Below are 57671 nucleotides of genomic sequence, written 5' to 3' on the forward strand. Positions count from 1 at the left end.
GGTCCCGGTCTACGTACCCGAGGCACCGGTCTGCGCCACCCGAGCGGATGGGTCGACCCCTCGAGAAGCGAAAAAGTGTCACCCGAGGTCCCGGTCTGAAGTGTCACCCAAGATTCCGGTTGCACAGGGTACTTACCCCACCACCCGACCGCACGCCCCAGAGACACGTCCCCGTCCCTCCAAGGCACGGCCTCGTACCTCCGGAGGCTCGACGGCACGCCCCAGAGACACGTCCCCGTTCCTCCCAGGCACGGCCTCGTACCTCCGGAGGGTCGACCGCACGCCCCAGAGACACGTCCCCGTCCCTCCAAGGCACGGCCTCGTACCTCCGGAGGGTCGACGTCGTCTCTTCGGACACATGCCCCCGTCTCTCGCACCCACGTCCCCGTCGCCTTTGGGCTCGGCCTCGAAGCTTGAAGACACGGCCTCCTCGATGAACTGCGTATCGCGCAGTTCATCGAACCGACGCCAGCGAACCCCCCCATGGTCTTGCCACCGGCCCGCGCGCCTGCCTCGGTTGGCAACGTCGCTGCCCGTCTTGACCGGGCCTGTTCGATGAACTGCGCATCGCGCAGTTCATCGACCTCGGGTCCAGCCCCTGGCTGGTCCGGGTGCAGGGGCGGATAGCCCCTGCTGGGGCCTGGGGCAAAGCCCCAGCGAAGCATGCGCGCGCGACGGAGCGATAGGAAGAATTCCCGGTCGCCTGGGAGAAATTCCCTGCCAGGGCGTGGGCCCAGCGCGTGATGGGGGCCTCGTCTCGGGGTGGCACGCGTCCTGCTGTGTTTCTCGTCGCGGTCGCGCTTCCTTCGGCCTTCGGCATTGCCGCTGCATGCCCCGCTCGAAGGACGTTTGGACGGACCCCACTTCGGAGTTGAACCAGCCTGATGAAATCGTTTGTGACCCAATTGATTTCGGGCACATCGGCCCTTCCACGCGCGCGGCGGCGCACGCCCGTGCTGGCCGCGTTGCTGGCCATCATGCTCGCGGCCGGCGCGGCTGGCGCGGACGAGCGCCGCAGGATCGCGGGCGCCATCGGCGGCGCGGCGTCGTCCCCGGATGCCGCCGCGTTGCCCGCATTGGAAGCCTTTCCTTCCCTCGGGCGCGCCATGGCGCTCGCGCGTGAACGTGGCCCCGACGTCGTGCGTGCACGGGGAAGCGTGGGCGTCGCGCAGGCCTCGTATGCAGGCGCGCGGCTCTCGGCGCTCGACAACCCGTACCTGGAGGTCTTCGTGGACCGTGGCCTCCAGGGGGTGACGAAGGACGCGGCCGTGCAGGCGAACCTCTGGCTCCCGCTCGAAGTGTCCGGGCAGCGGGCCCGGAGGATCGACGAGGCGGATGCGCTCGTCGCCTGGCAAAAGACCCTGTTCGAGGTGACGCGGTTCTCCGCCGAGGGCGACGCTGTGCGGGCTTATGGGGCCGCGCTCGTGGCGGGGGCGCGGGTCCGCACGCTCGAAGGGATCGTGCGCGACGCCGGCGCGGAGGCGGAGGTGTATCGGCAGCGGCGCGAAGCCGGCGACGCGACGCTGCAGGAGGAGAAGCTCGCGAGCATGGAGCACGCGCGGTACCTGGTGATGTTGCAGGAGAGCCGCGCCGATCTCACGCGCGCGCTCGTCGACCTCGCGCGCGCCACGGGGCGCATGTTCGAGCCGCCCGACAGCACGTCCGCCATGCCCCCCGTCCCGGGCGAGATGTACGGAGAAGCCGGCGCCGCGCGGCTCGCGGACACGTCGCCCCACGTCGCCGCCTCGACGCGCGAGGCGAGCTTTTACGCGCGGGCGGGGCAGCGCGCCGCGATCGAGGCCCACCCGCCTGTGAACCTGATCGTGACTGCGGGCCGCGGAGACCTGGGCGAGCCGCGCTTCGGTGGTGGCCTCTCGTGGACCTTCCCGGTCGCGCGGCGCAAGCAAGCCGAGGTGGCCCGCGCGGACGCCGAGCGGGCGCGCGCGCTCGCCGAGGCCGAGGTGAAGCGACGCCTCGTCGTGCAGGGCCTCTCGGGCCTCGAGCTCGAGCGCGCCGAGGTGCGCCGCGCCCGTGAGGTGATCGACACCGCCGCCCTGCCCGCGGCGCAAGCCTCCGCCGACGCGGCGATCGCCACGAAGGCCGCCGGCAAGGGGGAAATGCTCCTCGTGCTCACCACGCGCCGTGACCTCGAGCTTTTGCGATTGCGACGCCTGGAGCTCATCGCGCGTGAATGGTCGATCCTCGGCGACATCGTCGCGTGGACGGGAGAATTGCCGTGACGAACGAGACGAACCCGATCGACGAGGCCTCGGAGATCCCGCTCCCCGCGGACGAGGGCCTCCCGGAGCGCGACACGCAATCCCCCCGAGCGTCCACGGAGCCGCCGAGGCCACGATGGGCGCGCTGGGGCATCGCCGCGGGCCTGTCCGCGCTTGCAATCGCCGGCATGCTCGTGTGGCTGCGCGGAGGCGACGGTGAGGCCGATGTGCCCGTGACGAAGGCCGATGTCCCGCACGTCGAGGGCAAGGCCATCGTGTTCTCGAAGGCCTTTGGCGAACGCGCGGGCATCGAGACCGAGCCCGTGCGCCTCTCGCCGCTCGTGCCGCGGATCAAGGTCGTCGGCACCGTCGATTTCGACCCGGCGCACGTGGCCGCGGTGGGGACGCGGATCCCCGGGCTCGTCCGCTCGCTCGCGAAGGTCGAGGGCGAGCGCGTCAAGAAGGGGGACGTGCTCGCCGACATCGAGAGCGCGGAGCTCGGCACGGCGCAGGCCAGCGTGGCCGTCGCCCATGCGCATCGCAAGGCCGCCTCGATCAACGAGAAACGCGAGCGTGAGCTCGCCGAGCGTGGTCTGTCGACGGCGCGCGAGCACGAGGTCGCGACCGCGACGCACGAGGAGCAACGTGCCGTCCTCGAAGCCGCGCGACAACGCGTGCACGCCATGAGCGGCTCCCCCGGCAGCCCGTTCGGCGTGTACATGCTGCGCGCGCCGCTCGAAGGGACCGTGGTCGAGCGGCACATCTTCGCGGGCCAATCCGTCGACGCCCACCTCGTCGCGTTCCGCGTCGCCAACCTCGACCATCTCTGGGTGGATCTCTCGGTGTTCGAGAGCAACGTCGACGCGATCCACAAGGACGATCCGGTGGAGATCACGCGTGTGGGAGGCGAGCCGATCCCCGGCCGTGTCGCCCACGTCGGCGACGTCGTGGATCCCGTGACGCGCACGGCGGAGGTGCGGGTCGCGGTCTCGAACCAAGAACGAAAGCTCCGGCCGGGGCAATCCGTGACCGCGATCATCCAGGCCACCGGCCCTTCGCGCACGATGCTCACCGTGCCCATCACGGCCGTCACGTACATCGACGGGCGGCCGACGGTGTTCCTCGCCGAGAGTCCCGATCGTGTCGTGCCGACGACGATCGAGCTCGGCCCGAACGACGGCACGCACCAGGGCGTCACCGCGGGCCTCTCCGAGGGGCAGCTCGTGGTGAGCCGCGGCGTGTTTGCCCTGAAGAGCGAGCTTTACCGGTAAAACCATGCTGTCACGTATCGTCCTTGCCTCGATTCGCCTGCGGGCATTGATGCTCGTCCTCTTCGCGTTGCTCCTCGGCGCGGGCGCCGTGGCCGTGCGCGCGCTCCCCATCGACGCGATGCCGGACGTCTCGACGATCCAGGTCTCGGTGCTCACGAGCGCGTCGGGCCTCTCCGCCGTCGAGGTGGAGCGGACCGTGACCATTCCGGTCGAGAATGCGCTCAACGGTGTCCCCGGCGGCACCGAGCTGCGGAGCGTCTCGCGCGGCGGCCTTTCTGCCGTGACGGTGGTCTTCGCCGACGGCACGGACGTGTGGTTCGCGCGCCAGCTCGTCCTGGAGCGCCTGCGCACCGTGGAGCGCGAGCTGCCGGCCTCGGCGGGCACGCCCGAGCTCGCCCCCGTCTCCTCGGGGCTCGGCGAGATCTTCCAGTTCGTCGTGCGCAGCTCGCAGCACTCGCCGATGCAGCTCCGGACGCTGCTCGACTGGGAGATCGTGCCCAAGCTCCGCGGCGTGCCCGGCGTGATCGAGGTCAACACGATGGGCGGGGAGCTCAAGCAGTTCCAGGTCGTCGTGGATCGGGCGCGCCTCAATGCCCAATCGATGAGCGTGCAGGATGTGATCGAGGCCCTCCGCACCGCCAATGTCAACGTGGGCGGGGGTTATGTCGAGCGGCGCGAGGAGTCGTTCACCGTGCGCGGGCAGGGCATGCTGCGCGACGAGCAAGACATCGCCAACGTGGTGCTGCGCGCGGACAGAGGCGGCGCGCCCGTGCTCGTCAAGCACGTCGCGGATGTGCAGATCGGCGCGGCGCTGCGTCATGGGGTCATCACCCACGGAGGCGAACGCGAGGCGGTGACGGGCATCGTGATGATGCTCCTCGGCGGCAACAGCCGCGAAGTGGTCGCCGCCGTCGGGGAGCGGGTGAAGGAAATCGAGGCGGAGCTACCGCCCGGCGCGTCGATCGAGGTCGTCTACGATCGCGCCGATTTCGTCGGCCGGACCATCAGCACCGTGCTGAAGAACCTGGCCGAGGGGGTGATCGTCGTGACGATCGTGCTCGCGCTTTTCCTCGGCACGTTGCGCGGCGCGCTCGCGGTCGTCCTCGGGATCCCCGCGGCCATGACGGTGGCGGTGCTCGGAATGCACGCTTTCGGCGTGACGGGTGATCTGATGTCCCTCGGCGCCATTGATTTCGGCTTCCTCGTGGATGGGCCGATCGTGATGCTCGAAGCGGTCATCGCGGCCGTGGCGGGCCAAAAGCTCGCGGGGGACGCGCGGGCGCGGGCGTATGCCGAAGCCGCGCAGGGGGTGGCGCGACCGGTCGCCTTCGCCGTGGCCATCATCATGCTCGTTTACGTGCCGCTGCTTTTCCTCGAAGGCATCGAGGGGAAGATGTTCCGGCCGATGGCCCTGACCATGGCGTGCGCCCTCTTCGGCGCCCTCGTCTATTCGGTCCTCTTTTTCCCCGCGCTCCTCGTCACGCTGGTGCCGCCGGCCGAGGGCCATGGGCCGCGGTGGATGGAGTGGATCACGGCGCGGTACGAGCGGATCGTCGGACATGCCGTCGCGCTCCGATGGCCGCTGCTCGGCGCGTCGGCGGTGGCGTTCGTCGTGACGACCTTCTGGTTCGCCCGGGCCGGCGCGGAGTTCGTCCCCCGGATCTTCGAGGGCGATGCGGTGGTGACCATCCGTCGCGCGCCGAGCATCTCGCTCGACGAGGCGCGGCGGCTCGACCTCGTGACCGAGAAGGTGCTGCACGGCTTCCCCGAGGTCGTGAGCACGCTCGGCATGACCGGGCGCGCCGAGGTCGCCACCGATCCGGTGGGCAACGACAACACCGACATCCTCGTGCGGCTCCGCCCGACCGAGGAATGGAAGACGGCCCGCGATTTCGACGAGCTCTCCGAGGTCTTCAAGGAGGCAGTCGAGGCCCACGTGCCGGGGACGTTCGTCTCCGTCTCGCAGCCCATCGAGGACCGCACGAACGAGCTCATCAGCGGCTCGCGCGCGGACATCTCGATCAAGGTGGTCGGGAGCGACATCGAGGAGCTCGCCGCGCTCGGCGACCGGATCGGCGCGCGGGTGAAGGCGATCCAGGGCGCCGGCGACGTGCGCGTCGAGCGCCTCCTCGGCCAGCCCGTGATCAGCGCTGTCGCGGATCGGGCGAGGATGGCGCGGTACGGCGTGCGGGTCGAGGACGCATTCACCGTGATCGCCGCGGCGCGCGAGGGCGTGCGCGTCGGCGACATCTACGAGGATCAGCGCAAGTTCGACCTGCGCGTGCTGAATCCTCCGTCCGAGCCTTCGGCGGCGGCGCTCGGCGAGCTGTTCGTCGAGACCTCGCGCGGTCTCCGCGTCCCGCTGCGGGAGGTGGTCACGCTCGCCGAGGGGGACGGACCAAGCTCGATCCGAAGGCAGGATCGCGAACGGACGGTGCGCGTCGACGTGAACCTGCGGGGACGCGACCTGGTCTCCTGGGTCGACGAAGCCAAGGTGGCTGTCGCGCGCGACGTGCCGCTCCCGACGGGCTATCGCATTGCGTGGGGCGGGCAATTCGAGAATTTCGAGCGGGCGCAGAAGCGGCTCGCGCTGCTGGTGCCGGCCGTGGTGGTGCTCATCTTCGGCATGCTGCTCTGGATGTTCCAGAACGCGCGCCTCGCCCTGGCCGTCTTCATGATGGTGCCGCTCTCGCTCGTGGGCGGCATGCTGGGCCTGCTCGCGCGGGGTTTGCCCTTCAGCCTGTCCGCGGCGGTCGGGTTCATCGCGCTCGGCGGCGTGGCGGTGCTGAATGGGGTGGTGATCACCAGCGAGGTGCGCAGGCGTCTGTCTGCAGGCGAGGCGCTCGACGTGGCGGTCACGCGCGGCGCGACGGCGGTCGTGCGCGCGGTGCTCACGACGGCCGCGGTCGCGGCGCTCGGCTTCATGCCGATGGCGGTCGCAGAGAGCGCGGGCGCCGAGGTGCAGCGCCCGCTCGCCACGGTGGTGATTTTCGGGATGTTCTTCGGGACGATCACGACGCTCGCCGTGCTCCCCGGCGTCCTCCGCGCCGCGCTCGCGGGCCAGCGCCTCGCCGCGCGCGCAGCGGAAGAGGGACAGGGCCGCGCGTATCCTCAAGAGGCCCTGGGATCGTGAGGAACGAGAGGGGCCTCAAAGGGGCGTGCAGCGGTCGTTCGCGCAGGCGTACCCGTCGAGGCAATCACGCCCGTCCTTGCAAGAGCGCTTGCAGAGGCCAGCGACGCACGTATTGCCCATCCCGCAGCTCGCATCGCTCACGCATTCGACACAGCGCCGTTCGAGGCAGTACTGGAACGCCACGTTTTTGCCCTCGCAGTCGCCCTGGTTCGAGCACGGCACCGATTTCGGCTCGGGCACACAGGCGGCCCCTGCGACGATGATTCCAACGGAAACAATGAACCAGCGTGTGAAGGAAGGTTTCACGTAGAGCACCTCCAACCGCTCGTTCGAAAAAGCAGAGAGCATGCCACGGAGGGAGCGTGGGGATCCCGCACGCGCGTGGGTGCCGCGGTGGGAATGTTTCCCGGCCAGACCGGAATGGCTCCGGCCCTGGACGCCTTACGCCCCCGCGTCGTCCGCGCTTCGATCCCGCAGCCGATACCCGACGCCCGGCTCCGTCACGAGCCATTTCGGCCGCGCCGGATTCGCCTCGATCTTCTTTCGCAGCTCGGCCATGTGCACGCGGACGTAATGCGGCTGGTTCGCATACGCCGGGCCCCAGACCTCTTTCAGGATGTGCTGGTGGGTCAGCACCTTCCCTGCGTTCTGCGCGAGCAGCACGAGGAGCTTGTATTCGATGGGCGTGAGGTGCACGTCCTGGCCGCCTTTTCGTACCTCCCGCCGCACGAGATCGATGCGCAGCTCGCCGATCTCGATCGTCTGCACCCCGCTCGACGTCACGCCCGCGGCCGCGTGCCGGAGCGCGACCCGCATCCGCGCGAGCAGCTCGTTCACGCCGAAGGGTTTGGTCAGGTAATCGTCCGCCCCCGCGTCGAGTGCGGCCACTTTGTCGTCCTCGCGCCCCCGCGCCGAGATGACGATCACGGGCATCCGTCCCCATTCGCGGATCCGGCGCGTCAGATCGATTCCGTCGCCGTCCGGTAGACCGAGATCGAGGAGCAAAAGCTCCGGATTGTGCGTGCTCGCGAGCATGAGCGCCTCCGCGGAGGTGCCCGCTTCGAGCAGGCGATAGCCGTGCGACGTGAGCGTCGCGCGCATGAACCGGCGCATTTGAGGTTCGTCCTCGACGAGGAGGACGAGCGGGCGAAAGTCCGTCATGGGCGCGCCTCCTCGACGTGTGCAGCGACCTGCGGGGCGCCGCTGGGGATCGGCACGCGGATGCGAAAGTTCGCGCCGCCGGAGGCGCGATTCTCGGCCGCGATCGTGCCGCCGTGCGCCTCGACAATCGCCTTGCAGATCGCGAGCCCGAGCCCCGCGCCGACCGCGGTCGTATGCCCTCCGCGGTAAAACTTCTCGAAGATGCGCGACTCGCTCCCCGCGGCGAGCCCGGGGCCCGCGTCGGCCACCTCGACGACGACCCCGCCGGGCTCGCCGCGGGCGACGACCTCGATCGGCGACCCGGGCGGCGTGTAACGCGCTGCATTCTCGAAGAGGTTGATGAACACCTGCTCGAAGAGTACGGGATCCACGGACAGGAGCGCTAACGCTTCCGGGAACGTGACGTTCACGGGCCGGTCCCCGAGCTTGCGTTCGAGCCGCGTCAGCGCGGAGCCGACGAGCTCTTCGAGTGGCACCCACGCGCGCTTCAGCGCGACCGGGCCGGCTTCGAGGCGCGTCATGTCGAGCAGGTTCGCGACCAGCCGTTCGAGCCGCTCGGCCTCCTCGCAGATCGAGTCGAGCAGCTCGGCGCGGGTGGTCTCGCCGAGGCCCCCGTCGTCGCGCAGCGCCGTGGCCGAGCCTGTGATCGCCGAGAGCGGCGTGCGAAGGTCGTGCGAGACCGCCGAGAGCAACGAGCTGCGCATCTCTTCCGTTTTCGCGCGCAGGGCCGCGCTGTTCGCCTCGCTCGTGAGCCGCACGCGCTCGAACGCGAACGCCGCCTGCCGGCAGAAAGCATCGAGGAACGCGCGTTGCTCGGCCCCGAGCGGTGTCGCGCTCTTCGGCGCGAGCACGAGCACGCCGAGCGGCGCGCCTCGCACGGAGAGCGGCGCGCATACGACCTTCGATCCCGGGAGCGTGTCCGTGCCCAAGCCCGAAGGACGCGCGTGCTCGAAAGCCCAGCGGGCGACCGCGAGATCGGCCGTATCGAGGGACGCCGCGGCCGGGGCGACGGCGACCGCCTGAAGCGCGCCGTCGGCCCTGGATTGCAGCACGTGCGCCGCTGCTTCGAAGACCTGCTCGGCGTGGCCCGCGACGGCCGAGGCGACGGCCCCGGTATCGTCCGCCGCCGCGAGATCCCGGCTGAGATCGTAAAGCGCGGCGGTCTGCGCCTCGCGATGCCGCGCGTCTTGCTCCTGCCGCCGGATGCGGGCCGTCAGCGCGCTGAGGAGCAGGCCGACGCCGAGCATCATGGCGAACGTCAGCAGGTACTTCGCGTCGGCCACGTCGAACGTGTGGAAGGGCGGGACGAAGAAGAAATCGTAACAAGCCACCGCCAGGATCGACGCGAGGATCGAGGGGCCTCGCCCGAAGCGCACGGCCGCGAGCATGACGCAGAGCACGTAAAGCACTTCGAGATCGGGGACGGGGTAGATCGCGCGCACGGCCGCCGCGAGCACGGTGGTGGCCGCGACGAGCAGCACGGCCGACCCATACATCACGGGCCGCGCCGACTCCTTCGGCAGCTCCGGCGGCGCCGGCGCCGTCTCGGCGCTCTCGCTGCCGCTGATGACGAGCACGTCCACGTCCCCGCTGCCACGCACGACCTCGTCGAGAAGCGAGCCACGGAGCCGGTCGCGGAGGCGAGAATGGGTCGGCTTGCCGATGATGATCCGCGTGACGTTGTGCTTGCGCGCGTAGCGCAGGAGCGCCTCGGAGATGCTCGCGCCCGAGAGCCGCGTCACGGCGCCGCCGAGCGTCTCTGCGAGGCGCAAATGGGCTTCGAGCCGCGCCCGATCGGCCTCGCTCGGCGCCTTCGCCGCGGGCGACGCGACGTACGCGGCGACCCACGGCGCGCGCAGGCCCGCGGCCATCCGCGCCGCCGCGCGCAGGAGCCGGCCCGAGCTCGGCGCAGGGCTGATGCACACGAGGATCCGCTCGCCGGCCGGCCAGGGCGTGATCACCCCGTGCTGCTCGCGATACTCGCGCATGTCCACGTCGACGCGCTCCGCCGTCCGCCGCAGCGCGAGCTCGCGCAGCGCGAGCAGGTTGCCGCGCTGGAAGAAATGCGCGGCCGCGCGTTTCGCCTGCTCCGGCAGATAGACCTTTCCTTCGCGCAGGCGCGCGAGCAGCTCCTCGGGCGCGATGTCGACGAGCTCGATCTCGTCGGCGCGATCGAGGATCGAATCGGGGATCGTCTCGCGCACCTGGATGCCCGTGATCTGCGCGACCACGTCGTTCAGGCTCTCGACGTGCTGCACGTTGACGGTCGTGAAGACGTCGATGCCCGCGTCGAGCAGCTCGAGCGCGTCTTGCCAGCGCTTCGCATGCCGGGATCCGTGGACGTTCGTGTGGGCGAGCTCGTCGAGCAGCAGCAGCCCGGGCCTCCGCGCGAGCGCGGCGTCGAGGTCGAGCTCGTCGAGGGCGCGCCCGCGATACTCCACCTTGCGCCGCGGCAGCACGTCGAGCCCTTCGAGCAGGGCTTCCGTCTCCGCGCGCCCGTGTGTCTCCACGATCCCGGCGACGACGTCGACCTTCTGTTCGATCGCCCGTTCGCGCGCGACCTGGAGCATGCGGTACGTCTTTCCGACGCCGGGGGCGAACCCGAAGAACACGCGGAGCCGCGCGCGGTGTTCGCGTCCCTCTTCGGCGTGCGCCCTCCGTACGAGCGCGTCGGGATCGGGTCGGCTGTCGGGATCGGTCATGGATGGGCTTTCGCCTGATCGAGCGCGAGGTTCAGGCGTAACACGTTCACGCGTGGTTCGCCGAGGACGCCGAGGACACGGCCCTCCACGTGCGCGTCGACGAGGCCGCGGACGCGGGCCGGATCGAGCGCGCGGGCCCGCGCGACGCGGGCGACCTGGAAATGAGCGGCCGCCGGAGAAATGTGCGGGTCGAGGCCACTGCCCGAGGCCGTGACGAGGTCGACCGGAAGGGGCGCGGCATGGCCCGGGTCTGCCTCGCGAAGCGCTGTGATGCGCGCCGCGACGGCGTCTCGGAGCGCTGGGTTCGTCGGCCCGAGGTTCGAGCCGCTCGACGCCGCCGCATTGTAGGGATGGCTCGGCGTCGCGGAAGGGCGACCCCAGAAGTACCGCGGATCCTCGAACGGCTGCCCGATCAGCTCGGAGCCGACGATTCTTCCCCCCTCATGGATCAGGCTGCCATTCGCGCGCGCCGGAAAGGCCGCTTGCGCGACGGCGGTGACGAGCAGCGGATACACGACGCCCGTCAGGAGCGTGAATGCGGCGAGGAGCGTGATCGCGGGACGGAGGAGCGATTTCATCGTCGATTCCTTTCAGCCAACGCCGAGGCCCGCGAGCACGAGGTCGATGAGCTTGATGCACGGGAACGGCAGCACCACGCCGCCGAGGCCATACACGAGCAAGTTCCGCCGGAGCAGCGCGGGCGCGGGCGCCGGGCGGTACCGGATGCCGCGGAGCGCGATGGGGACGAGCGCGATGATGACGAGCGCATTGAAGATCACGGCCGACAGGATGGCCGTGGCCGGCGAATGCAGCCGCATCACGTTCAGCGCGCCGAGCGCGGGGTAGGTCGCGGCGAACGCGGCCGGGATGATGGCGAAGTATTTGGACACGTCGTTCGCGATGCTGAACGTCGTCAGCGCGCCGCGCGTCATGAGCATCTGCTTTCCGATCTCCACGATGGCGAGCAGCTTCGTCGGGTTGGAGTCGAGATCCACCATGTTCCCCGCCTCCTTCGCGGCCTGCGTGCCCGTGTTCATCGCCACGGCCACGTCGGCCTGCGCGAGCGCGGGCGCATCGTTCGTCCCGTCGCCCGTCATCGCGACGAGGTGCCCTTCCTGCTGATACGAGCGAATCATCGCGAGCTTTTGCTCGGGCGTCGCCTCGGCGAGGAAATCGTCGACGCCGGCCTCGGCCGCGATCGCCGCGGCGGTGAGCGGGTTGTCGCCCGTGATCATCACCGTGCGAATGCCGATGTGGCGTAGCTCCGCGAATCGCTCCTGGATCCCGCCCTTCACGATGTCCTTGAGCTCGACCACGCCGAGCACCCGCGCGCCGTCCGCGACGACGAGCGGCGTGGATCCCTGCTTCGCGACCTCGTCCACGAGCGCCTTCACCTCGGCCGGGACGCTTCCGCCCTGCGCCTCGACGAACTTCGTCACGGCGTCGGTCGCGCCCTTCCGGATGAGGCGCCCGTCGAGATCGACCCCGCTCATCCGCGTCTGCGCCGTGAATGGCACGAACGTCGCGCCGAGCGCGTGCACGTCCCGCGCCCGCAATGCAAAACGCTCCTTCGCCAGCACCACGATGCTGCGGCCCTCCGGCGTCTCGTCGGCGAGGGACGAGAGCTGCGCCGCGTCCGCGAGCTCGCCCTCCTTGATCCCAGGCGCGGGCAAGAAGGCTGTCGCTTGCCGATTGCCGAGCGTGATCGTGCCCGTCTTGTCGAGCAAGAGCACGGTCACGTCCCCGGCCGCCTCGACGGCGCGCCCCGAGGTCGCAATCACGTTCGCCTGGACCATTCGATCCATCCCCGCGATGCCGATCGCGGAGAGCAGCCCGCCGATCGTCGTGGGAATGAGACATACGAGCAAGGCGCAGAGCACGGTGAGGCTCACGGGCGCGCCTTGCCCGGAGCTCGCGACGGCATATTTCGAGAAGGGCAAGAGCGTCACGGTCGCGAGCAAAAACACGATCGTGAGCGCCGCGAGCAGGATGTCGAGCGCGATCTCGTTCGGCGTCTTTTTCCGTTTGGCGCCCTCGACCATCGCGATCATGCGGTCGAGGAAGGTCTCGCCCGCGTTCTCCGTGATGCGCACGAGCAGCCAATCCGAGAGCACGCGTGTCCCGCCCGTGACGGCGCTGCGGTCCCCGCCGCTCTCGCGAATGACGGGGGCGCTCTCGCCCGTGATGGCGCTCTCGTCGACCGAGGCGACCCCTTCGATCACCTCCCCATCGCTGGGCAGGGTATCTCCGGCTTCAACCAGCACGACGTCGCCGCGGCGGAGCGTCGAGGAATCGACCTCCTCGCGCCGCGCGTCGAGCCGCGGCGCGTCCAGGCGCTTCGCGTTCACGTTTTTCCGGGTCTTCCGGAGCGCGTCCGCTTGCGCCTTGCCACGCCCTTCGGCCATCGCTTCCGCGAAATTGGCGAAAAGGACGGTGAACCAGAGCCAGAGCGAAACGGCGAGGATGAAACCGGCGGGGGCCTCGCCGCGACCGGTGATCGCCGCGTGCAGGAAGAGCACCGTCGTGAAGGCGCTGCCGACCTCCACCACGAACATGACCGGGTTTTTGAGCATCCGCCGCGGATCGAGCTTGCGGAATGCGTCGACGGCCGCGCGGCCGACGATGGCGCGCTCGAAGAGCGGACGAGCCTGGGTTCGGGTCGTCATGAGGGGGCTCCATTCACCTTGCAAACAGGGAGAGATGCTCGACCACCGGGCCGAGCGCGAGCGCCGGGACGAACGTGAGCGCACCGACGAGCAGAATCGTCCCGACGAGCAAGAGCACGAAGAGCGGCGTGTGTGTCGGCAACGTCCCCGCGCTCGGGGGGATCGATTTCTTCCGCGCGAGGGACGCGGCCATTGCCAGGACGGGGACGAGGACCCAATAACGGCCGATCAGCATGCAGAGGCCGATGGCCGTCGTGTAAAACATCCCGCTCACGGTGAGCCCGCCGAAGGCCGAGCCGTTGTTGTTCGCGCCGGACGAGAAGGCATACAGGATCTCGCTGAAGCCGTGGGCGCCGGGGTTGCCGAGGGGCGCCGTGCCCGCGGACGTCGCGCTCGCGAGGGCTGTGCCGACGAGCACCGCCGCGGCCGGGAGCAGGATGACGAGCGAGGCCATTTTCATCTCGAAGGCCTCGATCTTCTTGCCGAGGTACTCCGGCGTGCGCCCGACCATCAGGCCGGCGATGAACACGGCGATGACCGCATACATCAGCATCCCGTAGAGCCCCGAGCCCACGCCGCCGAACACGATCTCGCCGAGCTGCATGAGCCACATCGGCACGAGCCCGCCGAGCGGCGTGAAGCTGTCGTGCATCGCATTCACGGAGCCATTCGAGGCTGCCGTCGTCGCCGTCGCCCAGAGCGCGCTGTCGACGACGCCGAAGCGCGCCTCCTTGCCCTCCATGTTCCCGCCGGGCTGGAGCGCGCTCGCGCCCTGATCGACGCCGAGGCTCGAAAGGATGGGATTTCCGTGCTGCTCGGCCGCCACCGCGACGCAGAGCAGGGGCACGAAGATCACGAGCATCGCCGCGAAGACGGCAACGCCCTGTCGTTTGTCCTTCACCATTGCGCCGAACGTGAAGCAGAGCGCCGCGGGGACGAGCACGATCGAGATCACCTCCAGCAGGTTCGTGAGGGCGTTCGGGTTCTCGAACGGGTGCGCCGCGTTCACGTTGAAAAAGCCGCCGCCGTTCGTCCCGAGCTGCTTGATGGCGATCTGCGAGGCCGCGGGCCCGAGCGCGAGGATCTGCCGGGCGACGCCGGTCCCGTCGCCGGAGGTCGTCGGGTCGAGCAGATCCGCGACGTGATGCGCGGCGAACGTCTGCACGACGCCCTGCGAAACGAGCAAAAGGGCGAGGACGAACGAGAGCGGCACGAGCACGTAGAGCGTGCTCCGTGTCAGGTCGACCCAGAAGTTGCCGATGCCCTCCGCCGTGCGCCGCGTGAACCCTCGTATCAATGCGACGAGGACGGCCATGCCCGTGCCCGCGGAGACGAAGTTCTGCACGGTGAGCCCGAGCATTTGCGTGAGGTGCGAGAGCGTCGTCTCGCCCGCATACGCTTGCCAGTTCGTATTGCTCGCGAAGCTCACCGCCGTGTTCCACGCGACCTCCGGCGCGACCGCGCCGAGCCCGGCCGGATTCACGGGCAGGAGGGCCTGGAATCGCTCGAGCCCGTACACCACGAGCAGGCCGAACAGGTTGAACAGGAGGACAGCCGCGGCATACCGAGGAAAGGACATGTCCTCGTCGACACGAATCCCTGCGGCGCGATAGAAGAGGCGCTCGACCGGCCCGAACACGCGCGCGGCGAGCTTCGTGTTCCCCTCGTACACGCGGGCCATGTACGATCCGAGCGGAACGGCGAGCGCGACGAGCACGAGCAGGAAAAGCCCGCACCGGAAGACGGCATTCTCGATCACGACAACTTCTCCGGATAGAGGAGCGCGAAGAGGAGGTAGCCGAAGAGAAGGGCGGCGAGCACGCCGCCGAGGCTCGTCAGGGTCGCCATGGCATCAGACTTTCTCGCAGAGCCGCACGAGGCCCCACGACACGAGGAAAAACGCTGCGGTGATGGCCAGAAACACGGCGTCCATGGTTCAGCTCCTCCCGCGCCGTCCGCGGCTGCGGAGCCGCGTGATGCAGGGGCCGAACAGGCCCTTCAGCGCGAAGAACGACATCAACATGCCGACCGAGCCCACGGCGCCCCAGGGCCCCGGCCGGCCGGCGTCGTACACCACGAGCAAGAGCCCGATCCCGAGCCAGACCCAGAGCAGGCTCCTCTGCTCGGCGCGCCCGTCGGCATCCGGATCGATTCCGGTCGTTTCATTTCGTCGGTAGGGGTTCATGGTCAAAACCACGTCGTCGCGCCGAGCGTGACGGTGTCCTCCGCAGGGCGGTTCGGCACGAACGGCGTATCCACGCCATTCCCTTCAACGTCGCCGCCGAAATACATGTCCCCCGCCGCGTGATCGTGGCGGTATTCGAGCCGGAAGGAGGCTCGTTCGTGCGGGCGGAAGTCCGCCGTCGCCGTGCCGGACGCGACCCAGGAGACCGGCCAGAAGAGGGGCGCGGCCGTGCCCTCGGGGCTCTCCGGCACCCGCTCGTGGAACGCGTCCCCGCGCGCCGCGAGGAAGAGCTTGTCCGAGACGCGGAAACGCGCATAAAGCGCGCCCGCGATCCAGGCGCTCGTGCCAAAACGGTTGGGCTCCGTCCCGCCATTGACGTGGGCGATGAACGAGAGCCGGTTCGTCGGGTGGAGCGTGGCGTGCACGTCCACGAGGTGCCGCCACGCGCGGCCCTCGGGGGCGCCGCGCGGGCGCTCCACGCCCGTGAAGTAGAGGAACGAGAGCGCGAGCTTTTCCGGCCGCGTGTACGTGACCTGCGCGGCGAGCGATTTCTCCTCGTTGTTGTCGACGACGCTGTTCCAGCCGTTGTAACAGGCGAGCGTCAAGGCCCACGCGTCGCTCAGCGGATACGTGACGCGCGCGCCGGTGTGGTAGAACGGAAGCCCAAAAAACAGGTTCGAGCGGGAGAAGTTCCAGTTATCGCGCACGGCCATCGCCTCGGGCCCGATCGGCGAGAGGAAGAGGCCGGCCTGGACGAGGAGCCCGCGCCCGACGTCGAAGCGATACCCGGTGTAGGCTTGCTGGACGTACTTCCAGAGCTCCGCGCCCGTGGCGTTCGTCCCGCTCGCGCCCGCGAGCGCCGGCTCGGCGAGGTAATACGTGCTCGGCGTGTGCCCCACCTGGAGCGTCACGAGGCCCGAGAGCCGCTGTACGTCCCAGGTCGCGGAGAGCGCGACGTTCGAGAGCGTGAACGTATTGTGTCGGTTGTCGAACCCTCGATAGTGCGTGATGCCATTCGAGGGGCGCTCGAAATTCCACTGGTAGAACGCCTCTGCATACCCGCCGAGCTGGAACGTGGCGGGGGGCGGGGCCTCGTCCGCGCGCGCCGCGGGGACGGAGCCGAGGAGCAGAACCGCCGCGCCGAGGACGACGCGAGGATCAGGGAGCATGCCGGCGAGCTGCATGCCCTATGTATACGGCGTTTCGTGTCAGGGGGACGTCAAGGTCCCGCGGCCCCGTATCAAGAAAGTATCAAGATTGCCCGGGTGACGTCGGGGACTGCCGGAATGGGGTTACCCTCGGGCCCCATGACGATCGACCCCTCCCAAGTGCCATCTACGAGCGTGCATGCGCCGTCCGTGGCGCATGCAGCGCACGCCGCGCACGCGGCTCGCTGGCCGCTCCTCCTCGGCGCGCTCGGCGTCGTGTTCGGCGACATCGGCACGAGCCCCCTCTACGCCATCAAAGAGTGCTTCAGCCCCGCGAGCACGCACCGGGTCGACGCCACGCCGGAGAACGTCCTCGGCGTCCTCTCGCTCGTCTTCTGGTCCCTCTTGATGGTCGTGACGGTCAAGTACCTGACCTTCATCTTGAAAGCCGACAACCAAGGTTCGGGCGGCATCCTCGCGCTGCTCGCGCTCGTCCCCCCGCGCAAGGACGGCAGCGCCATTGCGGGTCCGCTCGTCCTCCTCGTCCTCTTCGGCGCGGCGCTTCTTTATGGGGACGGCGTCATCACGCCTGCCATCTCGGTGCTCTCCGCGGTGGAGGGGCTCGAGGTCGCGACGACGTCCCTCAAGCCGGCCGTCGTCCCGCTGACCGTCGTCGTCTTGCTCTCGCTCTTTTTCGTGCAGAAGCGCGGCACGGCGGGCATTGGCAACGTCTTTGGTCCGATCACGCTCGTCTGGTTCGTGACCATCGCGGCGCTCGGCGTCCGCTGGATCTGGATCGAGCCCTCGGTGCTCGCCGGGGTCGACCCGCGGCACGCCGTCGCGTTTTTCCTCGAGCACAAGACCCACGGCTTCTTGCTCCTCGGCGCCGTCGTCCTTTGCATCACCGGCGGCGAGGCGCTTTATGCCGACATGGGGCATTTCGGCCGCGGCCCGATCCGCACGGTCTGGTATGCGGTCGTCTGGCCGGCGTTGCTCCTCAATTACTTCGGCCAGGGCGCGTGCCTCCTCCGCAATCCCTCGGCGGCGGCGAACCCCTTTTATGCCCTCGTCCCCTCCTGGGCCCTCTATCCGACGGTCGCCATCGCCACCGCGGCCACGATCGTCGCCTCGCAGGCGCTCATCTCCGGCGCCTTCTCGCTCACGCAGCAGGCCGTGCAGCTCGGGTATTTCCCGCGCGTGACCATCATCCACACCTCGAAGGAGACCGAAGGCCAGATCTTCATCCCCGAGATCAACCGCGCCCTCTCTGTCGCGTGTGTCTTCCTCGTGCTCTGGTTCCAGAACTCGAGCGCGCTCGCCGCCGCGTACGGCATCGCCGTCACGGGCACGATGGGCATCACGACGGTCGTCTATTTCGTCGTCGTGACGCAGCGCTGGAAATGGCCGCTCTGGAAGGCGCTCCCGCCCGTCCTGCTCTTCCTCAGCATCGACCTCGCGTTCTTCGGCGCGAACGCGGCGAAGTTCTTCCACGGCGGCTGGTTCCCCATCGTGATGGGCGCCGCGATCTACGCCGTGATGACGACCTGGAAGACCGGCCGCCGCATCCTCGGCGAGTCCTTCAAGGCGAACCTCCTCCCGCTCGAATCGTTCCTGCGTGACGTGGAAGAAAAAAAGCCCCACCGCGTCTCGGGCACGGCCGTGTTCATGGCGTCGAACCCGCAGGGCACGCCGCCCGTGCTGCTCCACCATTTCATCCACAACAAGATCCTCCACGAGCAGGTCGTGCTCCTCTCCGTGGTGAACGAGCGTGTCCCGGAGATCACGCCCGACGCGCGTGTCTCCGTGGACGACATGGGCCACGGGTTTTATCGGGTGACGGCGCGGTACGGCTTCATGCAGACGCCCCACGTGCCGAGCGTGCTCGCCGCTTGCAAGGACCACGGCCTCGACGTGGACCTCAAGAACACGAGTTATTACCTCGGCCGCGAGACGCTCCTGCCGACGGGGAGATCACGCATGATGAAGTGGCGCAAGGACCTCTTCGCGTTCATCTCGCGCAATGCCCGCCCGGCGACGGCCTACTTCGGCCTGCCGCCGGGCCGGGTCGTCGAGCTGGGAATGCAGATCGATCTGTGAGGGGCGGGGCGCGGCGCTCGCGAACCCGGGTGGGCTCGCGAGCGCGCGGCGGGGGAGGGGAGGGCGCGATCAGTCGCTGGTCGTCACCAGGTTGTGCGTGTCGAGGTCGGCCTCATGAATGCCGTAACGACCGCCCGGGATCAGCACCTCGTCGTCGTCGATGATCGGCCTGAGGTTCGAGCTGTTGTACGAATACATCGCCGGGAAGTAGGCCGTGGAGGTCGGCGTCGTCGGATCGTCCAGGTCCGCCATGAGAACGCCGCCGTACAGGTAGAAGAAGGCGCGGCGCTCGGCGGCGCCGAGCAAGATCGAGTATTGCGGGCGATTCACGTTCGACAGGACCTGGAACGTATCGCTATTGCCGCTCCTCGGCTTGAGGATGCTGAACAGTTGGGAGTGGCTCGGGTACCACACGAGGTCGTGCGTGACGACGGGCCTGTCGTCGTCGATGAACAGCTCGCGCACGATGCGGTTCGCGAACAGGTGCCGGTTCTCGAGCTCGGCCTTGTTGCTCTTGAGCTTCAGCCTCGAGACGGCGGTCTCGATGTACTGCGAGCCCCAGACCTGATCCCGCGTGAAGATCGTCGATCCATCCTTCGCGATGATCGTGCCGGGCACGTTGATCCCCGCTTCGAGCTTCGGCTGCGCGGGCTTCTTCAGGTCGAGCTTCTTCAGGAAATATCGGGCATGCGACCGCGTGTCGCCCGCGACCTGCTCCGGCTTCTTGACGGTGATGTAGAGGTCGTCGTCGTGCCCGCTCATCGCGACGAACTCCTCGGCCGGCGCCGGCGTCACGTCGATCGCGGGCAGGATCGTCGGCTGCGAGGGGTTCGACAGGTTCACGAGCTTGACCTGGGCCTTTTGCCGGATGTGCTCCCCTTCATTCCCATACCAGGGGCCGTAGCAGTATTCATACGCGTCCGCCTGCTCCGGGGAGATCGGCGTGCAGGTCGTCTCCAGGTTCGTGATGACGCATTCGGCGAAGCCGCCGTTGCAGGAAGGCTGGCCGCCGTTGATCTTCGTGCAGGTCCGCCTGCCGGCGAGGAAGCAGCCCTGCTCGCCGTCGCAGGCCGAGTAGCTCGTGGGGTACCAGGTGCAGATGTCGAGCGTCACCGGTTCCGTGACCTGGCTCGTCTGGACGAATCCGAGGGTCTTCTTCCCGACGACGCCCGTGGTGTTGTAATAAGCAGACGCGTCGCTCGACAGCTCCGTCGTGACGAGCTGCCCACGCTCGACCGGGTGCTTCGGGTTCGAGAGGTCCCAGACCTTGATGGTCGTCTCGTAGGTCGGGTAGGCAAGCCACTTGCCGGACACGGCGACGAACAGATCGTCCACCTGGTAGTGCTGCGCGTTCGCCGGCACCTCGATCGTCGCCACGGGCGTGCCGGTGTCGACGGGCTGGTTGTTCCGGATGATGTCGACCTTGGCCTTGGCGCTCGGATCGTACCAGTACCAATAACTGTCGTCGTCCGGGCTGCGCAGGCGCGCGCGGTAATTGCCGTAGACCCAGACCTTCGTGTAATCCGGCGCCACGCTGAGCTCGCCGACCTTCTCGGGCGCGTCGAGGTTCGATTGATCCCAGATGCGGAGCTGCGTCTCGGAGAGGTTCGCCCCGTTCGTCGCGTCGAGCTTGAACGTGCGACGGACCGAATCGGGATGGTTCATGATGCCGCGACGCGTGATCGTCGATGCCGAGAACGTGAAGATCTGGACGGCGGACTCGTAGGTCCAGTTGCTCCAGGTATCGTCCGTGTATTTGTAGCCGGCGAAGGGCAGGAGCACGAGGCCCGTCTCGATCTCGCCCGTCGGCGCCGCCACGTTCACCGCGTTGTGGAGCACGCTGAACGCGCGGTGGTCCCAGCTCGCCTCGGACCAGTTCCAGCCGTTGTCATCACCTTGCACCTCTTTGCGCGCGAGCAGCGGGTTCGGGTTTTCGAGGTTCGTGATGTCGTAGAGGCTGACGGCGAGCTTGCGGCCGTTCTGATCGTCGACGCCGATGCCGACGAGGCGCGTGTTGTCGAACGCGGGCCGGAAGAAGTCGTTCCAGCCGGAGACGATGAACTCGCTCTTCTCCTCGGCGTGGCCGTTCGCGTCGATCGAGAAGGCGTGGAACGGATCGAAATTGCGGTACGTCACGGCGAACGCCCGATCGTCGAGGAAGACCGCGGCGAAGAGGTTCATGTCCGCGCCGAAGGGCACGGCGTCGACGGGCGTGACGTTGTCGAGGTTCGTCGCGTCGAACGTCTGGAGGTAGCTATGCTGGCCCCAGCCCCCTTGCGGGCCCGAGAAGACCCGGAGCTGGTCGTTCCGGTAGTCCATGTGGAATTGCGACCGGATGTAGCCGTTGACGGTCACCTCGTCGCGCTGGACCATCGTGCCGCCGTTGTCGGAGATGTCGATGATCGCGACGTCGCTCTGATGGTTCGACCACCAGTCCCTCTGGCGCGCCACGAGGAGCACCTCGTTGTCCGCGTGGATGGCCGAGACGTAGCCGCCGAGGGGCAGCTCGCTCTTCTCCGTCAAGCCCGTCGAGCCGACGTCGAAGCTCTTCACGGTGCTGCCCATGACCCATTCCCAGTCGCCCTGGGCGTTGATGAACCAGTCGTAATAACCTGACGCGATGAAGAGCGCGTCCTCGGTCGCGCCGTTTGCATAACGGCTCGTCTGGATGTTGCCCGGCACGGCGTGCTGCGAGAGCACGACGGGCTTCGACGGGTTCGAGATGTCGACGAGCAGGGCGGTGCTGCCCGAGAGTTGCTCGACTTCGAGGCTGTTCGGCTTGCCCTTGAAGCCGTTCCAGCCGTTCATCAAGAGGATCGCGCGGGTCCCGTCGACGTACATTTCGACCGGCACGCCGGCCACCTGGAGCTGGCCGACGACCTTGGGCGTGCTCACGTCACTGACGTCGATCACCTGCAAGCCGCGATACGCGTTGAGGTTCAGGAGGGTGCCATTGTTCATGACACGGTAGATGTCGCCCTCCTCGAGCTCCTGCTCCTCTTCCTCTTCTTCCTCCTCTTCTTCTTCCTCTTCTTCCTCCTCCTCGCCCCATAAGAACCGGTAGGTCGGGGCGTCGGCCGAGAGGAACGAGGTCGTCGCCTTTGCGGCCTCCTTGCTCTCGCCCGTGTTTTCTTCTCCATCCACCGTATTCGTGGCGCATCCCTGCCCAGCCACGAACAGGAGCGCGGTCAAGAGACCCGTCGTTCGTGCCGTGGGACCACGATTCAAAAAGCTGCGCATCGATTCGTTCCCTTCTTCCTTCACACACGATGAAGGAATAAAAGCATTCTTACCTAACCGACGCCTCCGGGAGGGTCAAGGCGCTTACGTGCCACGTTTGCAGGGATCGATGTGCCACGATGTGACACACGTGGCTTTGAGCCCTGCGTCCATCTCGAAATTCCCCGGCGGTTCGTGCAGGTGTGAAAGAAAAAATCATCGCGGCGGGGTTGCGACGAGTTCGTGCTTCCTGTGCGTCGCTCCGGAATCGAGTGCGGTGATGCGACATGTGCGCGCGTGTCCTGAGGGCCGCTGCGGCCCGCGCGCGAGGGGGCGCGTGTCGGCTGCGCGGTCGGCCATGCATCGGCGCGAAGGCGGCCGGGACACGCGCACGGCGTGGGATGCCTCGGCGCAATGGGGGGTGGGACGGTGGGATCCGTGCGCTTGCGTCGATGCAAGGGCCGGCTGGACCCTGTCACGGCGATATTTGCGCGTGCGCAAGGGCTCCCGCGCCGCGGGCGCGACGTCCCTCGCGCACGTGCAAGGCACGTGGTGCAGATCGTTTGGCGTGTCTTGCGCGCGTGCAACACCCACCGAGCGGCTACCATCGGGCCCGTTGCGCGCGCGCACGGCGCGCCGTGCACCTGGCGGAAGGGTTGCCGCGTGCGCGTCCGCTTCTCCCTCCGGCCGTCCTCTGCGTTGACGCGCCTGGGCCGGGGACGCATTGAAGATGTGGGGGGCGCAGCCGCGACTGCGCCGGAAGGGGGAATCATGCCGTTCATCAGGTCCATGACGTTCGCATTTGCGCTGGTCACCAGCAGCCTCCTCGGGATGCCGCCCGCGCCGGCGCGGGCTGACATCGTCATCCCCCTGAGCGCCCAGCTCCTCGGCGCCGAATTCGATACCCGCGCCAGGCCCGGCCGGGAGGGCGCTCGCATTCTCAAACTTCATTCCCTCAGCCCGCTCTTGCGAGCGCGCCTCGTGGGAGGTGGGACCTACATCGCCGAGGCGGGCGACATCATCACGTCCGTCAACGACCTGCGGGTCCTGAACGAGGCCGGGCTCGCCGAGAGGTTGCGCGGCATGTCCAGCGGCGACGAGGTGAGGCTGGGGATCGTGGACGTCCGCACGGGCAGGACCGTGCACGTATGGGTGAAGCTCGACTAGAAACTAGAAGATGGAGCGCGGGGAGCGCCGGGGCGACATCGAGCTCTCCACCGAGCTGTTCGAGTTCCCGGGAACGGGGGGGGCGCGCGCGCCGGGGCCGTACGCGCCGGCCCCTCATGAGGGTGCGCGGCGGCAGGTCGGGGCGTGCCGGCCGCTCGACCGTGGCGACCCCGGATCCGAAGGACCGGAATCCGCTCCCGCTTCCGCTCCCGCTTCCGCTTCCGCTTCCGCTTCCGCTCCCGCTTCCGCTTCCGCTCCCGTCCCCCCTCGACTACCTTCCCGCCCGATGCAGCCGCTCCCCCCCGACGCCCTCCGCGAGGCCCTCTTCGACGCTGTCGACGAAGGCGACCTCGACCGCCTCTCCTCCCTCTGCGAGGCGCACGAGCAAGCCATCTGCGACGCCTTCCCCGGCTGGCGCACCCTCCCCGAACCGTTCCGCGAGGGCCCGCGGCTGCGCTGGTACATCCAGGGCATGACCTCCGTCGCGCAGCACATGGCCGCGATGCGAGGTCGCCCCGAGCTCTTCGCGGCCCTCACCACCGTCCCCGAGGGCACCCAGGTCCTCCTTCGGCGCCTCGAACAGGCCCTCGCCGACATCGACGCCCTCGCCGCGGAGGGCCGGTATGCCGAGGCCGAGACCATGGCCCGCGCCGCGCTCGCCGAGGCCGAGGGCTCCAAGGGCGGCCATCAGGCCATGCTCGTCGGCCGCCTCGGCGAATGCCTCTTTCACACCGGCCGCGTCGCCGAGGCCCGCGCGCCTTTCGAGCAGACCCTCACCCTTTGTGAAGAGTCGGGCGACGACCAGGGCGCCCTCGCCGCCCTCTTCTCCCTCTTCGAGGTCCACCGGTACCTCGGCGAGACGGCCGAGGCCGCCGCCCGGGCCGAGCGAATTGCCTCCGTCCTCGATCGACTCGGCGACGCCGACGAGGCCCGCGCCTTCCGCCGCCGCGCCGAGCGTGTCCGGGCCGGCGAGCCCCGATGCCGCGTCGTCGCCCTCGTCGACGGCAAGCCCGCCGAGATCGACGAGCTCGGCGGCCTCCAGGGCTCCGTCCAGTTCATCTATGAGCGCAATCGGCCCGATCTCCGCGCCTCGTCCATTGCCACCGAGGAGGGCGAGCGCCTCGGCGCGGCCGGTGAGTTCGTCCGGGCGCTCGAAGCCTTCCGCCGCGGCGCCGTCGCTGATCGGCATGCCCCTTCGCCCGTCTACCAGGCCGGCGTCACGTGCCTCTTCATGGGCCGCGCCGCCGAGGCCGCGGAGCTCTTCCGCAAAACGGAAGAGCTCGCCCCGGGCTGGTTCCGCTGCCGCGCCTACCGCCTCCTCGCCGAACGGATCGCCGCAGGCGCCCTCGAACCGGCGGTCTTCGCCCTCGTCTCCGACTTCGACCGCCCCGACCTCGACCCGGCGGAAAAAGCCCGACGCGCCCGGGAGGCCCTCGCGAAGGCCGACCTCGGCTTGCTCCACGTCGGGCTCGGCGACGCCCTCGCGGCCCAGCGAAAACCGCTCGAAGCGCGCGCCGCCTACCGCCGTGGCCTCGACGTCGCCGAGGAGCCCGACGTCCGCACCCAGCTCCTCGTCAAGCTCGGCAACCTCGTCGACGACCCCGCCGAGCGCATGCGCCTCTACCAGGACGCCGTCGTCCTCGACGGAAACCTCCTCTTTGCCGCCGTCGCCCGCCTCTCGCTCGCGTCGCTTCCTTCTGCCTGACCGCTGAAAGATCCCGCCCCCGAAGCGCGTTTGTCGTTCGTTCGACGCTCGGGGCTTCTCGCAAAACTTTTTTCGCCGGCCGCTGTCACAGAAGAACCGCCCGCCCCGATACCCGGGTTGAACCGCTCGTCGCACCAGGAGGAGGTTTCGATGCTCACCATCAAGGGTCTCGCCGTTCGTTTCGCCCTCGGTCTCGCTGCCCTCGCCGCCATTCCGGCCGTCTCGAACGACGCGGCGGCGTGTGGCGACGTCTTCATTCCCGAGATCGACCACCGCATCCAGGGCCTCGCGAGCGCCGAGAAGACCATGCGTGATGGCAAGATCGTGGCCTCGGCCCAGTCGATCGTGCGCATGTTCCCTGAGATCCGCAGCATCAACCCGGGCAAGGACGGCATGCTCCAGCGCGCCCAGCGCACCCTCGCGGTCGCCCTCGTCCGCACCGACGGCGGCATCGACCTCGACCCGACCTGGCGGGGCAAGACGACCGAGCAGCGCGCCAAGAACGTCGCGTGGGCCGTCGCGGCCCTCGAGCGGCTGCGCGAGCAGCGCAAGAACGATCCTTCCGTCGACACGGATCTCGGCGAGGCGCTCGCCAAGGTCGAGGGCCGCAAGGACGAGGCGCGCAGCTTGCTCCAGGGCCTCGCGGACCGCGACCTCATGGCCAGCCCGCAGGGCTACGCGGCCCTCGGCCGCCTCCAGCACGAGGCCGGCAATACGACCGCCCGCGACGCCGCCGTCCAGCGCTGCAACACGATGGCCAAGGACAGCTCCGTCTGCCAGGTGCCCACGAACTCGGGGGGCCAGAGCTAGGCCCATCGAAGGGATTTCCTCCGTGCCCCGCGCGCTCGTCCTTGTCAGTCTAGTCCTCCTCCTTCTCGGCTGTCGCAAGGACGAGCGCGCGGAGGCACCTCCTGCCGCTCCCTCCGCGCGTTCGAGCTCCACGACCCTCGCGGCGTCCGCCCCGAGCCCCGAGCCGCCGCTTGGCGACGCCGAAAAAGGGAAAACCCTCGTCGCCAAGTTCCAGTGCAACCGCTGTCACGAGGGCACCGGCTTCGAAAAACCCGCGCTCGACCAGGATTGCGTCCGCTGCCACCAGGAGATTCACGCCGGCACGTACCAGGCCTCGGCGACCTCGCTCGCGAAGTGGCAAAAGAGCATCGTCCATTTCCGCGAGACGCCGTCGCTCGCCAACATCGGCGGCCGATTGCGCCGCGGCTTCCTCGAAAAATTCCTCCTCGAACCACACGACGTCCGCCCGCACCTCGACACGACGATGCCGCGCCTCGCGATCACCCCGGAGGAGGCGCGTGACGTCGCCGCGTGGCTCACGTCCTCGGCGACGCCGGCCCCGGCGGTCGCGCTCGAAGGCGCGAGCGTCGAAAAGGGAAGCGCGCTCTTCGAGGCGAAGGGCTGCCGCCAGTGCCACGAATACACCGGCGCCCCGCGCGCCGCGCTCCCGGCGGGCGTGGCCGATCTCGAAGGCAAGGGCGAGCGTATGGCCCGCGCGCTCGCGCCGGATCTGCGGTACGTCCGGGAGCGCATGGCCCCGGGCGAGCTCGTCCGCTGGCTCGACGACCCGAAGGCGCAGAAGCCCGACACGCTCATGCCGAAGACGCCGCTCACGCCCGACGAGCAGCGCGACCTTTCCGCCTTCCTTTTGCGCGCCGACCTCGCGCCCAAGGTGGCCAAGATCATCCCGCCGCGCCTGCCCGTGCTCGACCGCAAGGTGACGTACGACGAGGTCAGCCGCCGCGTCTTCCGCAACACCTGCTGGCATTGCCACGCCGAACCGGATTACGCGATCGGCGACGGCGGGCCTGGCAATACGGGCGGCTTTGGCTATCGGCCCCGCGGCCTGAACCTCGCCGAGTACGAGGGCATCCAGGCGGGGTACGTCGACGACAAGGGCGAACGCCGCAGCATCTTCTCGCCGATGCCCGACGGCACGCCGCGCCTCGTGTATGCCATGCTCGCCCGGTACCGCGAAGAGGCGGGACAAACCGATCCGGTCGTCCGCGGAATGCCGCTCGCGCTCCCGCCCGTCACGCCCGAGGACATCCAGCTCGTCGAGACCTGGATCGCGCAGGGCCGGCCGCAATAACCCCCGACGTCAGGGGCCTCCGCCCGTGCACCTCGCGCACGGACGGACGGGCGCCACGCTTGCATGGGGCCGACGCGGAGCCGTGGGCTCTGGGGAGGGGTTCATCCATGCAGTGGCGGCATTTCATCACGATCGGATTCGTGGGGCTCCTCCTCTCCTGCACGTCCGAGGACATGGGAACCGGAGACCCCGGAGAGGCGCCCGTGCCGCTCGACCCGCGGGTCGTGATCGGGCTGCGATTCGCCCCCGTGCCGCTGAACCTGGAGAGCGCGGATCGGGCTCAGGTCGGGCTCGGGAGTTATTTCGTCAACGCCGCGTCCGCGTGTGTCGATTGCCATAGCTGCCCGACCTATCGCCCCGGCGCGTCCCCGTTCACCGGCGGACGCGGCCGCCTCTCGGCTGCGACGTACCTCGCGGGCGGCGTGCCTTTCGGGCAGAACCTGAAGGCGCCGAGCCTCGCGCCCGACGCGAAGGGCTTGCCCGGCGGGCTCACGCGCGAGCAATTCATGTCGGTCATGCGCACGGGGAGGGATCCCAAGGACCCGAATCGAACGCTCCAGGTCATGCCCTGGGCCCTTTACCGGATCATGGCCGACGAGGACCTCCTCGCCATGTACGAATACCTGCGCGCCATTCCGCCCGCGCAGCCCGGCGCGTGCACCGGCCCGGGGCAATGAACGTCAGCTCGGTGTGTGCTCCAGAAGCTCGATGCGATTGCCGAACGGATCCTCCACGAAGACCCGCGCGATGCCGTCGATCGGCGGGCCGTCGGCGACCGTCACGCCCGCGGCCCGCAGGCCCTCGACGAGCGCGGCGAGCCCCTCCACGCGCAGGCCCGGGTGCGCCTTGCGCGCCGGCTGAAACTCCGCCTCCACCCCGAGGTGGATCTTCACGGCGCCCGCCTCGAACCACGCGCCGCCGCGCTTGGCCATGTCCGCCGGCTTCGGCACCTCCGCGAGCCCGAGGAGCTTTCCGTAAAACACGCGCGCCTCGTCCTCGCGCCCCGCGGGCATGGCGAGCTGCACGTGATCGATGGCTACGATGGGCATGAAAGGGTCCCTCCCTCGTCCTCAGCTTGGATTCGGCTCCCCGAGGTGCCGCGGAAACTCCTTCACCGTGAGGAGATGCCGCGCCGCCGACATCGGATCCGTCGGCAGCCTGCAAAAGTATCGCATCGAGGTCCGCAGCGATCCGAACGTGCGCTCGCGATCCTCCCAGTGGGCGCTCCCTTCCACGTTCGCGCGCAGGGGAGGGGGCGCGGCCGGATCTTTGCGGAAGACACGCACATACGCGAGCAGCCGCCCGTGGTATTCGGGCTCCTCCACGATGGCCGCGATCGCCTCGCCTCGCGGGTGCGTCCCCGCGATCATCGATTCGACCTGCCGTTCGAGCTCCGCGAGCCCGTCGTCCCACATCGTGAGCAGCTCCAGGTCGTAGCGCGGATTCGCGTGCACGACCTGCATCAGGTGGCCAATCACGTTGTCCCGGGTGCTGAAGAACCCGACCGGATCGGCGAGCGAGGCTGGCTCTTCGAGGAAACGCAGGATCTGGTGGAACGTGTAATCGATCCCGAGGGTCTCGTAATACTCGGACGACGCGGGCGAGATCCAGAACCGCAGCATGTCGATCGAGCCCACGACGAGCTGGATCCGCGTCGGCGCCGCGTCGAGGACCCCCGCTTGAAGGAGGCGCGCGAGCCGCGCGTCGAGCTCGCGCCCATCGCCGTAGCCCGCCAGCATCCTCCCAAACCGGGCCATTTTCCCGGCCAGCGCCGCCGGGCTCCCCGCCGCGCGTGCGAGGAGCTGGAGGGACGAGTCCGTGCGTCGCGGCGTCACGTGTTGCCTCAGAACCGCGCGAATCGCCGGAGCCGGAAGTACACCGGCGTCGGGCTGTTCTCGTCCTTCAGCTTCTCCGGCCCCTCCATCAAGGGCACGTACATCACGCGCCGCTGGCTCGCGTCACCCGTCGCGCTCGCCTCCGCGACCCGATGCCAGATGCGGCCGTCGTGGATCGTCAGATCCCCCGCCTCGGCCACGAGCGCATACTCGGCCGGATCCGCGTCCGTATCCATGAAATGCGCCTTCCGCGTCAGCATCGGCCAGAGCCCTTGCTGGTGCGAGAACGGAATCAGCCGCACGCCGCCCTTCTCGATGGGCGAATCGTCCAGGTAAAACCCGACGTTCAGGTACCGCCGCGGCATCTCGAAATAGAAGAGGTCCCGCAAGCTGTCCGTGTGCCAGCCGAGCCGCTTGTAGCTCGACCCCTCCTCGCGGCGGTAATGGTTGATGACGAGCCCATCCCGCTCCCGCTCGCCGATCCGATACCCGGGCCCCGCGATCTCCAGGATCGCCTTGAAGCGAGGATCCTGCAGGAACGCGTGCAGCCGCTCGCCGAAGGTCGACGAGAAGCACATGCGCTGCACGAAGCCGCGGCCGTCCTTGCGCTTGCCGAGGATGAGCGGCACGCCGTTGATGACCGTCCGCCCCTCGGCGACGAGGCGCGCGTCGATGGCCTCGACCTCCTCGACGAGCTTCGCGACCTCGGCGCGCGGCAGGAAGCTCTTGAAGCGGATGAAGCCGAACGTGTCGAGGAACTCCACCTGCTCCGGCGTCAGCCGCTCGCCGAGCTCGAAGCGCGGCATGTCGATGCAGCGGTTCATCGGCGGCAGCGCAGCCGCGCTCGTCGGTTTCGCCGGTGCCTCGGGAGCCTCGAAGGTCGTCGTGGTCATGGTCTCGGCTTTTTACCAAATTTCCGCCGCGAAGCCGCCCGCTCCCGTGTCACGAATCGGCCATCGTCCGGTTTGATGCTCTACGGCGCCGGCGGCGGGTCCGGGATGTCCGGCGGCGCCTCGTCCGCGGCGACGATCCGACCGACGATGTTCCCTTCGCCCTTGCCGCTCGCGGACGTGCCGAGGAGCACCGTGTCCGCCGCCAGCGTGCCCGTGCCGCGCAGCACGCCGTCCGCGCCCGGGGCGAACTCGGCCGTGAGCGTCACGTTGCGCAGCGTGACCGGCGGGATCTGCACGACGATGTCCGTCGGCGCCGTGGCGAACACGGCCTTGCCACCGGGCTGGTCCACGGCGCAGCCCTCGATCGTGAACGAGTATCCGGTCGGCGGCGTGCCATACGGCACGTAATCCGAGTGCTCGTCCACCGTGCCCGCGCGCTCGGATTGCGCGACGCACTGGGGCATGGGCAGGAGCCGGCAGACTTCGCCGGTCCCGCACGACATCGGACACACCTGGGTCTTGTCGCGATCGGCGTTCGTGGCCTGCCCGCGCACGCGCCCCGTCTCCGGGTCGACGTAAAACGCGGCCCAGAGCTGGACCTGCGTCTGCAGCGGCTTCTCGATGTCCGCGAGCAGGAAGTACTTCCCGGTCGGGAAGACCGTCGAGGGTTTGTCGCACTCGAGCTTGAACTTGTAGCCGAAGAGCAGGCGCTTGCGGGTCTTCGTGACGTGGCCCTCGGCATCCGCGAGGCCCGCCTCGATCACGAGCGCGAGCTTCGGGCCCACGGGCAGCGGCGCGCTCGGCTTGATCACGAGCGTCGCATTGCTGTCCACGAGCTCGGCCGTGCCGCCCTCCGTGAGGCTCGTCGTGAACGAGAAGAACTCCTCGGGCGTGCTCTCGGGATCGTCGTCCTCGTCGAAGAGGTTGCCCTCGACGTCGGTCTCCAGGCGGAGGATCGAGACGTCGAGCGTCGTGGGATCCACGGGCTCGGAGAAGGCGAGGACGATCGGCGCCGTCGCGTCTTCGAGCACGCCGTCCTCGGCGTCGATGATACGCGGCTGCGGGGGGCCATCGTAGAGCTCGCAACCAGCGCCGAGCGAGGCCGCGAGGGAGAGCAAGAGGAGCGAAAGAGGAAGACGTCGCATGTCCGTGCTCCGCGAGACCTAGAAGAAGAAGGTGGTGCGGCCCTGGACGAGGACGCTGCGCACGGCGTAGCCGTCCTCGTTTCGCAGAGCGTCGCCGGGGAAGAGCACCGCGCCCTCGAGGTCGAAGAGGAAGTGATCGAGGTAGCGATACGAGATGCGCCCGTCGAGCTCGGTGCCCCAGTACTGACCGGGCTTGCCGCCGGCGAAGTTCACGAGGTCGTCCTCGATCGTGAGGCCGTCGCGAGCGAGGAGGGAGTTGACCGGATCGACGACGGGCTCGGCCGCGAACGCGAAGAGCACGCCGCCGCGCAGCGTGAGGCCGCGGACGGGGCGGATGTCGAACTGCGGGAAGAGCGCGAGCGCGTTCGTGAAGGCGCCGCGGTTGTAGACCGAGTCCGAGGGAAAACTCGGGGCGCCGAGGCGGTTCAAGAGCTCGGTGCCCGCGGCCGCGACGCGCGCGGTCTGGAACGCGACGACGTGCTCGAAGAGCAAGAGGCCCACGTTCGCGTCCTCGGCGAAGACGAACTGCGTGAGCGGCGTGCGGTTGTTCGGATCGGCGTCGCCCGAGGCGTAATCGAACTCGAGGTACGCGGTGTAAAGGGGCCGGTCGTAGCGCACGACGGCGCGCGCGCCGCCTTGCAGGATGCGCTGATCGACGACGGGATCGTTCGAGATGTAGCTGTTCGCCTGGGCGATCTCGCGGGTCGATCCGACGTTCATCGCGGCCTCGGCGGTGACGTGGAAGTCGCCGAAGCGAGACGTCGCCTTCAGGCCGAAGCTGTTGATGCTGGAGCTGTTCGCGTCGTCCCAGCGATGCACGTAGTAGCCGCCGACGAAGAGGTCGCGGGCGGGGCCGAGCTTCGGCGCGAGGAAACGCACGGCCACGTCGACCTGCTGCACGTCGTCGGCGAAGAGCTGCACGCTGTCGGTGACCCACCGATCGTAGGCGAGGGCGAGGATGACCCCGCGGTTCTCCGAGGTGTCGCGCTCCTCCTTGGGCTTGAAGGCTTCGAGCGGCTTCGTCGCGAAGAGGACACGGTCGACGAGGTTGCCCTGGCGGCTGAAGCCGAAGCGGTTCGTCCGTCCGTCGCCGTCCGCGGCCTGGATGCCGGTGCCGTTGTTCGCGGACTGGCGGCCCACGCGGAGCAAGCCGATCGGGAGCACGACGTCGCCGTAGGCCTTGCGGAACCGGATCTGCTCCTGCGAGCAGAGCGTGTAGCCGTAGTCGTCGGCGTTCAAAGGGTCGGTGCCGCGCAGGCCCACGCAGGGCGTCGTGACGTTGGGGCTGCGCGCGTTGATGTTCGTCCCGAAGTTCGGCTTGGGGCCGGAGGCGAGCGTGCCGTTGTCGCCCCAGAGCACGCCGTCGAGCATGTCGGCCGAGGCGTAGAGGCGCACCTTGTCGAGGTAGTCGACGCCGATGTCGAGGCGCAGGCGGTGCTCGATCCAGCTCACGCGCCGGTTCGACTCGCTGTTCACCGCGATCGGGTTCACGTAGAGCAAGTTCGCGCGGTACTCGGCGCCGGCGCGGAAGCCGAACTTGTCGAGCGCATACCGCGTCCCCTGGCCCTTCGGATCCGGATCCGACCACGCCTCCGTTTGCGCGTGCGCGTCGCCCGTACAGAGCACGAGCGAGAGGGCGAGGGCCGAAGGGAGGGAGGCGAGGAGGGCAGCGGGCGTTCGCATGGCGCGGGGGGATCCGCACGGTATCCGCACTCGGCCCGCGCGCGCAACGGCTTGCCGCATCCGTCAGGGGCAGCGCATCGCGCCTTCGAGCTTGCCGGTCTTCGCGCGGTAGACGAGGCCCGACTCGGCCGCGATACGTCGCTTCGGATCGAGGCAATACACGGCAAAATCGACCGTGGCGTCGCCGGTCTCCGGATCGAAGTCGAGCGAGGTCTGCGAGCCCGTGAGGTCGATATTTTTACCGCCGCGCAGGACCCTGATCGCCGAGTAAATCCCGCCCTGGCCGACCTCGACCGGCTCGCCCGGGGGCACGAGGCGGCGCACGGCGCGCGCGAGGCCGCGGCCCGTGATCGGCTCGTCGCCGAGCGCGAGCGCGGCGTACGCGACGGCGTAAAACGCGTCGTACGGGGCGCTCGTCGAGTCGTACGGCGTGACCTTGTCCGGGAAGATCTCGTTGTGGTGCACGACGAACTTCGCGAGCGCGGGGTTCATCGCGGCGTCGACGCTGAGCAGCCGGCGCGAGGCGTCGGGGCGCTCGGCGACGAGCTTGAGGAAGTCGTCGGACCCGAGCGAGCCCGACATGACGTAATGCGGCCGGAAGAAGAGGCTCTTCGGCCAGCGCCGTTCGAGCTCGACGAGGAACTGCGCGCCCGCGCCGGCCTCGAAGACGACGTGCGGCGCAAACGTGCCGATCGACGTGATCAAGCTCGCGACAGCGTCCCCCGTCTGCGAACCGGCGAGCTCGTCCTTCACCACGAACTGGCGCAGGTCGTCGCCGTTCTCGGCGGCGCTCTTGCCGTTCCAGCGCAAGACCGAGAGGAGCTGGTCCGCGTGGCTCACGCCGGACGCATTGTCCACGCGGACGATGGCCACGCGCAGCGGCTCGCCGGGGCGGAGGATCCCGGGGCGCCTGCGAATCTCCGGTTCGAGCACATGTTCGAGGAACGCGGCCTTCGCGCCCGTCGACATGGTCGCGCTCGAGGTCACGCGCAAGACGAGGCGCGGATCGTCCGGCGCATGCGCGATGTCCGTGAGCATGGAGGCGGTGTTCGAGGCGAGCGCGAGCACGCCCTTCGGCAGGAAGTACGCCTGCGCGAGGTCGAGGACCTCCTTGCTACGCGCAAAGCCGAGGACCGCAGGGACACCGACGTCGTCGACGAGGTGCGACGCCGCGCGCTCGGCCGCCTCGGTGTCATCGCAGAGGACGATCCCGATCGGGCGAGGCTTGCCCGCGCCGCTCGCAGGCGGCAAGCCGCCCGTGAGGCCCGCAAAATCACGGCGGGCGAGGTCCACGGCGCGCGCCGCTTGCCGGCCGTACGTCGTGCCCTTCTTCTCGTCGTGCGGGTACATCGCGCCGATCCAGATCGTGCCGTCGTTCTCAACGTCGCCCGCCTCGGCGAGGACGCGGCACTGATCGGTCTCGAGCGTGACGCAAGCGCCGCGATCCTTGCGGCAGATGGCATGCTTGTCCCCACCCGGGGGCATGCAGTCGGCGTTCGTGACGCAGGCACTCCGCGGCGTCGGAGGCGGCGGGGCCTCGGTCGGCGCGGTGCGGCTGGCCCGCGCGACGAAGAGGACGACGAGCGTGGCGATCATGCCGAACCCCGCCGACATCATGAGCAGGGCCCGCGCCCGGGAAGGGCGCTCCTCGGTCGGGCTCGACGAGAGAGGCTCACTCACCGTGTTCTGCGGCGCGCCGTCGACAGGCGCAGCCGCCGGCGCGAGCGAGGGCGGGCGCGGCGTGCCCTCCTGTCCAGGAGGCACATCAAGCACCGTCTCGACGAGCTCAGCCCGCGGTCGCGAAGCGACGACGCGCCCCGAAGCAGGCTGAAGCGAGATACGCCCCGACGACGAAGGCGCAAACGCGAGAGAACTGCCGCTGTTGCGAGGAACGACGGAGAGAGGCTCGCCATACACCACGATGTGAGCCGAGCCGATCGCATCCCGCATCTCACGCGCATCCTCGAACCTGTCATGGCGCGAGTAAGCAAGGGCCTGGTCGATGACGCGGGCCACATCACGCGGAGCCTCGGGCGCGACATCCATGAGGCGCGGCGCAGGCTTGGTCGCCGTGCTCGTGAGGAGCTCCGTCGCGCGGCTCGCATCGTGCACGAGCCTGCCCGTGAGGAGCGTGAACATGGTCGCGCCCGCAGCCCAGAGGTCGGTGCGCGCATCGATGGCGCCCCGATCCCCAAGCGCCTGCTCAGGCGGCATGTACGCAGGGGTGCCCGCGACGCCGCCGGGCCCGCCCTCCTCGTCGGCGACGACCCGCGCGATGCCAAAGTCGAGGATCTTGAGGGTGCCGTCCGACGTGACGAACACGTTCTCCGGCTTGATGTCGCGATGCACGATGCCCTTGTCATGGGCCGCCGCAAGCGCATCGCAGAGCGCATGCCCGATGACGAGGACCTCACGGCAAGCAATCTTGCCGCCCGCGCGTCTCCGCCGCTGGTCGAGGGTCTCGCCCTCGAGCAACTCCATCACGAGGAAAGGGCACCCATCATCCGAGACGTCGTCATCAAGGACGCGCACAGCCCCCGGGTGCTCGATCGAGTTCGCGACGTACCCTTCACGAACGAAGCGATCCCGCTGGGTAACGCTGGCCGAGAGCTCCGGATGAAGGATCTTGACCGCCACCCGATGGCCGTTGCGATGAACCGCGAGGTACACCGTCGCCATCCCACCCACACCAAGCACACGCTCGATGCGGTACTTGTCCCGGAGCGTTCTGCCGACACGACGTTCGGCGTGCTCTCGGGCGGAAGGCGGGGGCATGGCGGAAAGGAGGATACCCGATCAGGGAATTTCCGGAACGGGAGGTTCGCCGCGATGCGCTACGTCGGTCCCGGCAAGCGGTTCTCCGCCTCACCAGGCCGGGGCTGGGGCGTCGCGCCGGGGCTGGGGCGTCGCGCCGGGGCGCTGCCCCGGACCCCGCGGGGGCTGTCCGCCCCTCGACCCGGACCAGGCACGGCCTGGACCGAGGGGGAAGAACTGCGCGATGCGCAGTTCTTCCCACGAGCCGGTGGCAAGACCACGGGGGTGGGTTTCAAGCCGGCGACGGGCACGCTGCCCGTTGAGCCCGCAGCGCCGCTGTCTTGGTTGGCAGGGTCGTGGAGGGTCTTGACCCCGGCTGTTCGATGAACTGCGCGGAGCGCAGTTCATCGTCCTGGGTCCAGCGCCTCGCTGGTCCGGGTCCCGGGGCGGACAGCCCCGGGTGGGGCCTGGGGCAAAGCCCCAGCGCGGCGCCCATCAAGCAAGCTCGAGCAGGGTGTCCACGACCATCCATTTCGTGGTGCCGCTGGGTTTGCCTCGCTGGCATTTTGCGCTTGGGACCATGCGCCGCAGACAGGAGACGATGCTTTGGGCGATGGGCTCGACGACGGCGCCGATCATTTCCTGGGGGAGCTCGACGCGGATCAGGTGAATGCCGCTGCCGCGGTTCTGGTGGGCCACCTTGGTTCCGGCGATTTGGCGTTCGAGCTCCGGGAGACGTTGCAGCTCGTCGTAGATGCGATCCGTGACGGCTGTGTGTTCCCTTGGTTCGGGGGTGGGTGTGCTTGCGCGGAGGAGGTCGATGAGCGCCTCGCGGACTGTCATTCGGGCTTTGCCGAGGTACTTCATCACGAGCTCGATGAGCTCGCCCCTCGCGATCACGCGAATGTCGAGGCCGAGTCGGCCTTCGAGGGCGGCGCACTTTTCCTCGAATCCGTTGCTCGTCGCTTCGGCGGTCGTCACGATCACGCCTGCGTCGATCTTGTGCAGCTCCTTGGCTTGCTCGATTTGATCGAGCGTGCGCTCGTCGTCGTGCAGCCCGTCGTTTTGCTTGATCTGGACGGCGACTTTGTATTCGAGGCCCAGCGGATCGCGCGTGTAGACGATGAGATCCGTGCCTCTCTCGCCGGCGCCGCCCCAATGCTCGACGCGCCCGCCCTCGTAGATGCACATGAACAGGTGATGCACGAGGTGCGCGAGCTCGTTGCCCTTGTACTTCGTCAGGATGTGCTTCCACGCCGCGTCGCGGACCGCCGTGAAGAACCCTTCGGCTTTTTGCGTCTCCGGGTCCGGCGTCCACGTATCCTTGCCGGACTCGATCGCGTGGACGAGCGCCTCCACCGTGGAGCCGAGCGCGTCGATCGACCACATCCTCGACGGGTTTCGCATCGTCGCGCGCAGCTCTGCGTCGACGTGCGTGTTCTCCGCCTCCACGCTGGCGACCTTCCCGGCGGGCGTGCGGATGGGATCCACGGCGATGATATGGCCGTAATCGGGGCCCTCCCGCCCGGGCGCCACGATGGGCGCGTACTCGTATGCGCCCTTCACGCGTGCGAGGGCCCATCGGCCTTGATCGAGCAGGTTTGGCAGGATGAGCACGTTGCCTGGCTTCAGGCCGTCGGGCTCGGTGTCGAGCAGGCGCCGGTTTCGCCAGACGCTCGCTTCCTCCTCGCTCAGCTTTTTTCCTGCGCGCACCTGGTCGCGCAGGAGCCGCAGATCGTGCTCGCGTCGCCACCCGAAGCCCTGGCGCAGGCGGCCCTGCTCGAGCTCGCGGGTGAGGAACGCGCGCTGCGTGCGATCGGTGCGAAGGACGAGGTAGCGGCGGGGCATGGGGAGAACCGAGGCTCGGTGAGCGGGATGGGGATCCCGGTGAGCGTCTGCCCTTTGACGTTACCATGCGTGCCGGTGCGGGTGGGACGGCTTGTCACGCGGGATGGGTTCGCCGTCGACCCTCAAGCGCGCGCGCGGGCTCGGTGCTCGCGGAACAGGCGCGCCCCGAACTTTCCTGCGGGCAGCTCTTGCCAGGCGCGTATGTGCGCGGCGGGCTCCTGCGGCAGCATCTCGATCGGGAAGAGCGGCGCGCCGTACTCCGGCGGGGCCAGGACCACCGCCGCGAGGCTCGCGAAGGTGATGTCCGCCATCGTGAGCGCGTCGCCCACCAGGAACGATCGACCGTCCTCGATCTTCTTGCCGACCTCGGCGAACATCGCCTCGATCTTGCGGAGCGAGCGCGCGGCGCCCTCGGGCGTGATGCGCATGGCCTTGCGCATCACCGGGCGGACCACGGGGAAGAACAAGGGGAGCAGGCGTTTCTCCAGCGCCGGCGCGTGTTGCTTGTTCGAGAGGTGGAGCACGAGGTCGCGATCCGGCAGCATGTGGAAGTACATCCATCGCCGGGTGTGCGGCCCGAAATGCTCGTCGAAGTGCTCTTCGAGCGTCTCGACCTCCCGGCGCTCGGCGTCGTTCGTCCCGTAGAGCCGCGCCCCCGGCGCTCTTCGATCGGCCCACTTCGCGATGTCCGTCGAGTCGTTGATCGCGCCCTCGTCCGTGATGAGCGCAGGCACGCTGCGATACCCGCCCGCGCGGCGCACGGCGAGCATGTGGAATGCGGGCAGGTGCCCGGACTCGCGGTAGGGGATGCCCGCGTGATCGAGCGTCCACCGCGCCTTCTCGCAGTAGTGGCTGAACGTGATCGTCACGAGCTGGGGGGGTTGCATGCGCGCTTCGTCATGTATCATGCGCCCATGGACAGCTCGCTTATCTTTCGGAGAACACTCGTATACCGCGTCGCGGCCACGCTCGGCGTCACGCTCGCCGCGCCTGTCGCGTTCGTCGGCTGCGGCGCCAAGGTCGTCGTCGACAGCGAGTCCACGGGCGCAGGCGGCGCAGGCGGCGCAGGCGGCACGAGCAGCACGAACTCGACGACGGACGCGACGTCGAGCTCCACGGGCACGACGGCGTGCGAGGGCACGGGACCGCTCACGTCGTTCCTCGCCTGCTTCCCTTCGACGGGCCTGACCTGCCCCCCGACGAACGAGGCCCACGGCGCCATCGCGGAGAGCCTCGACATCTGCTCCTGCCTGCACTCGGTCGACGCCGGCCCGAAGCCCGATCCGAGCGGCAATGGCTTCTGCTGTTACGACACCACGATCGAGACCACGTGCGCCATCGGGCGACCGCTCCGCGCCGAGGACGGCCCCGCCGTCGCGCCCGTCGAGGCCACGCGGCGAGGTTGGTCCGACGAGCCACTCGCGCCCAACGTCGAAGGCCTCTCCGCCGAAGCACGCGAGGTGCTCGCCGAGCGCTGGATCCGCGACGGCCTCTTCGAGCACGCCTCGGTCGCCGCCTTCTCGCGCCTCGCCCTCGTGCTGCTCGCGCACGGGGCCGACGAATCCCTCGTCCGGGCCGCACACGAAGCCGCGCTCGACGAGGTACGGCACGCCCGGCTCTCCCTCTCGCTGGCAGCCGCCTACCGCGGCGCGCCCGTCGCACCCCGAGGTTTGCCCGAGGCGCTCTCCCTCCCACTCGACGAGGGCCTCCGGGAGCTCGCAGTCTCCACCGTGATCGAGGGCGCCGTGGGCGAGACGCTCGCAGCCGTGCTCGCAGCCGAGCAAGCCGAGCGCGCATCAGACCCCGCCGTGCGCCGCGTCCTCGCAAGCATCGCAGAGGACGAAGCGCGCCACGCAGAACTCGCATTCCGCATCATCTCCTTCACGATCGCCGCAGGCGGGGCCCCCGTGCGCGACGCCGTCGCGCGAGCGTTTCGCGACGCCGCGGGCCGCCTGCCGCCGCCGCCCGCGGAGCCGCAGCTCGCGCCCGCCGTGGCTGCGGCGCATGGCCACGTGCCCTGCGCGGACGCCCGTGCCGCGTTCGTCCGGGCAATGGACGAGGTCGTCATGCCGCTCGGCCGCGCGCTCGTGGAAGCGTGAGGCGTCGCGCCGGGGCGCTGCCCCGGTCCCCGCGGGGGGCTGTCCGCCTCCTCGACCCCGGACCAGGCACGGCCTGGACCGAAAGTGGAAGAACTGCGCGGTGCGCAGTTCATCGACCCCGGGTCCGGTAGTGGCTAGATCCGGCCACAAGGCGAAAGTGGCGGGACATTCGCCCGGCCACTATCTCCGGGCTCGTTGTCTGGAAAGAGGGAGAACTGCCCGCGCTCGTCGGCCAGGGGTCCGGCGTACGCGGCCTCCGCGGGAGCGGGCGTCGCGGGCCTGGGGAGATGGGACATCATGCCGCGCGTGACCTTCGCCCTTGCCCCCGCCGACCAGGCGCAGGAAGCCGCACCCGTTGGGAGTTCCCGCGGCGGGCTTTCCGGCTTCCCTGGTCGTGGGAAGGCAGTAGACTTACCGGCACGCTTGGACTAGAGCGCTCGTTCAGCATCGCTATGGCCTCTTCTCCTCTTCGTCTATCCCTCATCGAGCCCTCCGGCCAGTCTCGTTCTCGGCTTCTACGCGGACTGGATTCGGAGATGCCCGTGCCCGTGCCCGAGTGGGTCAAAACGCATGTTCAGGCCAAGGAATGGCAAGGGGAACGGCTTGCCATCGAAGGCTTGTCTCGTGCCGCGGAAGAACTTGAGGGGCAGCTTCCTCGAATGGAAAGGTTGGATTTGATGCGTTGGCTATGGAACGAGAATGAGGTGGCGGTGGACATCGATCCTGCGCTGCTCTTTCTCGTCCTGGCTAGGGATCTGCGTGATCTCGGCATTGGTGGCGATCTGGAGATCGGGGGACTTTGAACGATGCAAGGCGATTCAGAGGGTCCGATTGACGCATTGAGGGGCACGTTCCGCATTGGCTCCCGGGTGAAGCGAGGGGCGAGGGAGGACTGGCTCGAACTCGGTACTCTTCGTGTCTTCCCATCGCGGGCGGGCGATCAGGACGTGGCAAATGGGCAGTGGGTATTGTCCATTGCGGCGGATCGGGACGGTAATCACCGCGAACGATTTTTTATCGAGGTGGCGAGCCGCTTGGGGCTACTACCCGTGCGCTTTACTCAATCTTTCGAAGAAATTCTTCGTAGAGATAACCCTCTTTGCATTGTCGCTGATACGAATACGCTGTATCATGGCACGCTGGCCCAAGCGCTTCGTGTGCGTGAGGGTCGAGCGACCCATGTGGCCATCGCAGATGTCGCGATGATGGAGATGCAACGGCAGAGGGAGAGGGCATGGACTCCCTCCGGAAGCGGGAAGAAGCAACAAGCAGAAGGCACCTCGGCGATACCCGAAGCATCGGCGAATGAGCCATCCATTAACGAGCACTGGTCAAGGGCCGCGGACCGTTCCCGGTTTCTTGCAACCGGCGGGCGAACGCTCGAGAGACTGCGCAAGGCTGGCCACGTCGTGCATGTGGCACGGCCGCAAGCTGCCATGGTACGGTATTTCGGCGGTAGCCGAGATACCGCGGACGAGGACGATGGGGGAGGAGATGGGGATACCGTAGGGAGTAACCTTTTACGGGATCGTCTCATTCTGGAAGCTGCGTTTCAGCAGCGGATCAATCTTCCGGGCGTCCAGCTCGTGCTTCTCACGGATGACGCTCTTCTCGCAGAACAGGCGAAGATAGAAGGCTTGACGGTAGGATTTGGCTGGCTAACCAACACGATTCGGCCGCGCTTTCTGACGTCTCCGTATATCGATCCACGCACGTTGGAGCTGAAGCACGTTCCTCTTCGTGATTTCATCGACGAACTCGTGTGGTCGTGCTCCGTCCTGACACTTCAGCGAGAGAACGAGGGAAATCTCCTCGTGGGCCGTGTGCCCGAAGAGAGGCGCGAGCGCGTATTGGCCGCCATGGGCGAGCAAGGGTTCAAGGTCCGGTGGAGCAACCAGAGCACGAATGAGATCTGGGAGCCAAGTATCTTCAGCGCTGACTCTGTAAGAACTGAACGTACGGAGGAACATTCACTTGCCAAAGGTGGTACCGTCGCAACGGTGCCGAAAAAATCGCCATCTGCGTTGAGGCTCCTCGAAAGAGTCCTTTTATGGCTGGCGGGCGCGGAATCGGTGGCAAGCAAAGGATGGAAAGCTGAAGAAGGACAGGTGACGGACGCCTACCTGGAGGCGCTTGGCTGGTTGGCGGCTCAAGAAGGAGAGAAGGCTTTAACGGAACGCGGCCGGGCTCTCGCTTCCCGTTGGCAGCGCTTGGACCCCAAGAACGTTCAGGGCTGGGTCGATTGGATGTTGGATGCAGGGGCAGATCTCGATCGACTCGCTCCGGTGCGTGCTACCTTGAGAGTGGTGGAGACGCAGCCCGGAATTACGGATACGAGGCTCGCAAAGCTGACCGGAGATTCCGACCGCACCTTGAGCGCTCAGATGAACCTCGCTGCTGCGTTCGGCCGTGCCATTCGGCTCAGCGCAAAGAATTGGACGGGGGCGTCATGGACAGATGAGGACGCAGAGCAAGCCATCCTTCGAGGAATCGAAACGTCCGAGGCAGCGTCATCCTCGGGGCTTCGTTCGGTCCTCGCGGCGCGCCTGTTTACGTCCTTTCTGCCGGAGAAGCCTATGTCACTGCCGGTCTTTCGTGCTGCGCTCAATCGTCTACGAGGTGCGGGGCGCCTTCGATTCACCGGCTCATCGCCTGAGGAAGTCGGCGTGAAGATTCGGGTACTCGAGCCCATGCGGGAAGACCCTTACGTGGCGGTTCGAGAAGTCGATCTCGGACGTGGTGACTTTCTTCTACCCGGAGTTCCATGCGTCGTGGTTGAGCCCGCCGACAGCCCTCGTACGAAACAGGAGGGAGCATGAGCCTCATCAAAGACCTCATGGGTCGAGGGGGAGACGACAATCCGTACGAACGTCTGGGGTATACGACGAATCCGTTTCCCCGGCAGGGTGAAGTGCGGCCTGACGTTTTCGTGGAGCGCCCGGAGCTCGATGCGCTTCAGAAGGATCTGGCCTCGTTTCTCAAAGGCAGATCGCAGGGTGCTGTCTGGGCGTTGTCTGGGGGACAAGGGCTCGGAAAAAGCAATTTCTTGCATCACCTAGAGCACGTGCTCAGGGAGTTCGAGGCGACGGGGGCCATCGAACGTACGGCATACCATTTGGTGCCAAGCAGGTCGCTCACGCCTTCGCGAATCGCCGAAGAAATACTCAACGCCATCGGCCCGGCCCGAATCGCGCGTCTGCTCGAAGAGCGGCGCGACTTCCCGGCGACATACCAGAATACCGATTTCGGCAGATTTTGGCAGGGCGTACTTCGCCGCAACGAGCTCTATCCAGATCTTGCCGCCGAGATTCACGCCCAGTTCCTCATCCGTTGGATCAGTGGGCATCAAACGTACAAGAGCGAGCGCGATCGATATGCCATCATCGCACGGGAGAAGTTGCCCCCTGCGGTGGCGCTCCCCTATTTGCGCGGCCTTGTCGATATGCTTCAGGCGGACGGGCAGCTCGACCGGATCATCCTGCTGCTCGACGAATTCGAAGACATTCAACTCCTCAGGACGTCGGAGCGCACCGATTACGTGCAGACGCTCAAAGGCCTCTTGAATACGTTCAATTGGCAAGTACTCTACGTTATCGTCGCCGGAGCACCTGCCGCGTTCGAGGTGATCGCCACGTCCTATCCATCGCTTGCAAGCCGTTGGCGCGGGCGCGTCGCCGAGTTGCTGCCTGTACAGGATCCACATGCCGCTGTGGAGCTCGCCACCGCGTACAAGAAAACTGCAATGATCTCCAGAGACGCGCAACTGGGAGAACTCCACCCGACGGATCACGAGGTAGAAAAAGCGTTCATCGAGCTGTTCAACAAATCGCCTGGGAATGTTACCCAGCGAGACCTTTTGACCTCGCTTCATGATCAGGTCGAGCAACTTGCGAACGAGCAGAGCCCTCCGCCGACGGGATTGCCTGTGCATCGAGTATCCATGCGGAGGCCGCCGGGCAGGGCTCCCAAGGTGCGGTAGCCGCCGCGCCTGCCGGTAGTGGGGCATGTATCCAAGGTGCCTCATTGGGGGCACCAATGCACCAATACCAGCCCGCCAACCGTTGTTTGACCGGAACCCGTACGGCCGCTCGGTGCGGATGGGGCAAGCAGAGCTCGGGAGCCAGTCAAGGCGGGATCCTGGCGTTTTGTGGGGCAGTCCGCGATGCTGGAGGCCCGGCTCGACGTCGCCGTGCCGGCCCCTTCGTCCTCTCCCAAGCCCCCCTGGTCGAAGTCCGGGGTGAAACCCCGGCGCTACGTCACCGAGGAACACCGTCCCGGGCATTGCAGCATCGCTCGCGCGGCCGTGACCTTCGCCCCTTCCGTACCGCTCCACCTCGCACTACCCTTCCCACGCCCGTATGGCTGAGCCCGATCGTGCGTCCGCTCCGGTCGTCCGCATGGAGCACATCTCCAAGCGGTTTGGCCGGGCGACCGTCCTTGACGGGGTCTCGCTCGACCTCCATGCCGGCGAGGTCCACGCGCTCCTCGGGGAGAATGGCGCGGGCAAGAGCACCCTGCTCAAGATCCTCGCCGGCGTGCACACGGATCACGGCGGCTCGATTCTCCTTGATGGCAGGCCGGTCCGTCCTCGCTCCCCGGCGCATGCGGGCGCGCTCGGGATCGCTGTCATTCATCAGGAGCTCTCGCTCCTGCCGGCGCTCTCGATTGCGGAGAACCTCTTCGTCGAGCGACCTCTTGGTTGGTTTGGCTTCATCGATCGCCGGCAAGAGCGGGCCCGCGCCGCGCGGATCCTCGCCGAGGTCGGCCTTGATCTCGATCCCGACCTGCTCGTCGAGCGCCTCTCGCTCCCCGAGCGACAGCTCGTCGAAATCGCGCGGGCCCTCGGCCGCGGCGCGCGTGTGCTCATCATGGACGAGCCCACGAGCGCGCTTGCGGGGCCTGCGATCGACCGCCTCTTTGAGCTCATTGCCGGCCTCCGGGCGCGCGGCGTCGCCCTCGTGTATGTCTCGCACCGCATGGAGGAGATCGAGCGGATCGCCGATCGCCTCACGGTCCTGCGCGACGGCCGCGTCGTTGGCTCTGCGCGCGTGGGCGAGATTCCGCTCGATCAGGTCGTCACGTGGATGCTCGGCCCGCGGCATGCGCCGGCCGACGTTTTGCCGGTCTCGCCCTCGGCGCGGGACGAGCGCCTCGCGGTCGAGGATTTTTCCGTCGATTCGGCCGACGGCGAACGGCGCCTCGTCGATCGGGCTTCGTTCGTGGTGTCCGCGGGCGAGATCGTCGGGCTCTTCGGCCTCTCGGGCGCGGGCGCGAGTGAGCTCTTGCTCGGGCTCTCCGGGGCGCTCGGCGCGCGCGCGCGGGCCAGAGCCGTGCGAATCTCGTCCGTGCCCGTTCGAATCGGCTCGCCACGCGAGGCGAGGGCGCTCGGCGTCGCGTTCGTCCCCGCGGACCGGACCACCATGGGCCTCGTGCCTGGCATGACGGCCGAGCACAATGGGACCCTCGTCGTGCTCCCGGCGCTCTCGCCGCTCGGATGGTTGCGCCCTGCGCGCGAGCGCCGCGCGGCCCTCGCCATGGCGGCGGACGTTGGCCTCCGGCCCGAGGCCCTCGCCATGGACGCCGCCACGCTCTCGGGCGGCAACCAGCAAAAGGTCGTCCTCGGGAAATGGCTGCTCGAGGCGCCCCGCGTCCTTCTTTGCGACGAACCCACACGGGGCGTCGACATCGGCGCCAAGGCCGAGATCCACGCGAAGATCCGCGCCCTCGCCGCCGCGGGCGCGGCCGTCCTCGTGGCGGGCTCGGATGCGCGGGAGATCGCCGCGCTCGCGGACCACGTCCTCGTGCTCCGACGTGGCCGGATCGCGGCCGACGTCGCGCGCGCCGAAGCGACCCCGGCCGCGCTGCTCGCCCTCGCCATGGGCCACGATGAGGCCCGCGCATGAGCGAAACCCCCCAACACCTCGAAACGCCCGCCCCGCGTTCCCCTGGAAAACCCGCCGCGTGGCACCACGCCCCGCTCGCGCGTGCCCTGGTTTCCCTCGCGCTCGTCCTCGCCCTCGGCGTGATCTTCCCCGCCGAAGGCGCCTTCTTTCGCCTCGGCACGCACCAGGGCGCGCTCCGGCAGGCCTCCGTCGTCGGGATCCTCGCTTGTGGCCTGCTCCCCGTGATCCTCGCGGGCGGGATCGATCTCTCCGTCGGCAGCGTCCTCGGCCTCTCGGCCGTCGTCGCCGCGAAACTCAGCATTCACGCGGGCGAGCCGGCCTGGCTCTCGGTGCTCCTCGTCCTCGGAATGGGCGCCGCGTGTGGGGCGGCTTCGGGCTCGGTCGTTGCGTTTGCCCGCGTGCAGCCTTTCGTCGCGACGCTCGCGATGATGGTCTTCGCCCGGGGCCTCGCAAAAACGACGAGCGGAGGCACGAAAGTCGCGACGGCCGTCCCCGGGCCGGACGGCGTCCTCCGTTATGTCGAGGTCCCGCCGCTCTTTCGCGCGCTCGACGCCCAGGTCTTCGGCGGCAACGTCGCCGCCGTCACGCTCGTCTTCCTCGCCATGGCCGCGATCGTGGGCGTCGTATGCGCCCGCCACCGGCTCGGCCGGTATCTTTATGCGGTCGGGGGAAACGAGGAGGCCGCGCGTTTGTCCGGGGTCCCCGTGCGCGCCACGAAGATCCTCGCCTACGTGATCTCCGGCGTCTGCGCGGCCGCCGCGGGCATTTGCCAGGCCGCGCAGGAGCAGCAGGGCGACCCCGAGGCCGGCGTCACCTACGAGCTCACGGCCATCGCGATGGTCGTCATCGGCGGCACGAGCCTCAAAGGCGGCCGCGGGGGGATGGGGCTCACGCTGCTCGGCGTGCTCACCATCGGGTACCTCGACAAGATCCTCAGCATCAATGCCGTGCCGGAGGCGAGCCGGCTCATGCTCACGGGCGCCATCGTGATCGTCGCGGCGGTGGCCCAGAAAAACGCTTGAGGGGCGCGCGGAGGGCCGCCCGGAGGTCACAAGGAAATGTCGTTGGATGGGCCTTTCTTTTCACGTCGCGCGGTTCTCCTCACGCCCCTCGTCCTCGCCGCGGGCTGCGAGCGCGAGCCGAAGGGACCCAAAAAGGCCCGGTTCGTGATCGGGATGTCGCAATGCAACCTCGGCGAGCCCTGGCGCGTGCAGATGAACGCCGACATCGCGGCCGCGGCCAAGGAGCACCCCGGCATCGAGGTCGTCTTCAAGGACGCGCAAAACGACACGCTCAAGCAGCGGGCGCACGTGGAAGAGCTCGTCGCGGCGAAGGTCGACGTGCTCTTCGTGAGCCCCAAGGAGGCCCAGCCGCTCACCGAGCCGATCGGCAAAGCGTTTGATGCGGGCCTGCCTGTCCTCGTGCTCGATCGGGCCGTGCTCGGGGAGCGGTACACGACGTTCATCGGCGCGGACAACAAGAAGATTGGCCGCGCGGCGGGCGAATGGACCAAAAAGGTGCTCGGCGGCAAGGGCAAGGTCGTCGAGCTGAAGGGGCTCATGACGTCGACGCCGGGGCAGGACCGGAGCGCGGGGTTCCGCGAGGCGCTCGCGGGGTCCGAGATCGAGATCGCGTTCGAGGCCGACATGAAATGGCTCGAACCCGAGGCGCGCAAGGAGATGGATTCGGCGCTCGCGCGGCTGCCGAAGATCGACCTCGTCTACGCGCACAACGATCCGGGCGCGCACGGCGCCTACCTCGCGGCGCGGGCGGCGGGCCGCGAGAAGGAGATGAAGTTCGTGGGGATCGACGCGTTGCCCCACGAGGGCGTGAGCTACGTGGAGCAGGGGATCCTGGACGCGACGTTCCAGTATCCGACGGGCGGGCGCGAGGCGGTGGACACGGCGCTGCGGATCTTGAAGGGGGAGTCCGTGCCGAAGACGATCACGCTGGGATCACGCCGGTTCACGAAGGACGACGTGAAGAAGGGCGGCGAGCGCATCGAGTGACGCCGCGGGGGGCGGGGGTGGGGCGCGGGGATCACGCGTGCCTTCCCATGCCCGCCGGGCTCGTCGGCAACGGCTGGGGGCTCCGTCGGCATGCTCGCCGCGCTTGTCGGCAACGGCTGGGGGCTTTGTCGACAGGGTCGCCGTGGTTGCCGGCGACGGTCGGGGACTTCGTCGACATGCTCGCTGAGCTTGCCGGCAACGGCTGGGGGCTTTGTCGACAGGGTCGCCGGGCTTGCCGGCATCGGCTGGGGTCTTTGTCGGCAGGGTCGCCGGGCTTGCTGGCAACGGCTGGGGGCTTTGTCGACAGGGTCGCCGTGGTTGCCGGCATCGGCTGGGGTCTTTGTCGAGATGCTCGCCGCGCTTGCCGGCAACGGCTGGGGTCTTTGTCGAGATGCTCGCCGCGCTTGCCGGCAACGGCTGGGGGCTTTGTCGACATGCTCGCCGTGGTTGCCGGCAACGGTCGGGGTCGTTGTCGACGTGCTCGCCGCGCTTGTCGGCAACGGCTGGGGGCCGGGCATTCGAGTGTGACGCCCGCGGGACACTGTCACACCCGCATGACGGACCTCTGTCACGCCCGCATGACAGGCGTCGGAAACACGTACACATCATGGGGCGGGCGTTTTCGTCGCCTCGGCAAAATCGCCAGAGCGCTCCTTCGGCGGGTGCGGCACGGGGCGTGCTTCATCACGAGAAAGGCAGCGCGGCGGCGAGGTTCGCCTCACCAAGAAACAACGCTTTGCTGCCCCGGAGGTTACGCCATGTCCATCTACGCTCACGCTCGCAGAATCGTCCTCGCAACGCTCGCGCTTGGCGCCATTGGGTTCGCTGTGGTGCCATTGAATGCTCAGCCGCTCCCCTTTACCTCCTGCTGCTACACAAATGAGGCGGGCGGATTGACCTGCCGGCCGAAGGGCACGAACGAGACGGACTCGTGCATCGGCGAAGCCTACCCCATCAAGGCCAATTGCGATTCTTGGGGAACCTGCACGAAGCTGTAGGCTCCAGACCGAGATCTTCCAATCGTCACGGACGAGAGAGCGCCCGCGCCGTGTCCTCGATCGTGTGTGTCTCCTCTCCGACCGTGAGCGCCCGTTCGTCGAGCGACCAGGGCCCCTCCCGCGGGATTCGCCCATAGCGGCCTGTCCGGGGCTCCGCGACGAGGAGCTCCCATACGCCGTCGCCGACGTGGCGGTCGGCCGCGACCAGGTCGCCCGCGCAGGCGACCCGGCCGAGGCTGGGTTGCCGGAGCTTGGTCACGCCCGTCGAGACAAAAACCCAGCTCGAAGCGCCTCTGTCCGTGTCGTGGACGATCACCCCATGATCGGTCGTGTACACCTCGCGCGGGCCGCACTGCGCGACCTGCTTCAACCCATGATGGTTATGGGCATGGTATGCGAGCAGCGCATAAGGCGCGGCCTGCGGGAGGTCCTCGGTCGGCTTCAAGGAGGATGCGAGGGAGCGATACGCGGGATCCGAGAGCACGACCACCTGGCTCGGGGGCAACGCCGGAGGGCCGGGAGACCAGACCGGCGTGTACTTGCCGGTCTGGGCGAAGGGCGGGCGGGCCGGACCGGGCACGTGGAGGTGGTGGTCGAGCAGTCGATGGAAAGAGCCGTCGATCGTCCCGCCGCCCGAAGCGCCGAGCTGCCGCAGATGCGCGCGACCGTAAAGCAGGTCAATGACCCCCTCGACCAGGCGGGGGCGAGCGCCGATCGCCGGCGGCAGCGCCGTCAACGCCAGGAAATGGCCGAACGACGAGCTCGTGTCGATCGTGGACGCCGGTCCACCGCAGGGAGACTCGATCTTCAGGACAACGCCCCCGGAGCCGCTGCCACCTTGATCCTGCGCTTCCCAGCAGTCCTCGGCGCCGTCGCCGTCGAGATCGGCCCGTCCGCTGGAAGAAGGCTCATCGGCGGCGAGCTTGCCGGAGAAGAGCGTCGCCGGGCTTGGTGAAACAGCCGGGGTCGCGCTGACAGCGGCAAGCGCGGGCGGACCGTCGCGGGGGGGCTCCCGGCAGGCCGCTGCGCAGAGGACCAGCGCGGGGAGGATGGACGCTTCGAGGCTCTTTTGGGCTCGGCTCATGAAGTCTCTGGCTCGGTCGCCGCGTGTGATCGAGGCGGGAGCGAGGGCGCCTACGGTGACAAGGGGGGCGGCCGCTGTCCAGAGCCCCGCGCCCCCCACGCTTGCTTTGGTGATCTTTTTCAATATGGATGGCGCCATTCCGGCGAAAGCGCGACGCAAGCCGTGGGCGTGGCTTCTGCGGCATGGGTTCGCCCTCCGAATTTCGACCCTCGCGAGTGCAGGATTTCCGTTGCGGTGGTACATGCTCCGCGTGGCCATCTCAAAAGAGAAAATGCAGAGCTGGGCGATGCGGATGATCGAAGAGGCTCGCCCGCCGTCGCGGACAATGACTGCTGTTGATGACTTGCTCGCGTTACGTAGCTTCTTCCAAGGGGACCGGACGATCTTGTTCGGCATGAAGACGACGCCCGACGCGTTCGAAGATCCGAGCGCGCTCGTCGAGGAGGCGCTCGACGTGCTTCGCGAATGGTTCGATCACTTCGGCGAGATCGGCGATGCGGAAGAGCAGGCACGGCTCTACCACCGACTCCAGTACCTGATCGACATCCCCGAGCCCGAGCTCGTGCGCCAGGAACGCGCGGCCAACGAGGCGCGCGAATCCGCGAAGCGCGATGCATTGAGCGTCCTGCCACGACCGCTCGCCGCGGTCGCCGCGGTCTCTCCGTCCCTCGCGGCCGCGCTGCAAAACCCCCAGGGCGAACGTGTCGAGGACTTCTTCGTCGAATACGGGAAAGCGCTGACGCCCAAGGGCAACACGTCGCTCGACATGTCGAACTTCGATTGGCTGGGCGCCGATCCCGACTGGGACGAGCTCGTCGGCTCCCGATTCGACGCGCCGTTTTTCCCCATCGCCGGAGCGGATGGCGACTACGTCGGCGTGCTCGTCTTCTTCGAGGCTCCGGACGACGACGCCGTCGTCCTCTACTATTCGCACGAAGAAGGCTTCTTCTTCATGGCCGAGAGCCTTCAGCACTGGAATGCGATGTGCGACGCGGCCTCGGTCGGCGGTCGTGGCGTGAAGAAGCAGGTCGACCGCGCCCGCGGCCGCGGACCGCGTTGGAAGATCGACGGCGCTCTTCCGCCGAACGCCTATGGCGATGCGCTCGCGCGGGCGGAGGTGATCCTCGAACGCCTCCGCGGCGACGGCTGAGGCGCGAACGCTCACGTCTCCAGGAAGCTGGTCACGCTCGCCTGACGCCGCAGGCCGGATTTAGCCGCGCGGCGCCGTCACGAGCTTCGTGCCGCAGAACGGGCAGAAAGCGATCGCGGGGCCATATGTCCGCTGATACCCCCCCATGCCGGACGAGCCCTGCTCGAGATCGGCGAGCCAGAAGCCCTGTGCATCTTCGCGCACGAATCTGTAGTTGCGTGCGTCGGCAAAGGCTTTGCACGAGCATCCCGTCACGTTCTTCGTCACCGTTTCACCTCTCAGTTCGGCCATATCACGACGAGGACGCCTTCGTCGACGGCGGTTTGAATGGCCCGCGCTGGCGCCGCGAGCACGCACCCGTCTTGCGAGCCGGTCGGAAGCTCGACGAAGCGGAGGTCCGACCCGCGCGCCTCGCACAGCGTGTTCAGGAGCGCCAGCGCCGGCTCCACCGTGATCCAATCCGTGGTGTCGCCGGCGACGATCTCGTAGGTGCAATCCGGCAAGAACGCGCGCAGCCTGTACGCGTCGCGCAATTGATCGGGGTCGTTCACCGGCCGATACGCGTCCTCGTCCTCGTCCTCGTCCTCGTCCTCGTCGTCATCGAAGAACTCATGGTGCGGCACCTCCTCGAAGAGGACGTCGTCGAGCACCGGCGATACGAGCCGCGCCAGGCGAGCGAGCACGTCGTCGTAGTGATTCGGGTACGCGTCGGTCTCCTTCGCGAAGAGGGCCGTACGCGACCCGAGGACATTTTCGATCGTGAGCGCACGAAGCCCCCCGTCGGTGAGCTCGGGGAGAAGCCCGACGTCGTGCGCGTAGCGCGCAAGCGCGCCGGGCTCCGGAAACTTCACGAGCGGCGCGACCCGCGGGGCCATCCCGGGGTCCTCCACCATCTCGGCGATGGAGACCGCGTACGCGCGATCGAGCTCCGCGAGCTGCTCGAGCGCGTGAAAGCGGACGTCGTATTGCTCGGTCTCGTCCGTGACCACGACCGTGAGAGCGGCGAGCACGTCCCCGCGACGCTCGGGGTGAGCCGCGAGCACCTCACGCGCGCCATCCCTCAGCTCACGCACCGCGAGGAACGGATTCGCGAGCAGCGCGCGCCGCGCCTCGTCGGGCTCCGGCTCGGAGGGCTCAGAGCGTGCGCCTTGCCTCGCCCTGCGCAGCGCAGCATACGTCTCTCGTGCTTCGTCGTCGACGACGTCCGACGCGAAGAGTGCATCGAGCGTGGGCGAAGCGCATCGCGGATGAAAGGCGATCGTGCGCGCCAGCGCCGCGCGCGCCGCGCGGGAAATGGATTCGTCGGCAAAGCAGCTCTCTAGCCAAGAGACGACCTTCGGCCCGATCGAATCGTCGCAAAGCGAAGCGCACACGCGATACCCGTAGGCCGTGCCGGCATTGCTGCCTTCCGCTGCAGGCGCACGCGAGAGGGCGCGCGTCACGTCATCGAGGACCGCCATGTCCCCCTGACGCAGACGATACGCGATGAGCCTCTGCGGCGCGTGCTGCGACGAGTCGTGATCGAGCGCGGGGCCCACGCTAGAACATCGATCGGTTTGACAACCGCTCGATGTTCTAGCTCTTTTGTCCCGAGGGGGACGCCTCGCGTCCCCCTCTCGCCCGGGCAAAGCCCGGTCGATTCACCCCCCGAGGCGAGCTCGCTTCGCGATCTCGCAGAGCGCCGAACGGGTCGGCGCTCTAGGAAGCGGGAGATCGAGGCGCGGCGAGCGGCCGGGGATGGGCGAAACGTCCGCATACACGAAGGGTTCGCCGTCGACGCACGCGAGCGGCGTGCGTGGCGTCTCGTCGGTTGTATCCATCGGTCCTCTCATCGGCTCGCTCACGAACGGCTCGTTCCGCGCCCCAGGCGCGGGCGTTCCATTCTGCTCGAAACGACGGTGCCGGCTTCGCGCTTGGCGCAGGTCGCGAGGCGGCGGAGCTTCCATGCGGGGGTGGTTGCCATCGAGGGGATCCTTTTCAGAAAGGTGCGGCTCGAAGGAAAGCCGGAGGGATCGGGGAAGGTCAAGGTGGCTGACTCCGGCGGGGCAGGGGGCCTGCTTCGCCCCGAGGATGCTTGCCATTGATAAGGTCGCCGGCCGCGTCTACGCGTCGAGCTTCGCCATCTTCAACATGATCAAGGAATCCGTATGAATCGAGCTTCCCGCTTGCTCTGGTGTGCTTCGGTTTTCTCGCCAATTCACTCGGTTGTGAGCTCATCGCCGCGGTCGATCGGAGCCAAATCGAGAACTCGGGTGGCGCCGGCGGAGCGACGAGCGCCTCGTCCTCCAGCAGCAGCGGCACCGGCGGCAGCGGCGGCATCGGCGGCGGCAGCGTGGAATGCATGGTCCCGGCCGACTGTCCCGGCATGGACGACGCCTGCCAGACCCGCACCTGCGCGCAGGGGAAGTGCGGCCTCGACTTCGCCCCGGCCGACACCGCGCTGCCCGCGCAGACTGCAGGGGACTGCAAGAAAGCCGTGTGCGACGGCAACGGCGCCACCATCTCCCAGAACGACGACACCGATCTGCCCGACGACAGCAAGCCCTGCACCGACGACGTATGCACGGCCGGCGTCCCCTCCAACCCGAACAAGGCCCAGGGCACAACTTGTGGTGCTGGCCTCGTGTGCGACGCGAACGGCGCCTGCATCGGCTGCAACACCGCGGCCGATTGTCCCGGCACGGACGACGAATGCAAGGTGCGCACGTGCACCGCAGGCATGTGTGGTGCGGCGTTCACCGCGGCGAACACCCCGGTGGCAGCGCAGACCGCGGGCGACTGCGTGACAGCGGTGTGTGATGGCAGTGGCAACATCATCGCCACCCCCACCGACACCGATCTCCCGCCCGACGATAACAACGCCTGCACCGACGAAGTCTGCACGGCCGGCGTGCCGAGCTACCCGAACAAGGCCGACAACACGGGCTGCGACGACGGCAACGCGTGCACCGTGGCGGATACCTGCCAGGCCGGCGCCTGCACGAGCGGAGCCCCGATGGTGTGCACCGCGCTCGATCAATGCCATGCGGCCGGCACCTGCGACACGAGCACGGGGATGTGCTCGAACCCCGTGCAGGCCGACGGCTTCGCGTGCAGCGACGGCGACGGCTGCACCACGGGCGACACCTGCCAGAACGCTGTTTGCACCGCGGGCCCTCCGCTCGTCTGCGGCACGGGCACGAGCTGCGTCAATGGAGCGTGCGTCTACCCGGCCTGCACCGGGACGAACCAGTTCACCGGGTCGACCTTGCCCGCTGGCACGTCTCCCCGATCGATCGCGGCGCTCGATCTGAATGGCGACGGCAAGACCGACCTCGCCACCGCGAACTTCGGCGCGACCAGCGCGAGCGTGTTCCTTGGCAATGGCGACGGCACCTTCGCCGCCAAGACCGACTTCCCCGTGGGCGGGGGCCCCGGCGTTGTCGTGGCGATGGACCTGAATGGCGACGGCATGCCCGACCTCGCCATCCCGACCCAGGCTGACGCGGGCGTCAATGTCCTGCTCAACACGGGGAACGGTACCTTCGGCGCCAAGGTCAACTACCCCACGGGCGCAACGGCCTTCTCGGTCGCAGCGCTGGACCTGAACGGCGACGGCATGCCCGACCTCGCTGTTACAAACGCGAGCGCGAACACGGTGAGCGTGCTTCTCAACAACGGCGACGGCACCTTCGCCGCCAAGGTCGACTATCCCGCGGGTGCAGGACCGGCCGGCGTCGTGGCGCGGGATTTCAATGGCGACAACAAGCTCGATCTCGCCGTCTCGAGCGTTTCCACCTCCACCGTGGGCCTGTTTCTCAACAACGGCGACGGCACCTTCGCCGCCAGGGTCAACTACCCCACGGGCGCTCTCTCCTACAGCCTCGTGGCGTCCGATCTGAACGGCGACAGCATGCCCGACCTCGCGACAGCGAACGCGAGCGGCAACTCCGTGAGCGTGTTGCTCACGACGTGCGTCCCGTAGGACGGCCGGCTCCATCTCCCGCGTTGCGTCGTCGGCATTGAACCGCAGACGCTCGACCGCATGGATCACGTCGTCGCCACGCTCGTGCGCCGCGGGAAGGGTTGGGCGTGAAGGGGGGGCGGGCCGTCCTTCGTGGGCGGCCTGCGCCAAAGGCCTATCGTCGTGTGAGGTGGTGGAGCGTGGCGATGACGTGATCGCGCGTGTCGTCGAGCTCGGGATTGACTCGGTCGATAGAGCCTCGAGCATCATCCCCGAAGTTCGTCGTGGATCACGCAAGCGGCATGAGCATCCAGCCGAAGGAACCGTGGAGGAGGTCGAGCAGGGGCTCCTGCTCGCTCCGAGACACGCGTCGGCGCCGCAGCCTGGCGGCATCGGGCGCGCCGCCGGATTGGGGGGCTGTTCCGAAAAACGGGTTAACGAAATCGACTGAACAGCAAGCATCATCGTCGACGGTTCGAGTCCTCCGCGATCACCTCCATGCGGCGCATCATCTCCATGTCTTCATGCTCGAGAATGTGGCAGTGCCACACGAATTCCCCGGTGTAGCGGCCGAATCGGACAGCGAAGCGGGTAACCTCGCCTGGATTGGCCCGAACGGTATCCTTCATGCCGCGCTCGTTCTCGGCCGCCGGGACGGCCGGTCCGGTAAAGACCAGCTCACCTGCCGACCGGAATCGCTCGACGTCGAAGGGCTGGCGGTCGAGGATGAGGAATCGAACGAGGTGAAGGTGAATCGGGTGGGTGTCCACGGTCGTGTTGATCAACCGCCAGATCTCGACCGTTCCCAACCGCGGCTTTTCGGTGGTGGCGTCACCCCAATGAAGCGGCAGCGGGCGCCCGTGCATGTCTCGGATGCCAAGCAGTGACATCTGCCGGCCCATGTGATCCTTTTGCTGGTCCAGAATGAGATCTCGAGACCGCACGACATCCCTGAGCCGCGGAAAAGGGCCCGCCGGAAGATCCCGCGGGATCCGACTCCGATCCCGACCGGACCGCGGGAGGGTCACCCGGAACTGCATCACGACGCGGGTGTGTCGAGCAGGAGGGGTCCCTGTTGGAAAGGGAGTGGGGGCGTCGTTGGTCATGGTGACAGTGGCCCCCTCGAGCCCCGTGAAGTCGATGATGACATCGGCACGCTCGGCAGGCGCCAGCAGGATTTCCTTTACGGCAACCGCTCGCTTCAGGTAACCGCCGTCGCCCCCGATCTGGATCATGCTGATCGCTGGCTTCAGCATGAGGTTGTAGAAGCGTGCGTTCGCGCCGTTCAGCAAGCGGAAGCGATACCGCCGCGGCTCCACCTCGAGGAATGGCCAGACCTTGCCGTTCACCAGATTGGTGTTGCCGAAGAACTCAGGCGGGATCGTCGCTGGATATTGGAGCGAGCCGTCTCTGTTGAACGAACGGTCCTGGATCAGCAGTGGTAGCTCGAAGGGGCCGGAAGGAAGGTCCAGCCGCGCATCGTTTTCATCCCGCAAGAGGTAAAAGCCAGCCAGTCCGGCGTATATGTTCAGTCGCGTGATTCCCATCGCGTGGTCGTGGTACCAAAGTGTCGTGGGCCGCTGTCGGTTGGGGTACCGGAAGAGGTTGGTCGTGAACATAGGGCCGTGGGTCGTCAGGCGGGGGGTGAACCATGCCTCGGGATGGCCGTCGGCCTCCGCTGGTAGCTCGCCGTCATGGAGATGGACGACCGTCCGTACTTGCGGCAGGTAAGTGGCGGCCCCGTGGACGGATGTGTCTATGGGCAAGAGGTGGGTGATTGGCAGCTCACTCAGATACCGTACCAGGATGGGTTGGCGAACGCGGGCCTCGATGGTGGGGCCGGGATACTGCCCTTCGTACCCCCAGACCGTGGTCGGGGGGAAGTCGCGGTGGAGTTGCTGCTCGACCTGCCGCATGGTGATCTGAAAGAGGGGTACTCCCTTCTGGTGGCCGACCGGCTGGAGCGTCTCGGGAATCGGAACAGGGTCTACGAACTTTGGAACCGTATCAGGCCTGGATGGCGCTACTCGTGATGAGGCATTGAACGGTTTGTGAACGTGTGGGGTGCGACCCTTGCCACATGTCATGATTACCTGTCTCCTCTCCACATCTAGCTGGACGGGAGGCAGCAGCTATGCCGGATACAATCGAGCCGTCTATGCTCAGTCCCAGGACGGGGTAGGATCGCCTTCCGAATCCGAATGACCAAGCATTGCTCGAACGAACGCAAGTGTTTGGTATACCAGCGCAGGCACGCGTAGAGGGCTTCACTGAGATATTTTGCAGGCCTTGGCATGCGTGCGGATGGCAGTGCTCACTTAAATGACATTTTTCTAGCCGAGTGCTCGCTTGACGTTGAACGCGCGCAACGACATGAGATCGCCCGGACGGCGTGTCGGGCGCGTGGTGGCTCATGCCCCCGTATCATTGCCGCGGATTCTCATTTCGTGTGGCAGGAGGGAGGACGATGACGACACGGTGTGCTCGAGCGGGGGCCCTCGCCTGGATGGGCAGCGTGCTGATCGGGATCGGCATCTTGCTCTCCATTCTCCAGTGGGCCTTGACGGCCTACCTGGTGCTCCACGGACGCGGAGGCGAAATCGAAAGCGGTGTCCTTCCTCGAACGCTCGACGTGAATGCCCCAATCGGCGGGGGCAAGTGCATCACGATCAGCTACCCAGGCCTGGTCCTCGCGGCCCTCGGCACCATTCATCATGTCGCGGCCGAGTGCCTGTGGACGCGATGGGGATCGCGCGTCGTGCGGCGTGTATCGAAAGCACGGCGCTGCTCGTAGGCCAATGGCGTCGAGCGCGAGGTCCCGTTATGATTGTCGCCGTCAGCCCTCGAGCGAGCTCCTGCTGTCCCCGCGCCGAAGAGGCCGGCTGCGGCAATTGCAAGAACTTCACTGCGTTCCGCAGACGCTCGCCCATGGCTCGCCTTGGTCCAGTAAGTGCATATACGATATGCGCCAGGATGAACAGCGGCAGGACCTAGGGAGGGAAGCCATGCAAGCCATGCGCGGGCGGTGATCACGTGCGCAAGCACGTCCACTCGCAGTGGCAGTTGGCTCTCCTCGGGCTCGCCCTCGTTGGCTTGGCTGCAGGTAGCATTCTGCATCTCGCAAGGGTCGGCGATGCGGACCGGTGGGTATGGGCTGGTGTCACCGGTATCGTTCTCATCTGGACGTTTTCCTCTGTCGTGAGGGGATTGCTCCGAGGAGAAACGGGAGTCGATCTCATCGCCGTCTTGGCGATGGCAGGCGCACTCGTCCTCGGCGAATACCTCGCGGGCGCCATCATCGCGGTCATGCTCACAGGCGGCGCTGCACTCGAGCGGTTTGCTGTCGCCCGAGCACGACGCGAGCTGAGCGCCCTGCTCGAGCGCGCTCCGCATACAGCACATCGCCGAGCGGGTGTCGACATCGTCGATGTCGACATCGACGATGTCGTGCTCGGCGACGTCCTCGTCGTCAAGCCGGGTGAGGTTGTTCCGGCGGACGGCATCGTCAGCTTGGGAACCGCGATTCTCGACGAGTCGGCGCTGACCGGTGAAT

The 57671-nt window shown here is 68.0% G+C and carries 44 protein-coding genes (1 of these 44 running past the window's edge); 21 read left to right on the forward strand and 23 right to left on the reverse strand.

Annotated features, from left to right (window positions below):
- The first annotated feature begins 896 nt into the window (after positions 1-896).
- From E8A74_RS40115 to E8A74_RS40125, 3 genes are read left to right on the forward strand one after another with little or no spacing between them, the layout of a single operon-like run.
- Positions 897-2240 carry a TolC family protein gene (locus E8A74_RS40115; RefSeq protein ID WP_136934402.1) on the forward strand — a complete coding sequence of 448 codons (1344 nt, stop codon included), beginning with the start codon at positions 897-899 and terminating at the stop codon, positions 2238-2240.
- On the forward strand, positions 2237-3490 hold the full coding sequence (locus E8A74_RS40120) for an efflux RND transporter periplasmic adaptor subunit (RefSeq protein ID WP_170229730.1): 1254 nt from the start codon (positions 2237-2239) through the stop codon (positions 3488-3490). Before E8A74_RS40115 ends, E8A74_RS40120 begins: the two co-directional genes overlap by 4 nt.
- Before the next feature lie 4 nt (positions 3491-3494).
- A complete protein-coding gene (locus tag E8A74_RS40125; RefSeq protein WP_136934404.1) occupies positions 3495-6623 on the forward strand; it encodes an efflux RND transporter permease subunit in 3129 nt (1042 codons plus the stop codon).
- Between the two features lie 15 nt (positions 6624-6638).
- Here the strand turns inward: E8A74_RS40125 and E8A74_RS40130 are convergent, their stop codons facing one another.
- From E8A74_RS40130 to E8A74_RS40170, 9 genes are all read right to left on the reverse strand, one after another.
- Positions 6639-6929, reverse strand: coding sequence for a hypothetical protein (locus E8A74_RS40130; RefSeq protein WP_136934405.1), 291 nt, complete (start codon positions 6927-6929; stop codon positions 6639-6641).
- A 135-nt stretch (positions 6930-7064) separates the two neighbouring features.
- A complete protein-coding gene (locus tag E8A74_RS40135; protein ID WP_136934406.1) occupies positions 7065-7784 on the reverse strand; it encodes a response regulator in 720 nt (239 codons plus the stop codon).
- Positions 7781-10486: a sensor histidine kinase gene (locus E8A74_RS40140; RefSeq protein ID WP_136934407.1), complete on the reverse strand. Its 2706-nt coding sequence runs from the start codon at positions 10484-10486 to the stop codon at positions 7781-7783. Before E8A74_RS40140 ends, E8A74_RS40135 begins: the two co-directional genes overlap by 4 nt.
- Positions 10483-11064, reverse strand: a complete 582-nt coding sequence (gene kdpC, locus E8A74_RS40145) for a potassium-transporting ATPase subunit KdpC (protein WP_136934408.1) — start codon at positions 11062-11064, stop codon at positions 10483-10485. The genes E8A74_RS40140 and kdpC overlap by 4 nt, the downstream gene beginning before the upstream one ends.
- A 12-nt stretch (positions 11065-11076) precedes the next feature.
- Positions 11077-13152 (reverse strand): potassium-transporting ATPase subunit KdpB, encoded by a 2076-nt coding sequence (gene kdpB, locus E8A74_RS40150; protein WP_136934409.1) that lies wholly within the window; start codon positions 13150-13152, stop codon positions 11077-11079.
- A 13-nt stretch (positions 13153-13165) separates the two neighbouring features.
- Positions 13166-14911: a potassium-transporting ATPase subunit KdpA gene (gene kdpA, locus E8A74_RS40155; RefSeq protein WP_136934410.1), complete on the reverse strand. Its 1746-nt coding sequence runs from the start codon at positions 14909-14911 to the stop codon at positions 13166-13168.
- The gene (gene kdpF, locus E8A74_RS40160) at positions 14908-15000 is read right to left on the reverse strand and encodes a K(+)-transporting ATPase subunit F (protein WP_136934411.1); all 93 of its coding nucleotides are present in this window, start codon (positions 14998-15000) and stop codon (positions 14908-14910) included. Before kdpF ends, kdpA begins: the two co-directional genes overlap by 4 nt.
- Positions 15001-15088: 88 nt before the next feature.
- Positions 15089-15337, reverse strand: a complete 249-nt coding sequence (locus E8A74_RS40165; protein WP_136934412.1) for a hypothetical protein — start codon at positions 15335-15337, stop codon at positions 15089-15091.
- A gap of 2 nt (positions 15338-15339) precedes the next feature.
- Positions 15340-16521, reverse strand: coding sequence for an outer membrane beta-barrel protein (locus E8A74_RS40170; RefSeq protein ID WP_136934413.1), 1182 nt, complete (start codon positions 16519-16521; stop codon positions 15340-15342).
- Between the two features lie 123 nt (positions 16522-16644).
- Here E8A74_RS40170 and E8A74_RS40175 point away from each other — a divergent pair, with 123 nt between their 5' ends.
- Positions 16645-18582 (forward strand): potassium transporter Kup, encoded by a 1938-nt coding sequence (locus E8A74_RS40175; RefSeq protein ID WP_136934414.1) that lies wholly within the window; start codon positions 16645-16647, stop codon positions 18580-18582.
- A 69-nt stretch (positions 18583-18651) separates the two neighbouring features.
- On the opposite strand, the gene E8A74_RS40180 is transcribed toward E8A74_RS40175, so the two are convergent.
- Positions 18652-21822, reverse strand: coding sequence for a beta-propeller domain-containing protein (locus tag E8A74_RS40180; RefSeq protein ID WP_136934415.1), 3171 nt, complete (start codon positions 21820-21822; stop codon positions 18652-18654).
- A gap of 768 nt (positions 21823-22590) precedes the next feature.
- On the opposite strand from E8A74_RS40180, the gene E8A74_RS53270 reads away from it, so the two are divergent.
- The 5 genes from E8A74_RS53270 to E8A74_RS40200 all read left to right on the forward strand — a co-directional run bounded on the left by E8A74_RS53270 (position 22591) and on the right by E8A74_RS40200 (position 27451).
- Positions 22591-22968 (forward strand): PDZ domain-containing protein, encoded by a 378-nt coding sequence (locus tag E8A74_RS53270; RefSeq protein ID WP_170229729.1) that lies wholly within the window; start codon positions 22591-22593, stop codon positions 22966-22968.
- A gap of 286 nt (positions 22969-23254) precedes the next feature.
- Positions 23255-24673, forward strand: a complete 1419-nt coding sequence (locus E8A74_RS40185) for a tetratricopeptide repeat protein (RefSeq protein WP_136934416.1) — start codon at positions 23255-23257, stop codon at positions 24671-24673.
- Between the two features lie 150 nt (positions 24674-24823).
- Complete coding sequence (locus tag E8A74_RS40190; protein ID WP_232379959.1) at positions 24824-25483, forward strand: tetratricopeptide repeat protein; 660 nt, start codon at positions 24824-24826, stop codon at positions 25481-25483.
- Between the two features lie 22 nt (positions 25484-25505).
- On the forward strand, positions 25506-26774 hold the full coding sequence (locus E8A74_RS40195) for a c-type cytochrome (RefSeq protein ID WP_136934417.1): 1269 nt from the start codon (positions 25506-25508) through the stop codon (positions 26772-26774).
- Between the two features lie 107 nt (positions 26775-26881).
- Complete coding sequence (locus tag E8A74_RS40200) at positions 26882-27451, forward strand: cytochrome C (RefSeq protein ID WP_136934418.1); 570 nt, start codon at positions 26882-26884, stop codon at positions 27449-27451.
- A gap of 3 nt (positions 27452-27454) precedes the next feature.
- Here E8A74_RS40200 and E8A74_RS40205 read toward each other — a convergent pair whose 3' ends face one another.
- From E8A74_RS40205 to E8A74_RS40240, 8 genes are all read right to left on the reverse strand, one after another.
- The gene (locus E8A74_RS40205; RefSeq protein ID WP_136934419.1) at positions 27455-27823 is read right to left on the reverse strand and encodes a VOC family protein; all 369 of its coding nucleotides are present in this window, start codon (positions 27821-27823) and stop codon (positions 27455-27457) included.
- 21 nt (positions 27824-27844) lie between these two features.
- Positions 27845-28609: a hypothetical protein gene (locus tag E8A74_RS40210; RefSeq protein ID WP_136934420.1), complete on the reverse strand. Its 765-nt coding sequence runs from the start codon at positions 28607-28609 to the stop codon at positions 27845-27847.
- A gap of 8 nt (positions 28610-28617) precedes the next feature.
- Entirely contained in the window at positions 28618-29502 is an 885-nt protein-coding gene (locus E8A74_RS40215; RefSeq protein WP_136934421.1) for a phytanoyl-CoA dioxygenase family protein, read from the reverse strand.
- A gap of 80 nt (positions 29503-29582) precedes the next feature.
- The gene (locus E8A74_RS40220; RefSeq protein ID WP_136934422.1) at positions 29583-30647 is read right to left on the reverse strand and encodes an Ig-like domain-containing domain; all 1065 of its coding nucleotides are present in this window, start codon (positions 30645-30647) and stop codon (positions 29583-29585) included.
- An 18-nt stretch (positions 30648-30665) separates the two neighbouring features.
- Positions 30666-32330: a hypothetical protein gene (locus tag E8A74_RS40225; protein ID WP_136934423.1), complete on the reverse strand. Its 1665-nt coding sequence runs from the start codon at positions 32328-32330 to the stop codon at positions 30666-30668.
- A 63-nt stretch (positions 32331-32393) separates the two neighbouring features.
- Complete coding sequence (locus tag E8A74_RS40230) at positions 32394-35105, reverse strand: bifunctional serine/threonine-protein kinase/ABC transporter substrate-binding protein (RefSeq protein WP_136934424.1); 2712 nt, start codon at positions 35103-35105, stop codon at positions 32394-32396.
- A 474-nt stretch (positions 35106-35579) separates the two neighbouring features.
- Positions 35580-36932: a restriction endonuclease gene (locus E8A74_RS40235; RefSeq protein WP_136934425.1), complete on the reverse strand. Its 1353-nt coding sequence runs from the start codon at positions 36930-36932 to the stop codon at positions 35580-35582.
- A gap of 122 nt (positions 36933-37054) precedes the next feature.
- Positions 37055-37819: a glutathione S-transferase family protein gene (locus E8A74_RS40240; RefSeq protein WP_170229732.1), complete on the reverse strand. Its 765-nt coding sequence runs from the start codon at positions 37817-37819 to the stop codon at positions 37055-37057.
- A 27-nt stretch (positions 37820-37846) separates the two neighbouring features.
- Here E8A74_RS40240 and E8A74_RS40245 point away from each other — a divergent pair, with 27 nt between their 5' ends.
- The 7 genes from E8A74_RS40245 to E8A74_RS40275 all read left to right on the forward strand — a co-directional run bounded on the left by E8A74_RS40245 (position 37847) and on the right by E8A74_RS40275 (position 46943).
- Entirely contained in the window at positions 37847-39031 is a 1185-nt protein-coding gene (locus E8A74_RS40245; protein ID WP_136934427.1) for a ferritin-like domain-containing protein, read from the forward strand.
- Between the two features lie 542 nt (positions 39032-39573).
- The gene (locus E8A74_RS40250) at positions 39574-39834 is read left to right on the forward strand and encodes a hypothetical protein (RefSeq protein ID WP_136934428.1); all 261 of its coding nucleotides are present in this window, start codon (positions 39574-39576) and stop codon (positions 39832-39834) included.
- A gap of 3 nt (positions 39835-39837) precedes the next feature.
- Complete coding sequence (locus E8A74_RS40255) at positions 39838-41850, forward strand: PIN domain-containing protein (protein WP_136934429.1); 2013 nt, start codon at positions 39838-39840, stop codon at positions 41848-41850.
- Complete coding sequence (locus E8A74_RS40260; protein WP_136934430.1) at positions 41847-43010, forward strand: BREX system ATP-binding domain-containing protein; 1164 nt, start codon at positions 41847-41849, stop codon at positions 43008-43010. Before E8A74_RS40255 ends, E8A74_RS40260 begins: the two co-directional genes overlap by 4 nt.
- Before the next feature lie 418 nt (positions 43011-43428).
- Complete coding sequence (locus E8A74_RS40265) at positions 43429-44934, forward strand: sugar ABC transporter ATP-binding protein (RefSeq protein ID WP_170229733.1); 1506 nt, start codon at positions 43429-43431, stop codon at positions 44932-44934.
- Positions 44931-45956 carry an ABC transporter permease gene (locus E8A74_RS40270; RefSeq protein ID WP_136934432.1) on the forward strand — a complete coding sequence of 342 codons (1026 nt, stop codon included), beginning with the start codon at positions 44931-44933 and terminating at the stop codon, positions 45954-45956. The genes E8A74_RS40265 and E8A74_RS40270 overlap by 4 nt, the downstream gene beginning before the upstream one ends.
- Positions 45957-45998: 42 nt before the next feature.
- Positions 45999-46943 (forward strand): substrate-binding domain-containing protein, encoded by a 945-nt coding sequence (locus tag E8A74_RS40275; RefSeq protein ID WP_211365565.1) that lies wholly within the window; start codon positions 45999-46001, stop codon positions 46941-46943.
- Between the two features lie 1023 nt (positions 46944-47966).
- Here the strand turns inward: E8A74_RS40275 and E8A74_RS40280 are convergent.
- A complete protein-coding gene (locus E8A74_RS40280) occupies positions 47967-49025 on the reverse strand; it encodes a hypothetical protein (RefSeq protein ID WP_136934434.1) in 1059 nt (352 codons plus the stop codon).
- A 394-nt stretch (positions 49026-49419) separates the two neighbouring features.
- Between E8A74_RS40280 and E8A74_RS40285 the strand changes: the two genes are divergently transcribed.
- Positions 49420-50175 carry a hypothetical protein gene (locus E8A74_RS40285; protein WP_136934435.1) on the forward strand — a complete coding sequence of 252 codons (756 nt, stop codon included), beginning with the start codon at positions 49420-49422 and terminating at the stop codon, positions 50173-50175.
- 60 nt (positions 50176-50235) lie between these two features.
- On the opposite strand, the gene E8A74_RS40290 is transcribed toward E8A74_RS40285, so the two are convergent.
- The 3 genes from E8A74_RS40290 to E8A74_RS53275 form a co-directional block, all read right to left on the reverse strand.
- Positions 50236-50442, reverse strand: coding sequence for a hypothetical protein (locus E8A74_RS40290; protein WP_136934436.1), 207 nt, complete (start codon positions 50440-50442; stop codon positions 50236-50238).
- Positions 50443-50453: 11 nt separating this feature from the next.
- Positions 50454-51713 (reverse strand): hypothetical protein, encoded by a 1260-nt coding sequence (locus E8A74_RS40295; protein WP_136934437.1) that lies wholly within the window; start codon positions 51711-51713, stop codon positions 50454-50456.
- A gap of 102 nt (positions 51714-51815) precedes the next feature.
- Positions 51816-51995: a hypothetical protein gene (locus tag E8A74_RS53275; protein ID WP_170229734.1), complete on the reverse strand. Its 180-nt coding sequence runs from the start codon at positions 51993-51995 to the stop codon at positions 51816-51818.
- Between the two features lie 353 nt (positions 51996-52348).
- Between E8A74_RS53275 and E8A74_RS40300 the strand changes: the two genes are divergently transcribed.
- Positions 52349-54139: an FG-GAP repeat domain-containing protein gene (locus E8A74_RS40300; protein ID WP_232379960.1), complete on the forward strand. Its 1791-nt coding sequence runs from the start codon at positions 52349-52351 to the stop codon at positions 54137-54139.
- Between the two features lie 169 nt (positions 54140-54308).
- Entirely contained in the window at positions 54309-54569 is a 261-nt protein-coding gene (locus E8A74_RS53280) for a hypothetical protein (RefSeq protein WP_170229735.1), read from the forward strand.
- Between the two features lie 10 nt (positions 54570-54579).
- Here the strand turns inward: E8A74_RS53280 and E8A74_RS40305 are convergent, their stop codons facing one another.
- Positions 54580-56034 carry a multicopper oxidase family protein gene (locus E8A74_RS40305; protein ID WP_232379961.1) on the reverse strand — a complete coding sequence of 485 codons (1455 nt, stop codon included), beginning with the start codon at positions 56032-56034 and terminating at the stop codon, positions 54580-54582.
- Between the two features lie 551 nt (positions 56035-56585).
- Here E8A74_RS40305 and E8A74_RS40310 point away from each other — a divergent pair.
- Positions 56586-56912 carry a hypothetical protein gene (locus E8A74_RS40310; protein WP_136934439.1) on the forward strand — a complete coding sequence of 109 codons (327 nt, stop codon included), beginning with the start codon at positions 56586-56588 and terminating at the stop codon, positions 56910-56912.
- Between the two features lie 239 nt (positions 56913-57151).
- On the forward strand, positions 57152-57671 hold the beginning of the coding sequence (locus tag E8A74_RS40315) for a heavy metal translocating P-type ATPase (protein WP_232379962.1). 1778 nt of this gene lie beyond the right edge of the window; 520 of the gene's 2298 nt are visible here — the first part of the coding sequence; the start codon lies at positions 57152-57154; its stop codon lies off the right edge, out of view.

The sequence above is a fragment of the Polyangium fumosum genome, from assembly GCF_005144585.1.
Classification (GTDB): Bacteria; Myxococcota_A; Polyangia; order Polyangiales; family Polyangiaceae; genus Polyangium; species Polyangium fumosum.

Bases quoted from the DNA above. Each gene is read 5' to 3' on its own strand.
- kdpB (WP_136934409.1), bottom strand. From the start codon at position 13,152: ATGACGACCCGAACCCAGGCTCGTCCGCTCTTCGAGCGCGCCATCGTC.
- E8A74_RS40180 (WP_136934415.1), bottom strand. From the start codon at position 21,822: ATGCGCAGCTTTTTGAATCGTGGTCCCACGGCACGAACGACGGGTCTC.
- E8A74_RS40255 (WP_136934429.1), top strand. From the start codon at position 39,838: ATGCAAGGCGATTCAGAGGGTCCGATTGACGCATTGAGGGGCACGTTC.
- E8A74_RS40285 (WP_136934435.1), top strand. From the start codon at position 49,420: ATGAAGACGACGCCCGACGCGTTCGAAGATCCGAGCGCGCTCGTCGAG.
- E8A74_RS40310 (WP_136934439.1), top strand. From the start codon at position 56,586: ATGACGACACGGTGTGCTCGAGCGGGGGCCCTCGCCTGGATGGGCAGC.
- E8A74_RS40230 (WP_136934424.1), bottom strand. From the start codon at position 35,105: ATGCCCCCGCCTTCCGCCCGAGAGCACGCCGAACGTCGTGTCGGCAGA.
- E8A74_RS53270 (WP_170229729.1), top strand. From the start codon at position 22,591: ATGACGTTCGCATTTGCGCTGGTCACCAGCAGCCTCCTCGGGATGCCG.
- E8A74_RS40280 (WP_136934434.1), bottom strand. From the start codon at position 49,025: ATGAGCCGAGCCCAAAAGAGCCTCGAAGCGTCCATCCTCCCCGCGCTG.
- E8A74_RS40265 (WP_170229733.1), top strand. From the start codon at position 43,429: ATGGAGCACATCTCCAAGCGGTTTGGCCGGGCGACCGTCCTTGACGGG.
- kdpF (WP_136934411.1), bottom strand. From the start codon at position 15,000: ATGGCGACCCTGACGAGCCTCGGCGGCGTGCTCGCCGCCCTTCTCTTC.
- E8A74_RS40240 (WP_170229732.1), bottom strand. From the start codon at position 37,819: ATGCAACCCCCCCAGCTCGTGACGATCACGTTCAGCCACTACTGCGAG.
- E8A74_RS40260 (WP_136934430.1), top strand. From the start codon at position 41,847: ATGAGCCTCATCAAAGACCTCATGGGTCGAGGGGGAGACGACAATCCG.
- E8A74_RS40135 (WP_136934406.1), bottom strand. From the start codon at position 7,784: ATGACGGACTTTCGCCCGCTCGTCCTCCTCGTCGAGGACGAACCTCAA.
- E8A74_RS40175 (WP_136934414.1), top strand. From the start codon at position 16,645: ATGACGATCGACCCCTCCCAAGTGCCATCTACGAGCGTGCATGCGCCG.
- E8A74_RS40225 (WP_136934423.1), bottom strand. From the start codon at position 32,330: ATGCGAACGCCCGCTGCCCTCCTCGCCTCCCTCCCTTCGGCCCTCGCC.
- E8A74_RS40170 (WP_136934413.1), bottom strand. From the start codon at position 16,521: ATGCAGCTCGCCGGCATGCTCCCTGATCCTCGCGTCGTCCTCGGCGCG.
- kdpC (WP_136934408.1), bottom strand. From the start codon at position 11,064: ATGAAATCGCTCCTCCGTCCCGCGATCACGCTCCTCGCCGCATTCACG.
- E8A74_RS40305 (WP_232379961.1), bottom strand. From the start codon at position 56,034: ATGCGGCAGGTCGAGCAGCAACTCCACCGCGACTTCCCCCCGACCACG.
- E8A74_RS53275 (WP_170229734.1), bottom strand. From the start codon at position 51,995: ATGGATACAACCGACGAGACGCCACGCACGCCGCTCGCGTGCGTCGAC.
- E8A74_RS40220 (WP_136934422.1), bottom strand. From the start codon at position 30,647: ATGCGACGTCTTCCTCTTTCGCTCCTCTTGCTCTCCCTCGCGGCCTCG.
- E8A74_RS40235 (WP_136934425.1), bottom strand. From the start codon at position 36,932: ATGCCCCGCCGCTACCTCGTCCTTCGCACCGATCGCACGCAGCGCGCG.
- E8A74_RS40200 (WP_136934418.1), top strand. From the start codon at position 26,882: ATGCAGTGGCGGCATTTCATCACGATCGGATTCGTGGGGCTCCTCCTC.
- E8A74_RS40190 (WP_232379959.1), top strand. From the start codon at position 24,824: ATGCTCACCATCAAGGGTCTCGCCGTTCGTTTCGCCCTCGGTCTCGCT.
- E8A74_RS40205 (WP_136934419.1), bottom strand. From the start codon at position 27,823: ATGCCCATCGTAGCCATCGATCACGTGCAGCTCGCCATGCCCGCGGGG.
- E8A74_RS40185 (WP_136934416.1), top strand. From the start codon at position 23,255: ATGCAGCCGCTCCCCCCCGACGCCCTCCGCGAGGCCCTCTTCGACGCT.
- E8A74_RS40245 (WP_136934427.1), top strand. From the start codon at position 37,847: ATGGACAGCTCGCTTATCTTTCGGAGAACACTCGTATACCGCGTCGCG.
- E8A74_RS40165 (WP_136934412.1), bottom strand. From the start codon at position 15,337: ATGAACCCCTACCGACGAAATGAAACGACCGGAATCGATCCGGATGCC.
- E8A74_RS40140 (WP_136934407.1), bottom strand. From the start codon at position 10,486: ATGACCGATCCCGACAGCCGACCCGATCCCGACGCGCTCGTACGGAGG.
- E8A74_RS40125 (WP_136934404.1), top strand. From the start codon at position 3,495: ATGCTGTCACGTATCGTCCTTGCCTCGATTCGCCTGCGGGCATTGATG.
- E8A74_RS40270 (WP_136934432.1), top strand. From the start codon at position 44,931: ATGAGCGAAACCCCCCAACACCTCGAAACGCCCGCCCCGCGTTCCCCT.
- E8A74_RS40215 (WP_136934421.1), bottom strand. From the start codon at position 29,502: ATGACCACGACGACCTTCGAGGCTCCCGAGGCACCGGCGAAACCGACG.